Genomic DNA, 57,671 nt, shown 5'->3' with positions numbered 1-57,671 from the left:
AAGTTTTTAAAACATACAGGAAATCGAGTGTCTGCTAGAAGTACGATGCTTGGTTCTTGGCAGCGAGCGACTAAACGGATTCGCCAAGGAAAACCTGTGATCTTAGGGGTGTTGAAAGTATTAGGGAGCACCTATGGCAATCATTGGGTCACTGCATATGCATATTATCAATCCTCTTCTGGAGAACGCTTTTACAAAGTTCATGACAACTGGGGCAACACGGATCAATTGATTCCTGCTAGTTGGTGTAATGGAACTGTTTCGCTGCCTTAAAAATTATTTACAGAAATTACCAGAAAAACTGGAAAAAATATGTTAAACTATCGAAGAAGAGAGAACAATAGGGAGGACAACATGAGTAAAAAGTATCAGGATGACACATTGAAAATCTTTAGCTTGAATGGAAATCGACCACTGGCAGAAAAAATTGCCAAGGTGTTTGGAACGGAGCTAGGAAAAAGTGTCGTAAAACAATTTAGTGATGGAGAGATCTCGATCAATATCGAAGAAAGTATTCGTGGGGATCATGTTTATATCGTGCAATCAACCAATCAGCCAGTTAATGATTATTATATGGAATTATTGATCATGATCGATGCGATGAAACGTGCCAGTGCAAAAACAATCAATGTTGTGTTACCTTATTACGGTTATGCCAGACAAGACCGTACAGCAAAACCACATGAACCGATCACAGCTAAATTGATTGCTAATTTGATCCAAGAAGCTGGCGCAACTCGTGTGCTGACATTGGATTTGCATACAGTTCAAGTCCAAGGATTCTTTGATATCCCTGTAGATAACTTATTCACAATGCCGTTGTTTGCTCACTATTACCGAGAACTTGGTTTAACAGGTGACGATATTGTTGTCGTTTCACCAAAAAATAGTGGTGTCCAACGTGCAAGAAGTCTTTCTGAATATTTGAATAGTACATTGGCGATCGTGGATCACGCCGATGATGCAGATGAAAATAGTGGATATGTGATTGGTGATGTCCAAGGAAAAACATGTATCATGGTCGATGACATCTTGAATACTGGTGCAACGCTTGCTCGAGCTGCTAATGTTTTGAAAGAAAACGGAGCAAAAGAGGTTTATGCTTGTGCTTCACACGGCTTGTTGTCTATTCCTGCAAAACAAATTTTAGATGATGCACCGATTAAAGATATCTGCATCACTGATTCTGTATTTACTCAAGAAGAACGTCATCCTAACAATTTAACGATTGTTACTTGTTCAGAGTTGATGGGAGAAGCGGTTAAACGAATTCATGAAAATACACCAATGAGTCCATTGTTCCGTCTAGAAGAAAAAGTATTTGATTAATCATTTTTTGTTATGTGATGAAATAAAATTCGTTCGACAATCGTGGTAGCACGAATTGTGGAACGAATTTTTTTCTAAAAGTTGGGAAACTATCCTGGTTTAGCGATTGTTTCTTTGGTAACTTGCTTATTTTATGCTAGAATGTGCCTAGTTCTATTTGGAAGGGATGAAAGAAGTTGGAAAAAATCTATTTGGATCATGCAGCGACGACGCCCATGCATCCCTACGTCATTCAAGAAATGACCACAATGATGCAAGAAACCTTTGGGAATCCTTCGAGTATCCATGGCTTCGGCCGAATTGCCCATGAAAAGTTAGAAACAGCAAGACAACTTATTGCTGATAGTTTACAAGTCAATGATCATGAAATCATTTTTAATAGTGGAGGGACAGAAGGCGATAATACAGCGATCCTTGAAACGGCTTTTTCACGAAAAAAAGACGGGAATCATTTGATCACTACCGCTATCGAACATCCTGCTGTCTTGAATACAATGAAATATCTGGAAACACAAGGCTTTGAAGTCACGTATTTACCAGTAGATGAAAAAGGCAATATTTCACTAACTGACTTTGATGAAGCATTAAGCGATGAAACGATTTTAGTCTCGATCATGTTTGGGAATAATGAAATCGGGAATTTGATGCCAATCAAAGAAATCGGCGAACGGTTGCGGGAACATCCTGCTTATTTTCATACCGATGCAGTTCAAGCTTATGGGAATCAGACGATTCATCCAAGGGAGTTAGGTGTGGATTTACTTAGCATCTCTGCCCATAAAATCAATGGACCAAAAGGCGTAGGATTTTTATATAAAAAAGATGGCATAAATATTCCTTCACTACTTTTAGGTGGAGAACAGGAAGAAAAGCGGCGAGCAGGTACTGAAAATCTCGCAGGTATTTGGGGAATGGCGCAAGCGGTCAAACTTTTAACTGCCGAAGAACGTGAAGCTCGAAGTGAAAAATATGCTGGATTCCAAGAATTGATTTTGAATACCTTGGAAAAAGAAGGAATTTCTTATCAAGTCAATGGTGATTTAAACAACAAATTACCACATGTGTTAAACCTTCGATTACCTGGTGTTGCGAATGACTTACTTTTGATGAAGTTGGATCTTAATGGGATTGCGATATCTACTGGGTCAGCATGTACAGCTGGTAATATCGAACCTTCGCATGTGCTGGAGGCAATGTATGGGAAAGATACACCAATCCTTAAAGAATCCATACGAATCAGTTTTGGTTACGGCAATACCAAAGAAGAAGTCCAACGTTTTCTTGATGTATTGATCCAATCAATCTAAGTTGGAAAAAACCTAGTAAATGATGCAAGAAACTTTTATAATAAAAGTAGAAATCAATTTACCGAGGTGAAAATCATGGCATTTGAAAAAACAGCCACAGTTTTAGGAGCAAAAACAAGTTATCGTTTACATCCAGATGCAAAACGCTACACTTTGAGAGACAATGGATTTACCGAAACAAATGGCGGCAACTATCAGTTGATCCGTCCGCTAGATGCAACCCCACAAAGCAAAGAAGGGTTTAAACTAAAAATCACTGTTTCAAAGGATATCCAAACACTAAAAATGTCTATTACGACAGCTAACGGATTGAAAGCAGTCAATATTTTTAAAGACGACCGACAAAAAATGAGTCAAGATAAATTTTATTTTTTGATGGATGGTATGATCAGCCGAGGATTATTTGAAAAAGTCTAAGGAAGTCGAACGTATCTATCATTGTTGCCAGTAAAAAAGCAAAGAGAACAGCTAGTAAAGCTGATTTCTTTGCTTTTTTACTATCTATTGAAACGGGACAATCGCTAGAGAATAACCATTCCTCTATTCTACTTTTGTCCACTCATCTAAGGATTTACCATTTTCATCAATGATTTCTAACCAGCTGTTTGTTCCACCGAAGTAGAGTAACAGACTTGCTTCATTGACGCTTTTGACGATAATATCGTTGATTGTTTTATTTCCTACAATGCTATCTTTATAATCATCACGTAATTTATCCCCATATTTTGCCGCATAACTGACGGAACCGTCTTTATTTAAAGGAGCTTCCGCTAATAGTATAGCCCCCTTTTTGATCAATAGTTCATTTCGACTGATCCAATAAAGTGTTGCCTGACTGTTTCTAAAATTAACGGTAAAAGGGATCTCACTAACTTCCTTTGTCCAACGATGTCTTGCTTTTGCCGGCTTTTTCTTTTGAGGACTGCTTTTTTCTAAAGAGTAACCAAATACTGCCAAGATTTTTGTGATTTCTTCGACTGGTTCCGCTAACTTTTTGACTTGTACTTGAGGGATCGTTTCTTTTGCGGAATCATCGATTTCTACTGTCAATCCCGTTGATTCTGCCTGTTCTTGAAGTAGGTAGCTTAGATGACTGGCTTCAAGATCCCAAGGAAGTTGAACCAATACGATGTGATCCCAACTTTTAGGTACCACGGTTTGACCGATTGCGATACATTGTTTGTTTTTGAAAAATAGATAAAGTGAATGATCAGGTAGAGCTGGTTTTTCTTTTGTGATAGTCATCTTCCCATGTTCATTTGGTAACGTAATCTCGATTGCTGAAGGAGTCAGAGTAGTATGAAAGCTGATAGGCATAATCAATACCTCCTGTTTTTCCTTAAGTTTACCATGATTTACTTGTGATTACTTTTTTCTAGCATTGTACACAATAGGCAATGGGAACAATGAATAACCGCTTTTTAGTTAAACAGACAATCACTTTTGCTAGAAAAAGAGCTAACATTTGTTTAATTCTTTGATGTTGTTTACCCTAAAAGAAAAGGAAGTAAGAAGGGATCAGTATGAATTTTTTTATTAGTGATATGCACTTTTTTCATAAAAACTTGTTAGGCAAAAATGATTTTGCCCCTCGTTTATTTGCTAGTGTGGAAGAAATGAATCAGCAACTAATAGATAGTTGGAATAAAGTTGTCAAAGAAACCGATCACGTGTATCACTTAGGCGATCTGGCGATGCACCCACAATATGAAAAAGGTGGCCAAGACATACTGGAGTTGGTGCAACAACTCAATGGGACAATCCATTTGATCAAGGGGAACCATGACAGTCGTGCTTTTTTCAGATATTTAGAAAAACATGATCCAGGAAATAAGACCGGTTCAAAAAAATTTTATTTTTATGATGTCGGAACTATCATCAAATTCAATCATCAGCAATACTATTTGACTCATTATCCAATGTTGTTGGGATCAAACGATAGTATCCGTAATCTTCATGGACATATCCATCATTATAGTGTACCGATCGGTAATGATGTGAATGTCGGTGTAGATGCGCCAGAAAGAGAACTGTTGAAAGTGCAACAACCCTTTGGCACCCCATTATCAGAAGATGACATTGAAGAAATTTACGAAGCCAAACAACAAGAATTAGCACGTCTTCAACAAAAATAAGGACGTAAAACATTTCTGCTAGTCTAGAAAAAATAATCCTCTTAAGTTCGCTGTTAAAGCGACCTTAAGAGGATTTTTAATCATATGATGGATAGTGATTTTTTTGTTCAGTCTAGTCCTTATAAAATGCAATAGACATATTGACCATTGTCATTATACCCTTTAGAGACTGTTGCGGTACCTTGATTTAGTTTGCTCACGTCTTGCGCGATATCTTTTGAATAAACGATCAAAGTTTTTTCTGTCGTATGTTGATTCAACCAATCGATCCCGTAATCAACTGTTTGGTTCTTGATGATATTGTTGTAATATTTGCCGTATTTTTCTTTAGCTTCTGCGGTCATATGGTAATCATAATTCAGACCATAGCCATTTCGGTAAGCGACGGCGGTTGAAAAAGAACCATGGAATCGCAAATACGTCGCATAACGATAGGCACCATTTTCTAGTTTGACTAAGGCGTAAAAATGATTGTAGAAATAATACCAGCCACCCGCCATTTTATTATGAGCAACATCGGCATTTAAGGGATTAGGGTTGCTCAATTCATAAAGTTCATAGATCGACAAGTTATCCGTATAATCAAACCGTTGTTGAGTAAAAGCCGGTGGCGTATGAATGATTTGATTGACTTGATAACTATGGATCGGATGAGCTTTTTCGGCGATTTTCGTATAACTAGGATTGTAACTTAAGTGATTAAAATCGGTCGTGATATCTGAAGAATAGACGACCTCAAAGGAACATTCGGTATAAACGTTGATCCAATTCATGACGTAGTTCGCCCTGTCTTCTGGAGTGACCATTTTGGGAATCACAGGGATTTTGGGATCTGCATATTTTTGTTCGGCTTCTTTAGTTAACTGGAAGTTGGCAAAAGCATTTAATTGCGCCACCACTTTCCCAAAAACATTACGACCTAAAGTCAATTCCGTGCTCCGGTAAGGTTTATGGGTGTTTTGGTCGATGGCGATGAAGTAATAGTCATTTCTTAGGTTGTGCATGTTAGAAGTTTCACTAAAAGTAAAGTCGGCCAGTTCGCTACCAGATACTCCAATTGGTGAACTGATAATATTTTGCAAGTAATATTGATAATCTACAAAGGAAGGGCTGGTTTCTTTCACTTTATCCGAGTGTTTTATTTCATTGGGAGAAACGATATCTGATTCCAGTATATTTTTAGCTTCTAGATCGATTCCTTGAAACCGACTATCATTTTCATCAGTTATTTCATCGATTCGTCCATCAGGTGTAGCATTCATATAAGCAGCCCAGACTAACATAGAGCAATACCAGTCTTCTCTATTCGATGTTCGATCTCGGTTAATTGTATCTAATCCTAAATGATACGGCTTTCCTAGTTGATCACGCATAAATGTAATTGCCGCTTTTTTCTGTAGAGTGGTAGCTTCCGGGACTCGTAAAATCGTTGCTTCAGTATAATCAAATCGTTGATCATCTAATACTCCATAGACCACTCCTCCTGCCTTATCTGGAAGGCCCTTACTTTTATTAGTTGCTTCGATAGTCCGAATATATCGGAAAGTTTCTGCTTTCCCATTAATCATATGGGTTTCTTCATAAATTCCTTCGACAATCATCACATGATGAAGAAAGTAGAGAGTTGGTAGGATTTCAGCCCGATTTTCCTCAAAAATAATGTCCCCTGGTTGCACGGTATTCAATAAATCATAGGTTCCGTAAGTCGGCTTTTCTTCAAAAATAATATTGTCTAATGAATTGCCGATATTAAAGGACCACAACGGAGCGATTTTTGCTAAACGTTCTGCTTCTGCTGGTAAATATTGGTCGTTGACGGATTGCAGATACTCTTTTAATTGGTCTTCGTCTGACAAGGTATCTTTCAAGGTGGTTTGCTGATAATAATTAGCGGTGAATTCTTCAAAGGTTTGATCGAAGGAAGCGTATTCATTTTTGAAAAAATCATAGTATTCAGTCAGTTGTTCATCAGTTGTGGTATCTCCATGGGCATTGGTGACAGGAACAGCAAACAAAAGTGTCCATAAAAAGGTGACAATAAAAAATAATTTAAATTTCACGGGTATTCCTCCTAATTTTTATGATAAAATAATAACATATAAAAAATAATCTAGCATCTATAAACACTCGTTAGTTATGTTTTTTTTATTGACGGGAAACACGAGACATAACAGCTAGAATGGAATAAATTAAAATAAGATTGTAAGCGTTATTATTTTGTTTTTATGATAATGACGGAGTCTTTTTGTTGTTTTTGTAGCTTTTATTTAGGGTTTTATAGAAGGGGGAATAAAAAAGAATATAACCTAGTTAATGCGTATAATGATTATTTGTTATTAAATTTTAGGTTTTATTTAATTTAAGATAACATTTTTTAAATAAAAAAGTTTAACCTTTTTGCTGAATCTAGATTTTGTAATCGATTATTTCTAGAAAAAATGGTAAAAGGGTAGTTTTTTTAATAAATTTTTTTTTCACAGATTATGATAATTCTATTTTACTTTGTTCATTAATATAAAAGGAGAAGATGAGAATGAAGGCTTATCTAGTTGGTTTGGTGCTATCCATGGCGGTGTCTCTTAGGTATGTGACAGCGCTTTACATGTATTATCTTGTTCTTAAAACTTTGGTTCCGTTCTTTCTTATCATGGTGTCAGGATTGGTCGGTTTATTTTTTGCTACATTTTTAAAAAATTAGTTAGGAAAATAAAAAAGGAGTGGTACAAATGCTATCGCTAGACAGTAAAACGTGTATAAAGGTTTCAAGAAATTTCTTAATCGGTAGTTTTTTCTTAATGATGTTGATGATTGTTGGTTTGCTTGGTAAAGTTTATGGATTTATTCCGTTAAGTGATCTTCCAGAAGGAAGTCTGATGATTTTCTATTATCTTAGCTGTTTGCTCAGTGGGCTCAGTTTGATTTTTTCTACAGGTGCGCATTCAAAAATTTTAAAACGGACAGCGGCGATTGTCCATTTTAGTAGTGTTTATTGGTTTTCTCTCTTTATTTTTGCTTTTCTTTTCCATCTACTTTTTTTTATCATTCTTTATTTGTTCCTAGCTATCGTTTTACTGACAGCAAGCAAGCAGAAATGGCTAGCAATCACTTTCTTCGGGATACCGATGATTATTTCAATTGGCTTTTTTATCAAGCTCAATTACGAACTAATCCTTTATGGGGGGGAATGGTCATGGGACACCATTGGATACATAGTCATTCTTCATTTATCAGGTTTAAGTGGTCTGATTCTTTCAACGCAACTCGATAAGGGAAAAGCCAAGTGGATACTTTTGGGTATTAATTATTTATTTGCAACTTATTACCATATCTACATCTTTCTTCAGTGAGACGTCTTACATACATATTGAGTATTAGAAAGGGAAGTGGCTTGCTAGAATATAAAAAGGTTTTTTGTTAGAAAGGAGTAGTGTAAATGTTGCCGTTATCAAGTAAGGTATGTACCAAGTTTACAGTGATTTTCTTAATCTGTAGTATTTCCTCCATTTTTTTACTAGTAGTGAGTAGGATGGCAGGGGAGCATGGATTTGCTCCATTTAGTCATTATCAAGAAGTAAGTGGTTTTTTTTTCTATTATCTTTGCTGTTTATTTAGTGGCATCAGTTTGATTTTTTCGACCGGTGTACGTTCAAAAGAGTTAAAATGGTTGATTAGAATTAGTCATTTTAGTTGTGTTTATTTCATTGGTCTATTTTGGATTGGTTTAATGATCATTCAAGGTTTCATTTTTATCCTTGCGATAATGGCCTATTTATTCGTGTCCATCCGGTTATTGAAAACAAAAAGTCAGAAACGAGTAGCAATCGTTTGCTTGGGGATACCGATGTTGTTTTCAATAGGGCTCTTTCTCAAAATCAATTACGAGCTACTAACTTCTGGAGCTAGCTGGGAATGGACTGGTTATGTGATTCTATTGAGTTTGTCTGGATTAATTGGACTCATTCTCTCAGTAAACATCAATAACGAGAACAGAAAAGTCAAATGGATACTCTTAGGGTTGAATTATATTTTTGCAATGTATTTCCATATCTACATCTTTCTTCAGTGAGACGTCTTACATACATATCGAGTACTGGAAAGGGAAGTGGCTTGCTAGAATATAAAAAGGTTTTTTGTTAGAAAGGAGTAGTGTGGATGTTGTCGCTAACAAGTAAGACCTGTACGAAGTATTCCATGATTTTCTTCGTCTGTAGCATTTTTCTAGGTACATTATTAGTAATGAGGGGCTCTGTTGGGATAATTGTGAAATCTTTTCACAATCTTTCAGAAGTAAGTTTAGTGTTAATCTATTGTCTTTGCTTTTTACTCAGTGGACTTAGTTTGTTGTTTTCTACCGGAGTGTATGCCACCCCTTTAAAAAAATGGACAGCTATCGTTCATTTTGGCTGTCTTTATTGGGTTTTATATATTTTTATCGGTTTTATTGGCATTCAAAGATATGATTTAATTGCCTATTTGCTACTAACAATTTGGCTACTGAAAAAAAGGATCAGAAACGCGAGGCGATCATTTGTTTGGGATTGCCAATGGCTTTGTCAGTCGGACTTTTTATAGAGATCAGTCTTGTGTTCATCTATTATCTTTGTTGTTTACTCAGTGGACTCAGTTTGCTTTTTTCTACTGGTGTACATTCAAAACTTTTAAAAAGATGGGCAGCTTTCATTCATTTTGCTTGTATTTTTGGAGTCGTATTTATTTTTATCGGCTTTGTTAGTATTGCAAGATTTGATTGGCTTATTGCGCTAATTGTTTATTTGCTACTATCCATCTGGTTACTGAAAACAAAAGATCAGAAACGAGTAGCGATCATTTGTTTAGGATTACCAATGATCTTGACAGCTGGCTTTTTTATCAGGGTCCACTACAGTTACCTTACCTCTGGGGATTATTTGCGTACGCTTGGATTTTTGATTTTACTAAGTTTGTCTGGGGTGGTTGGTCTTATTCTTGCGGCGAACCTCAAGAACGAGAATAGAAAAGTCAAGTGGGTTCTCTTAGGGATCAATTATTTTTTTGCAACCTATTTCCATATCGTCGTTTGGATTTTTGGTCTATAACTATCAGGTATTTGACAAAGGCAAGTGTTTAGGAGAGATGAGTATTCTTATTAAAAATACTAAAAAATGTGTTTGAAGAATGAAAAGGAGAGAAGAAAATGATCCCATTAAAAAGTAAAACCTGTACCATCATTTCATTTGTTTTGTTAGCGTTATCTTTTAGTGTTGCTTATGTTGGCTATATCCAAACAGATGAGCTTAATTTTCTATTGTTAGTGAGGATTACGTGTTGGTTATTAGGTGGCGCTAGCCTTTTCTTTGCTACCAAGATCAAATCTAATTATCTAAAAATAGTAGTGATCCTTCTAAATTTTATCAGTCTCTATAATTGGCTGTATAGCTGGCTTGATAATTGGTTTGATATTTGGCGACGATTTAATTGAATCGGTTTGGCATTTTTAAAATTATTGAAGGAGAAAAGATGAAAAAAATATTTGACCATAAAGGGCTATGTCTTGCTATGATTCTATCGATTAGTTGTTGGATCATCGGAGGGGTTAACTTGTTTTTATCCACAAAAATTGAATCCAAATTCTTAAAAAGAATCATTATTTTCCTTAACCTAATCTGTATTTTGGGCTGGCTTTTTTTTGGGGGGTGAAAAAAATGATACAAATTGAAAAGAAGAAAAATCATTTTATTTAACGTATCAGGTATATCTTTTAACAAAGATGGTGCTATTAATCCTCAATTATTTGTTTGCTACTTATATTCTTTCCTTACGCTTATTTTCTTCATGTGGATAGTCTTTAACTATGATCAATCGACTGAACAAAAGCAAATGATAGAAAGACGATTCCAATTTTCTTTTTTTAAAAGTGATTAAAAGGCTATACTGATACTTTGATAAATAAGGGATGAAATTTTCAAGAATATATCGTATAATGTAAAGCACTGAAAAGTTGCGACCTTCAACTCGTAGATGATTTCAGAAAATCTAATTGAAATGATGGTGATACCATGAAAGACAACAGCAAGACACGCGTTGTCGTTGGGATGAGTGGCGGTGTCGACTCATCTGTAACAGCACTTTTACTAAAGGAACAAGGCTACGACGTCATTGGGATCTTTATGAAAAACTGGGATGACACGGATGAAAATGGTGTATGTACAGCTACGGAAGATTATAAGGATGTAGCGAAAGTTGCTTCACAAATCGGGATTCCTTATTATTCTGTCAATTTTGAAAAAGAATATTGGGATCGTGTATTTGAATATTTCTTAGCTGAATACCGAGCAGGACGGACACCTAATCCAGATGTGATGTGTAATAAAGAAATCAAATTTAAAGCATTTTTAGATTATGCGATGGATCTAGGTGCTGAATACGTAGCGACTGGGCATTATGCGCAAGTAGTGCGTGACGAAAATGGCGTAGCACATATGCTTCGCGGTGTAGATAACAACAAAGATCAAACTTATTTCTTAAGCCAATTGTCACAAGAACAATTAGCGAAAACAATGTTCCCACTAGGTGGTATGGAAAAAACACAAGTACGTGAAATTGCGGAACGTGCAGGTTTAGCAACTGCTAAAAAGAAAGATTCCACTGGGATTTGTTTTATAGGCGAAAAGAATTTTAAACAATTTTTAAGTAATTATTTACCAGCTAAAAAAGGAAATATGGTGACACTTGATGGCGAAGTCAAAGGTCAACATGCTGGATTGATGTATTACACGATCGGTCAAAGACAAGGCCTAGGGATTGGTGGTGGCGGTGCATCACAAGAACCTTGGTTTGTAGTTGGAAAAGATCTTGCAACGAATACGTTATATGTAGGACAAGGATTTCATCATCCTGCCTTATATGCAACAAGCCTTGATGCGAGCGAAATCCATTTTACAACGAATGAACCAATGCCAAAGGAATTTAAATGTACAGCTAAATTCCGCTACCGCCAACAAGATGTGCCGGTAACGGTTCGGTTATTAGAAGGCGATCGTGCCGAAGTGATTTTTGATGAACCTGTACGGGCGATCACACCAGGTCAAGCTGTCGTCTTTTATGATGGAATGGAGTGCCTTGGTGGTGGCTTGATTGATCATGCCTACAATAAAGAAAAAGTCTTGCAATATGTGTAAATCTTGCTTGCGAACAGCTCTTTGAACAACTTTCTTTTGTTAGAAGAACAAGAAAAGAGTTAAGACAAGTTTAGTTCTGAGAAATAAGCCGAAGAATCCGAAAATAGTTTCGCCTATTTTTGGTATTCCTCGGCTTTTTTTGCTAGAGTGTCTTCTGAAATATCCGTTAGGGGTTTTTGAAGCAAAGAGTTTTCAGATTTTTGTCTAATAATTTTTTCTGAAGAAAACAGTGTCAGGCGACTTTTTCAACAGGCGGTTCTATCTATTTGAAAGCGTTATTTTTAAAAAGAGAGTATAATAAAAAAGGAAACCGACCGTTTATCTCATTTACATGGCATCTAGGATTAGGAGAGACGAATGGTTCTTGGTTTGTTTGAGTATCAACGAATAGAAAGTAGTGAATCAAAAATATTGAAGAAAGTAAAAGGAGCGAAAAAGATGGAAATCACACATTTTGGACTGGAAGAATGGTTGAATAAGTGGGAAAAAGAAGCAGTATATGACCTTGCACAAAGTTCCATCGAAGCACTGACGTTAGAAGAACTGATTGGGTTAGACGGAACGACAGTTACTGATTTTTTTCAATCTTTGAGTAAAACGTCGTTGGATTATGGGTGGAGCGAGGGGACGGCAACTTTCAAACAAGAAGTTGCTTCTTTGTATCAATCGCTTTCTTCAGAAAATATTATTCAAACCAACGGGGCGACCGGGGCGAACCTTTTGGCGCTGTATGGATTGATTGAACCAGGAGATCATGTGGTCTCCATGTTGCCAACCTATCAGCAATTGTACGATTTACCCAAATCTTTAGGTGCAACTGTTGATTTCGTACCACTCACAGAAGAAGAGGAATGGCGTTTTGATTGTGTGAAATTAGTTGATGTGATCCAACCAAATACTAAAATGATTTGTTTAAACAGTGCCAATAATCCAACAGGTACATTGTTGGATCGCCAAACATTGGAAGAAATTATCGAAATTGCCGAAAAAGTCGATGCGTATATTTTGATGGATGAGGTGTATGCCCCATTAGCAGGGGGAGATTTTGTCTCAATCGTGGATCTGTATGACAAGGGGATCACGACTAATTCATTGTCAAAGACTTATTCTGTTCCTGGTATACGCATCGGCTGGGTAGCAGCGAATCAAGAAATCATTGAGCGTTTAAGAAAATACCATACCCATTTAGTACTTAGCGGTGGTGTTTTATCAGATGCATTAGCAGTTCACGCACTAAGGAATAAAGAAAAGATCCTTGCACGAAATAAAAAAATCGTTTCGGAGAATTTAGCCATCGTTGAACAATGGCTGGCTGATGAACCAAATGTCGAATTAGTACTACCGAATCATGTGTCAACGTCATTCATTCGCTTGAATATAACAGAAGATGATGAACAATTTTGTATTGATCTTCTGAGAGAAACGGGTGTTTTGCTGGTCCCAGGTAGTGCCTATGGGGTGCCTCAGCATGCGCGCTTAGGGTATTGTTGCAAGAAAGAAACATTAGAAAAAGGGTTAGCCTTACTTTCAGAATATCTAAAAGAACGTGGAAATGACAAAGCATGAGAAATTGAAGAACCCCCCAAAAGCTAGACTAAAAAATCTAACTTTTGGGGGTCTCTTCAATCTGAAATATGACGATAGTTCTTGTTTATTCAGCTTGGCTATTAGTAAGTGATCAATGTCCATGAGGTTGTGTGTGTTTGTCTGAAGAAAGGATAGGTGTATCAGATGTTCCTGATGAGTCAACAAGCTCATTGTCATGGATTTCTTGTGTGTTACGACGTACTAGTAACAAGTTCACTAAAACAAGTAAAGAGGTGGAAAGAAAGACTCCTCGGTAACCAAACGCGCTTGAAACGCTCGAACCAATCAGTGGACCAACGACATTCCCGGTCGCTTGGAAGGATTGATTGTAGCTAAAAATCCGACCAGCGGCGTGATGTGGGGAATATTTAGTGATCAAAGCTTGGACAGCTGGAAGTAAACAAGCATCTGAAATACCGATCAAAAAACGCAACGCAGCCAGTTCCCAGACATTCATCACAAAGGCCATCGGAATAAAAACTAAAATTGCAAATCCTAAGCCAATAGCTAAAATACGTTCACTCCCGATTTTATCGCCTAAGCGACCAAAACGAGGAGCGGCGATCAATGTGGCAATTCCTGGGATCGAAGCAATGATTCCACTAATCAACGTAACACTGCCATGTCCATTTAGTAATTGACGAATATATAAACTAATGATTGGGCTAATAGAATTATTCGAAGCTTGAATAATCATTGTTGTGACGAACATACCAATCACGACATGGGGATATTTCAATTCTTTGAATATTTGTTTGGCAGAAGCCATATTTTCCTTTTTAATAGGTACAAATGTTTCATGAACAAAGAAAAGACTTAATAAAAAGACGAAAAATAAAATGATTCCTGTGATGAAGAAGGTTGGACGATAACCAAATGCTGAGGCTGAAATCCCTCCAAGTAAAGGACCAAGCAACGTTCCTGTGACGGAACCAGTAGCCAATGTACCTAGGACTTGACCACTTTTTTCTTTTGGCGTACCAGTAGCGACAAGGGCAGTGGCATTACTGATGTAACCAGAAAAGATTCCTTGTAACAAGCGAAGTGCAACAAGTTGATATACACTGGTCACACAACCCATCAAAGCAATAACGATAGCCATTCCTAAGGAAGCACGCAAGAGCATCAATTTTCTGCCTTTCTGGTCGGCTAATTTTCCCCACCAAGGAGAAATCAATGTGGTGACTAAAAACGTGGAAGAAAAGGTCAACCCGCTCCAAAAATTCAATTGCGATGTACTATAGTTACCTAACGTATCTATGTATAGTGACATAAACGGCATAACTAAGCTAAACCCAATTCCTGCCATAAAAGTCCCAAACCATAAGACAAATAAGTTTTGTTCCCAAGTTTCTCTTTTCCTAAATAATTTTTCTTTGATGCGTGTGGTCACTGTTGTGTCCTTCTTTCTGAAAATTTTCATTTACATCCATTTATTATAAACTACAACGTGTAGTTTATCAATGGAAGCCTCTTTTTTAAGTTCGTTTTTCATGGTAAACTAAAGTTGTTAAGCAGTTAACATACGAGAGGAACAACGAAATGAAAAAAAGAAATCTATCTCAAGAAAAAATCATCGCTTGCTTTCGTGGACTAGCGGAGGAGATGGATGTTCAACAAGTCACTTTTCAACACCTGGCTAAGGCGCTAGACGTCAAGTCTCCTTCCCTCTATAATCATTTTAAAAATATGCGTGATGTAAAGACCGCATTGACTGCAAAATTATTACAAGAGTTAAACGATGCGTTGCGTCGTTCTTTGGTTGGAAAAAGTGGTGCAGAGGCGCTGCGTGTCTATGCACAAGTCTATCAGTCTTTTGCTTTTGCGAACCAGGCCGTTTACGAGTTGCTGATCAGTGTCCCTCACACCAATGAGGAGATTCTGTTAGAAGGAATCTATGAAACGAACCAGATCATTCTACAATTATTTGATGCCTTTGATTTGACCCGAAAAGAAAAAACGCATCGCAGCAGAGAATTGCGAAGTATCATCCATGGCTATTTGTCTTTACGATTTTTAGGCTATTTCACAAAGGAAGCAACCGTGTCTCCTGAAGAGAGTTATTCTTGGATGATCAATGACTTTATTGCGACTTTACCAAGAAAATAAGTAGTACGTTTCTTTAAAATAGACAAATTCATAAAATGTCCCTTTTATAAGAGAAATTTCTTGCAACTTTCTTGAAAAGTGTCTAAGATGAGTCTAGTAAAATCGTAGAGAAGGAGCACGAGTATGTATCAAGTAGTGACAATGTTCGGAGATAATGAGCCTTGGTGGTTCTTTGAGAATTGGGAAGAGGATATCGAAATAGAAGAAACATTTGATTCTTTTGAAGAAGCACAGGTGAATTATGAACAAAAATGGCTTGCAATCAAAAATAAATACGAATATATCCATGCAAAAAGCAACTTTCTAAGTGCCTTCTGGAATGACGGAGACGAGCGCTGGTGTGAAGAATGTGATGATGATCTTCAACAATATAAAGGGTTAGCCTTATTGAAAAATCATCAGCCAATCACTTTAGAAAGCAGAAAGGAATTTTATGAAACAACTAATTCTAGCGGAAAAACCAAGCGTTGCGAAAGACCTAAGCAAGGTGCTTGGTGCTAATCAAAAACACAAAAATTATTACGAAGGACCCAAGGTGATCGTTACTTGGGCCCTTGGTCATTTGTTAGGGCTAAAAATGCCTGAAGACCTCAATAAAGAATGGCAAAGTTGGCAAATGGAAACATTGCCGATGATTCCTAAAAATTTAGGAATCAAACCACTGCCTAAAACAGATCATCAATTAAAAACAATCAAGCAATTGGCGCAACGTAAAGACGTGTCGGAGGCTGTAATTGCTACGGATGCCGGAAGAGAAGGGGAATTGGTTGCTCGGTGGATCTTGGAATATGTCCGCTTCAATAAACCAGTGAAACGTCTTTGGATTTCTTCCCAAACAGATAAAGCAATCAAGACAGGATTCAAACAATTGAAGCCCGCAAAAGACTATGATGCACTTTACTATTCGGCGCTAGCTAGGGCAAAAGCTGACTGGTTAGTAGGCTTGAACGTAACACGGGCACTGACTGTGAAATATCAAGATAATCTATCTGCTGGTCGAGTTCAAACACCGACACTCGCCTTGGTTAGAACACAAGAACGAAAAATTGAAACATTTAGACCACAAACCTATTTTTCAATTTTATTAGATGTGCAAAAACAACAAGCAAAGATGGTTCAAAAAAATCAATTCGCATTGAAATCCCATGAAGAAGCTCAATCGTTAGTGAAAGAGTTAGCTAAAAATAAAGGGACTGTGACAGCCATCCAAGAAAAAGTAAAAGTGGAGCCGGCGCCATTGCCTTATGACCTAACGGAGATCCAGCGAGAAGCAAACCAACGTTATGGCTACTCTGCTAAAAAAACTTTAGGACTGGTCCAAAGTTTATATGAAACGCATAAAATCGTGACGTACCCTCGTACAGATAGTAAATATCTGACGAGTGATATGAAAAGTACGATGAAAGAACGTTTACAGGCGGTCAGCGATTTTTCACCAGAAGTGAAACAGTATTTGAAAAATGGGGCAGTTGTTCGACAAACAAAAGTCTTCCAAGACAGTAAAGTCACTGATCACCACGCGTTATTACCAACTGAAAATCGTCCACGCTATGAGAAACTTAGCAACGAAGAACAAAAAATCTATCAGATGATTGTTACTCGATTCTTAGGATTATTCGCTGAGCCACACAAAATCAGTCAAACAAAAGTGACTGTGACATTTGGCAAAGAACAATTTGTATTCCATCAAAATCAAGTCCTTCAAGCTGGATGGAAAGATGTCAGTCAAAAGGACAGCAATGAAGTGGACTGGGTTGAGGGAATGCGTATCCAACCAGAATTTACGATCAAGAAAGAACTATCGGCACCGCCTAAGCCTTTGACAGAGGCGAGTTTACTAGGACTTATGGAAAAACATAGTTTAGGAACGCCGGCAACTCGCGCCGAAATCATTGAAAAGTTGATCAAATCGGAATTGATGGAACGAACACCGCAAGGCTTGCAAGCCTCACCAAAAGGAAAGCAATTATTGGAATTAGTTAATCCTTCCTTAGTGACCCCTGATTTAACAGAAAGCTGGGAGAAAGATTTAGAAGCAATTGCCGCAGGTCAAAAACAAGCCAGCCAATTCTTAAGGGGCATTGAAAAAGAAACGAAACGATTGGTACAAGAAATCAAAACAAGCAAACAATCTTACCAAGATTTCTCGATTACCCAGAAAAAATGTCCAGACTGTGGTTCCAATCTTAGAGAAAAAAATACTCGAGATGGTAAAATCTATGTCTGCACGAATCAAGATTGTCATTACCGTAGAAGAAAAGATCCAAAAGTCTCGAACCACCGTTGTCCACAATGTCATCGGAAAATGGAGATCATTGAAGGCAAAAATGGCGCTTATTTCCGTTGTAAATATGATGGGACGACCGAAAAAATGTTAGATAAAAAAGAACAAAAGAAAAAAATGACGAAGCACGAAGAACGTCGTTTATTGAAAAAGTACACGCAAGCAGAAGAACCGGAAGAAAGCCCACTTGCTGCAGCTTTAAAAGCTGCAATGAAGAGATAGCGTGTCGTTCGTTGAAAATCAGCAATCGTTTTCGAGACCCTATTGCATGTTAAAAAATGGTGATTAATTTCAAGAAATTGCTGTTTATGTACCGTGGTATAGAATGTGAAAGAAGCATAGTCTGAGACATAAGTCATGAGGTTCCCCCTAGAATTTGTTGTTTTTACGTACAATCTCTAGGAGGAACCTCATTTTTTGAATGTTTGGGCTTTTTATCAAATAAGGTTGAGACAAGTTTTGTCCTAGTCTCAAAAATAGCCGTTCTATAAATCTTCGTAGATAGGTGGATGTTCAAGATATTCTAAAATCTTGATGAAATCTAAAAATGATAAGATCAATGTTGTTGTGTTGACATTTGGATGAAATCCCACCGTAGAGGTTTGATCAATGGCTGAGTCAATTACTACTTGAATTGCTTTTTCTTGATCATGCATCAATGCAAAAGGTGTAACAGTACCAGGAGCTACCCCTAATAAATCAAGGAGCTGTTCTTCTGAAAGAAAAGACAAACGCTTCTCATTCAGCTGTTCTGCAAGTTGTTTCAAATTTGCTTGTTTCTCATCAGGTAAGATAACAAGATAAATTTGTTTTCCTTTTTTTGCTTTTAACACGAGATTCTTCACTTGAGGTCCTGGTAGTGTAAATGGCAGATTTTTGACAGAAGTAATCGGTGGATGATCCACCTTTTGATAGGGAATGTTTAGTAAATCAAGCAATTGATAGGCTTCTTTTTCAGTAGCAAAAACCATCGATTGATCGCTTCCTTTCTTTTTCTTTCATTCATTATAAAAAAATAATTGACAAAAGAAAAATAATCGTGTAAATTACACGTAAGTTAAAATCAACGACATCGAAAAGAAGAGTAACGATTAAATGTTTGAAGAGAGTCTCTGGCAGGTGGAAAGAGATAGCAGTTAATGGTGAAACACATCTTGGAGTCGATTTTCTGAAACACAGTAGGAAAACCCGGGAAGCCCGTTACAGCTGCGGTCATTGTTTGATGACCAGATAAGGTTAGTTTCCGTGAGGGACTAACAAAAAAAGGTGGAACCACGTAATTTACGTCCTTTGGTCATTTATTTGACCAAAGGACGTTTTTTTATTTTCGTGTGAAGTAAATGTCCAACAGCAATTACTTTTGTTTTACCTCATTTCTGGAATGACTGCGTGAGGTTTCTTTTGTGAAAAAGAAACAAACAGAGGTGGGAACACGTGTGATGCGTCCTCTTGACGAGAGTCAAGGGGATTTTTTTATTTAAAAGGAGGAAGAAAGAAATGAATTATTTGCTGGAAGTCATGCCACAACTATTAGTAGGGGCTCTTACAACGTTGAAATTATTTATTTTTACCTTGATTGGTTCATTGCCATTAGGGATCATTTTAGCATTAGGGTTGTCTTTACATTTTAAACCGATTCGTTATATCTTGCAGACCTATGTCTGGATCATGCGTGGTACACCGTTATTACTACAATTGATTTTTGTATTTTATGGGGTGCCAACGATCGGGATCGTCTTTGACCGTTTTGAAGCAGCATTATTGGCTTTCGTTTTAAATTATGCCGCTTATTTTGCTGAGATTTTTCGTGGGGGGATTCAATCGATTACCCAAGGACAATACGAGGCTGCGCAAGTGTTACAATTGAGTCCTTTTCAAACCGTCACAAAAATCATTATCCCACAAGTGACAAAAATCGTTTTACCGTCAGTTGGGAACGAAGTGATCAACTTAGTGAAAGACTCTTCTTTGATCTATATCTTAGGACTAGGAGACGTTATGCGAGCAGGGAAGATTGCGATGGAACGTGATGCAACATTGCTACCATTGCTAGGTGTGGCTTTCATCTACCTGGCACTAACTGGTATCTTAACACTCATCATGAAACAAGTAGAAGGAAAATTAAACTATTATCGCTAGGAGGAATGGACATGATTGAATTAAAGAAAGTAAGTAAAGCATTTGGAGAAAAGAAAGTAATCAACGCATTAGATCTAATCATTCCAGATGGTCAAACCTTGGCAATCGTCGGTCCTTCTGGTGGGGGGAAAACGACACTTTTGAGAATCTTAGCAGGATTGGAAAAAGCAGACAGTGGGGAATTTTATCTGGATGGCGTAGCCTTTGACCCATTTGAATTGAAAACGAAAGAACAAGTCGTAGGAGTTGTTTTCCAAGATTTTCAACTGTTTCCACACTTAAGTATTTTTGACAATATCACTTTAGCACCTAAAATGGTGTTGAAGCAATCGAAAGAAATGTATACGAAAAAAGCAGAGGAATTAGCCGATTCACTTGGGATCAGTGATTTACTCAACAACTATCCTTATCAATTATCTGGCGGTCAAAAACAACGGGTAGCGATCGCACGTGCCTTGGCAATGAATCCTCGAGTTCTTGCTTATGATGAACCGACAAGCGCCTTAGATCCTGAGCTACGACAACAAGTAGAAAACTTGATCGTCTCATTGAAGGCAGAAGGTGTGACACAAATCATCGTGACCCATGATTTAGTGTTTGCGGAAAATGTGGGAGATCAGCTCGTGAAGGTCATCCCAAACAAGTAAGAAGGAGGGACGCTTGATGAAAAAAATCAGTTTGCTACTTACGATAGTTGCAGGGATCGTCTTTCTTTCTGGTTGTAGGAATGAAAAGACAGATAAAGACAATTGGTCAACGATTCAAACAGAAAAAAAGATCATTATTGGGTTAGATGACACCTTTGTACCGATGGGGTTTCGTGAGAAAGAAGGGAAACTAACGGGTTTTGACATTGACCTTGCTAGAGCAGTCTTTAGAGAATATGACATCAAAGTCGTTTTCCAACCCATTGACTGGTCTATGAAAGAGTTTGAATTGAATAATGGGACGATTGATCTCATTTGGAATGGGTATACTAAAACAGCTGAAAGAGCAAAAAAAGTCCGATTTTCAAAACCTTATATGCAAAACGAACAAGTCCTGATCACTACGAAAAAATCAGGGATCACCAGCTTTGCTCAAATGAAGGACAAAATCCTAGGAGCTCAAAATGGTTCTTCTGGTTATGATGCCTTTATCAAACAACCCAAGATATTAAAAGATATTGTAAAAAATCAGGATGCTGTTTTATATGATAGCTTTAATGAAGCCTTGATCGACTTGAAGAGTGGTCGGATCGATGGGTTATTGATGGATAAAGTATATGCTAGTTATTACTTGAAGCAAAAAAATGAATTGGATCAGTTTAATATGATCAAAGGGGATTATCAAAGCGAAGATTTTGTTGTAGGTGCCCGAAAAAAAGACAAGGAATTAGTGAAGAAAATCAATGAAGGGATTGTGGAATTAGAAAAAACAGGTGAATTCCAACAAATCTCAGACAAATGGTTCGGTGAAGACGTGACACCCGTTCAGAAGTAAGCAGGTAACGCTAACATCATTGAGTGTCTTAAAAAGAAGCGTGGTAACTTGAGCGCCTCTCAGTTCACACAATGAAACCTATGAAAGCAACCTGCACCAAGTAAATAAGCAAGAATTTTTTGACACACATATTTAAAAAAATCTTGCTTATTTTTTGTCTAAAAAATTCCAATGATCATAAAATTGTTCAACGATTGATTTCTCCTTTTGTATTGAAAGGGGTTTCGTGTTATTCTTTTTTAGTAAGGATTGAAGCAAGAAAGGAAGAGATTGATGGAACACCAAAAATTAACTGAATTTCCCCAAGACTTTCTTTGGGGATCAGCCTCAGCGGCTTATCAAGTTGAAGGAGCCTGGCAAGAAGACGGCAAAGGAGAATCGGTCTGGGATCGTTTTGTCCGTATTCCAGGTAAAACTTTTAAAGGAACAAACGGTGATCTAGCGGCTGATCACTATCATCGCTTTAAAGAAGATATTGCTTTAATGAAAGAACAAGGATTGAAAGCTTATCGTTTTTCAGTCGCTTGGACTCGCATTTTTCCTAATGGTCGTGGGGAGATCAATCAAGCAGGGTTAGCTTTTTATGAAGAGCTGATTGATGAGTTGATTGAAAACGGGATTGAACCAATGTTGACATTGTATCATTGGGATCTTCCGCAAGCCTTGCAAGATGAGTATGCAGGTTGGGAATCACGCCAAATCATTGAAGATTTCACTAATTACGCTGAAACATTATTTAATGCTTTTCGAGGAAAAGTCCATTATTGGATCAGCTTGAATGAACAAAATATTTTTACTTCACTAGGCTATTTATTAGCTGCTCATCCACCAGGTGTTACTGATCCGAAACGGATGTATCAGGTGAACCATATTGCTAACTTAGCAAATGCAGCAGTGATCAATAAGTTTCATGAATTAGCGATGCCAGGTAAAATCGGTCCAAGTTTTGCTTACACACCTAATTATTCGATCAACAGTGATCCTAAAAATATTTTAGCTGCAGAAAATGCGGAAGATTTGATGGCTCATTACTGGATGGATGTCTACATGTGGGGCAAGTATCCGATCGCCGCTATGAAATTTTTAGAAGAACGTGGCTGGGCACCTGAAATGGTTGAAGGAGACGCAGAACTACTTGAATCGGCTAAACCAGACTTCTTGGGAATCAACTATTATCAAACAGCGACTAACGCCTTTAATCCGTTGGATGGTGTAGGAGCTGGCAAAATGAATACAACTGGGAAAAAAGGATCTTCTGAAGAAACAGGCGTCCCAGGAATGTACAAAAAAGTCGACAATCCTTTCGTTGAACGTACGAATTGGGATTGGGAGATCGACCCAGAAGGATTGAGAATCGCTTTAAGACGGATTACGAGTCGCTACCGAATGCCTGTATTGATTACTGAAAATGGGTTAGGGGAATACGATGAATTGACAGAGGACAAAAAGATTCACGATGATTATCGTATCGCTTACCTTTCAAGTCATGTCAAAGCGATTAAAGAAGCGATCTCAGATGGTGCTGAAGTCCTTGGCTATTGTACTTGGTCTTACACTGATCTATTAAGTTGGTTGAATGGCTACCAAAAACGTTATGGATTTGTTTATGTCGATCAAGATGAAACTCAAGCAGGATCATTGGATCGCTACAAGAAAGATAGTTATTATTGGTACCAACAAGTGATCAAAGAAAATGGCTCAACGATCTGACCTTTTTGATAGTAGAAGTGCAGGGGAATAAAGCGTGATCGCTTTTTTCTAAAAATAGAAGCAGTGAGGATAAAATTTTCCAGCTTCATTTAATGAACTGAATGAACCAAAATTCCCAAAAACTTTCTTGATTTTTGTGGAATTTCGGTTTTTTTATAATAGTTTCTCGATAGGGTTGCAGGATCTAGCCATTGGTTACTTGAAAAAGTTTCTTAAAGTATTTGGCATAAATACAGTGTTCGAAAAGAAAAACTTTAAACTTAGAAACAAAACTTTTGTTCCCTCGCTTTTTTTTGTATAATGGAACTTGATGAAATGAGGGATAAAAATGGCAAAGAAAAAACGTCCTGCAAAGAAAAAGAAAAAGACGAAAAAGCAACAACAGCAGCAGGAACAACTTCTTGCGATCAGTATTGGATTTGCATTGATCTCATTTGCCGTATTTGGCTTTTTAAAACTAGGTTTTTTAGGTATTTTAGTGGCAAATGGTTTTCGGATCATTGCAGGGAACACTTATCAGCTTCTCTGTATATTATTAGCTATTTTAGGTTTTTGGGTCGTTGTAAAAAATACCGATTTTAAAATCGGAAAAAGCCGTCGGTGGTTTGGAGGCATTCTTTTTTACTTAGGAATTCTTCTCTTTTTACATGCTCATCTATTCGGAAAACTCCATAGTGGCGAACCAAACATTCTAGGAACCACTTGGGATCTGTTAGCAAGTGACATCCAGCATGCTCGAGTCAGCAGTAATGTTGGTGGTGGGATGGTTGGTGCAGCACTCTATAATTTTACGTATTTCTTGATTGCTCAACCGGGTAGTTACTTTGTTGCCATTTTATTATTAATAAGTGGTGCAGTTTTATTTAGTAATATCGAAGGCTATCAATTAGTCAACGGCTTGCAAGTGATGGGAGAACGAATGCAAGAACTGCTGGAAGGAGATCCTGCAAAGCAAGCGAAGAAACAAGCGGCGAAAGAAGAACGGCAAAAGCAACGAGCGAAAGCACGAGAAGAGAAAAAATTAGCAGCAAAAGAAGCGGCAGAAGCTGAGATTGCTGAGCTAGAAAAACGTCGTTCCGCTGAACAACAAGCAAAATCTGCGCCTTCTTATGAAAAAATAGCAGAGGATGAACCCGAACAACTCAGTTTTGTACCAATCGATAGTTTTCAAGGAACTGTCCCATCTGCGACAATGGATATGCCAAAAGCAGAGCCAACGGTCGCAACGCCTACTGCACCTGAACCGTTAGAAGCTGAAAGCTTAGAAGATGATGGGACAGCGCTAGAATTTGAAATCGAAGCAGAGCAGGAAAATCAAGATTATGAATTACCGTCAATCGATTTACTTGATTCAGTAAAAACAACGGATCAAAGTGACGAGTATAAAAAAATCGAGAAAAATATCGGAGTCTTGGAACAAACTTTTCAAAGTTTTGGCGTAGATGCGAAAGTCGTCAAAGCAAGTTTAGGACCCTCTGTGACAAAATTTGAAGTCCAACCAGCAGTGGGTGTCAAAGTAAGTAAAATCGTCAGTTTAACGGATGACATTGCCTTAGCATTAGCGGCTAAAGATGTTCGGATGGAAGCACCAATCCCAGGTAAATCATTGATCGGAATTGAAGTACCGAATAGCAAGATCAGCATGGTGTCATTTAGAGACATCATCGAAGCACAACCCAATCATCCAGATAAGCTGTTAGAAGTACCATTAGGAAGAGATGTTTCTGGGCGAGTCCAAACCGCAGACCTTTCTAAAATGCCTCACTTATTAGTAGCCGGATCGACAGGTAGTGGGAAATCGGTAGCTATCAATGGGATTATTACCAGCATTTTGATGCGAGCAAAACCCCATGAAGTCAAATTGATGATGATCGATCCCAAAATGGTGGAATTGAACATGTACAATGGGATTCCTCATCTTTTGACGCCAGTTGTGACTAACCCGAGAAAAGCAGCTCAAGCGTTGCAGAAAGTCGTTCAAGAAATGGAAGAACGTTATGAAAAATTCGCTGCTACTGGTGTTAGAAATATTACTGGTTATAATGAGTTTGTCCAACAAAAAAACTTGGAAAATGGAACGAAACATCCTACCTTACCATTTATCGTGGTGATTGTGGATGAATTAGCTGACTTGATGATGGTTGCCAGCAATGAAGTCGAAGATGCTATTATTCGTTTGGCACAAATGGCACGGGCAGCGGGAATCCATATGATATTAGCGACCCAACGTCCAAGTGTGGATGTTATCACAGGGATCATCAAAGCGAATGTTCCTTCTCGTATGGCATTTGCAGTATCTAGTGGGACGGACTCACGTACGATCATTGACTCCAACGGTGCGGAAAAGCTTCTCGGACGTGGCGATATGCTCTTCTTACCAATGGGTGAAAACAAACCGATAAGGGTTCAAGGTGCGTTTATTTCTGATCACGAAGTAGAACGTGTGGTCAACTTTGTAACCGATCAACAAGAAGCACATTATGAAGAAAAAATGATGCCTTCTGATGAAGTAGAATCAGGCGGTACCGCAGAACAACCGCAAGATGAATTATTTGAAGAAGCTAAAGCACTTGTCATTGAAATGCAGACAGCAAGTATTTCATTATTGCAAAGAAGATTTAGAATTGGTTATAATCGAGCAGCACGCTTAGTCGATGAATTAGAAGCGCATGGCGTAGTAGGACCTTCAGAAGGAAGCAAGCCAAGAAAAGTCTTCATTGAGCAAGTCGAAGAACCAATGGATATGATGCCAACGGATCACGAAACATAGAAAAAGGACGTATGTGCTTGTCCGTTCTAACAATGAAACCGAAGAAACGCCAAACGTAATTTTGGGTGTCCTTCGGTTTTTATGATGAGATTGATCACTTATTCGTAAAATCTAAAAAGTTAATAGCTAAAAAAGGAGGAGAATCTATAAACAGCCTAATATTTAGTATCTTTGTTTTGTGAACTGTTGCATTAGTTAGTAGAATCAGTTATAGTATGTAGCGATACTTTGAAAAAAAGAGGGAAACGATCTTGGAAAAACAATCCATTTATGGTTTAACAATCGACGAATTAACCAATTGGTTTTTAGAAAACGGTGAAAAAAAATTCCGTGCTGCCCAAGTTTGGGAATGGCTTTATCAAAAGCGTGTCAAAGACTTCTCCGAAATGACAAACTTGTCAAAAAACTTGATAACAAAGTTAACGGATCAGTTTGTGATCAATCCGTTAAAACAAATAGTGGTCCAAGAAGCAGCGGATGGCACAGTCAAATATCTATTTGAATTACCAGATAAAAATATGATCGAAACAGTCTTGATGAGACAAGAATATGGATTATCTGTATGTGTGACGACACAAGTTGGCTGTAATATTGGTTGTACTTTCTGTGCAAGTGGGCTGTTAAAAAAGAATCGAGATTTGACAGCTGGAGAAATCGTGGCACAGATCATGATGGTTCAACACTATTTTGATGAACGACAAGAAGGAGAAAGAGTGTCCCATGTGGTTGTGATGGGCATTGGCGAACCGTTCGACAATTATGATAATGTCATGAACTTCTTACACATCATCAATGATGCCAAAGGGTTGGCAATTGGCGCACGACACATTACTGTTTCAACGAGTGGTTTGGCAAATAAGATCAAAGAATTTGCTGATAATGGGTTGCAAGTCAATTTAGCGATCTCATTACATGCACCAAATAACGAGATTCGGACCTCCATCATGCGGATCAATCGGAGTTTCCCAATTGAGAAATTGATGGCTGCAGTAGATGAATATCTTGAAAAAACCAATCGACGAATCACGTTTGAATACATCATGTTGAATCAAGTCAATGATCGTCCGGAGCATGCACAACAATTAGCGGATCTACTAAAAGACAAAAAGAAATTAACGTATGTGAATTTGATCCCTTATAATCCAGTCAGTGAACATGACCAATACTCTCGAAGTCCTAAAGCAGATGTGCTGAAATTTTATGATGTATTGAAAAAGAATGGCATCAATTGCGTGATCCGTAAAGAACACGGTACGGATATCGACGCTGCGTGTGGTCAATTACGGAGTAAGCAAATGAAAAAAGAAAAAGCAACGACTAAATAGCATTAGTTAACATCCAGTCCAGCATCCATGGAGAAGAAATAATAAAGACGACAAAGCACAAGGCTTTGTCGTCTTTTGCTGAGTTTTCTTAGAATCTCAATTTACTGTTTGTTCTTGCGGTTCACCCCAATGTCATACAATATCCATGAGAGAACCAAACAGAATCATCCATATAGAAAATTTTTTCGTCACATTCAAGACAGCAAGACTTGAGATGAGTGACAATGATAAAAATAGAAACAGTTTCCGACCCCTCATAAGACTTCTCCATTCTTTAGTAATTCTGATACGTTTAATCATTGAATCCTTTTTCTATGCAAGTGAGGGGATGAATGGAAACAATGTTCCTAAGCTGTCCCATTCGTTATAGTGAATCATTGTATGATTGTTTGTAAAGGGGTGTTATTGATCCTAATAATAATACTATTTATTTAGCCATGGATTAAAAAGTTATTTGTTAACAATTGGAGTCTATTAGTAAAATAATGATTTTTATAAGAAATAATATTTCATCAATTTATTCTTGACATGGCAGTTAGCACAGCTGTTTCAAAAAATTCTTTCTTATTGTCATCGGAGCTACCACTTCTTTCACGACCTTACCCACGGCGTTCAAGAAGCAACTCCTCAGCAATAAGCGATGATTTTTTAAAATATGAGAAGCTATTAAAAAAAATCCTCTCTTATTTGCTCGGAGTTATCCGCTTCTTTCACGACCTTAAGCATAAACTTTTCTTTTTTCTTTCTAATACTGCTAAAATAGGCAGAAAAGGGAGGGATAGCGATGATTATCAGTGAGTTTGATCGTGAGAATATTGTTTTGCGAGATCAGCTTGCAGATCTTTTAAGATTGACTTGGCCTGATGAGTATGGGAAAGAGCCGATGAAAGAAGTCGAACAATTGATGGCTCCAGAACGGATTGCTGTATCGGCGATTGAAGGGGAGGAATTGGTTGGCTTTGTTGGAGCGATCCCTCAGTATGGCCAAACAGGGTGGGAGTTACATCCTTTGGTAGTAGCAAGCGCACATCGCAAACAACAAATCGGGACACGATTGGTTTCCTACCTAGAAAAAGAAGTCGCTTCATATGGCGGCTTAGTTATCTATCTAGGGACAGATGATGTTGAAGGACAAACCAATTTAGTTGCAACGGATTTATTTGAAGATACCTTTTCAAAGTTACAAGAAATCAAAAATATCAATCATCATCCCTATACATTTTATGAGAAACTTGACTATCAGATCATCGGTGTGATTCCAGATGCAAATGGGTGGAACCAGCCTGATATTTGGTTAGCAAAACGAGTGGCCAAAAGGGAGCCAACGGAATAAATTAAGGCACTAATAGTAGAGAAATGAACGATCTATTTTGTTCTCTAGTATTAGTGTTTTTTTGTTAGAACAAAAAATTATAATCTTTTTATGAGCTAAATCCGAACATTATAGCTGTTTTTACGATTTATTTTTTTTGATGAAAATTATTTTATTTTTTTATCTAATAGAAATAAAACCTCATAAATAAGTGTATTTTCAGAAAAGAACAATAAATATTTCACTATAATGGCATTATTTAAAAAAAACCGAAAAAAAAAGTATTGCTTTTTTAATAATTATTCATTAAACTCTTAAACAACTCAGAAAAAAATAATTATTCTGAAAATTTCGACAAAGGGGTACGGGAAATGAAAAAGAAATGGGCATTTAGTGTTGTAGCCTTGAGTGGGCTGGTACTTGCAGGCTGTTATGGCGGAAGTGCAAATACAAAAAGTAGTAATTCAGCGAGTGGCAACTCTACAGATGGAGGCGGAGTATTCAATTTAGTCGTACCTCAAGAAATGCCAACAGCAGATTTATCTTTAGCAACGGATACAATTAGTTTCACTGCATTAAATAATGTGTATGAGGGAATCTATCGCTTAGATAAGGATAGTAAACCACAACCAGCGGGAGCGAGTGAACTGGCAGAAGTTAGTGAAGATGGATTGACTTACAAGATCAAATTGCGTGAAGACGCTAAATGGTCCAATGGTGATCCAGTAGTTGCGGCTGATTATGTTTATGGTTGGCAACGTACAGTGGATACTGCAACAGCTTCTGAATATGCGTATCTTTTTGCTCCAGTAGCGAATGCAGAAGAAATCACAGCAGGCAAAAAAGATAAATCAGAATTAGGAATCAAAGCAGTAGGCGATCATGAATTAGAAATTACATTGACGAAACAAACGCCATACTTCCAATATTTACTTGCTTTCCCATCATTCTTCCCGCAAAAACAATCAGTAGTGGAAGAAAACGGTAATGCTTATGCTTCAGCAAGTGATAAAGCAGTATACAATGGACCATTTACTTTAACAGATTTTGACGGTCCAGGGACAGACACTGAATGGTCATACAAGAAAAATGATAACTATTGGGATAAAGATGCAGTGAAGTTATCTGAAATCAAAGTTAGTGTGGTGAAAGAATCTTCTACAGCGTTGAATCTCTTTAAAGACGGTCAAGCAGATGACGTAATCCTTTCAGGGGAACTCGCTCAACAAAATGCGAATGATCCAGCATATACGTCAGTCAAAGAAGCACGCACGAGCTATATTGAGTTGAACCAACGTGAAGCTGATTCACCATTTAAAAATGTCAACTTAAGAAAAGCTATTTCATACTCAATCAATCGTGATGCGTTAGTGAAACAAGTTCTAGGAGATGGCTCGGTTGTGTCGACTGGCTTGATCCCAGCGGATATGTCTAAAAATCCAGAAACAAATGAAGATTTTGCGAAAGAAGCAGGCAAACTTGTTTCTTACGATAAAGATAAAGCAAAAGAATATTGGGAAAAAGCGAAAAAAGAACTTGGAATTGATTCTCTTGAATTCAATTTGATGGCTTCAGATGATGATGCATCGAAAAAAGTGATCGAGTATATCCAAAACTCAATCCAAGAAAATTTAGATGGCGTAAAAGTTAAACCAACACCAGTCCCATTCTCTGTTCGTTTAGACCGTTCATCTTCAGGTGATTTTGATACTGTATTAGGCGGTTGGGCAGCGGACTATGCTGATCCAAGCAGCTTTACGGACCTATTTGTTGCAAGTAACTCTTATAATCGTGGACAATGGAGTAATGCGGACTACGACAAAGTAGTAGCTGACTCAGGGAATAAAGATGCGGGCGATGAGCAAGCACGTTGGGCGGATCTACAAGAAGCAACTAAAATCATGGCAGATGATATGGGTGTGATCCCAGTTTACCAAAAAGCTGAAGGACACTTAGTCAATGAAAAAATCAAAGGAATTGTCCATCACGCTGCAGGAGCTTCATGGGATTACAAGTGGACTTATGTAGAAGAATAGGCAACCATTAAGACAAAAAAGCGGACTAGAGATTAAGGCAGTTGTCTTAATCTCTCTCCACTTTTTAAAGGTTACGTATCATAGAAACGAAAAAATCACCAGCACGATAGAAAGAGCAAGCAAGATTCCGGCAATGATCAGCCAAAAGGTATACATACCATAGCTGGCAGACGAGAATGAAGAAAATTCTGGTTTTTTCTTGCGGTTTCTTGTTCGGGCTAAATAGATCGATCGTTGAAAATGATCAAAGAAACCCGAGGAAAAAACCCATAAAAATCCGCCGATAATCAAAAACGGCATCGCACATAAAAATAAATCATTTGATAATTGAGTGAGTGTTAGTTGATGATTCAAACTATTTTTTACAATAATCAGGAGAATCAAGACACCAGCAATCAGGTAGGGAAGAGACTTCTTTTTCATCAGTTTGCTCCTTTATCTTTGGTTCATTCATTAATAATGTAGCGAAACATTTGTCAGAAGTCAAAAGCTAGGGGGAAACATTTGTGAATAGTTATCTAAAATATGTATTGAAACGTGTCTTCTTTATGGCCATTACACTTTGGTTGATTGCCACAATCACGTTCTTCTTAATGCAATTATTACCAGGAACACCTTATACCAACCAAGAGCGCTTGAGTCCTGAAACGATCGCTATGTTGAATCAACAAGTTGGACTGGATAAACCTGTGATCGTCCAATATGGTATTTACTTGTCAAATTTACTTCAAGGAGATTTTGGTATCTCTTTCCAATTCAAAAATCAGCCTGTTGCTCATTTATTAGCTGGTAGAGTAGGTCCTTCATTACAACTAGGACTACAAGCGATTATCTTTGGAACAGTGATCGGTACGATCTTAGGAGCGATTTCAGCAATGAAGCAAAACACTTGGGCAGATACTTCTTCCACGTTGGTTGCTATTTTGGGGCGCTCGATCCCTAACTTTGTTTTTGCAGTCTTATTGCAATACATTTTTGCGATCCGCTTGCATGTACTGCCAATTGCTAAATGGGACGGCTTCATTTATACGATCCTTCCAACCATTGCATTGGCTATGTCACCTTTAGCCGATTCAGCTCGTTTTATCCGAACAGAAATGGTCGAAGTATTACACAGCGATTATGTGGAATTAGCGAGAGCTAAAGGATTAAGCCGTTGGGAGATCGCCTTTAAACATGGTCTTCGTAATAGTTTGATCCCGTTAATGACATTGTTAGGACCGTTAGCAGTTGCTTTGATGACTGGTTCGTTAGTAGTCGAAAACATTTTTGCCATCCCTGGTATTGGTGAGCAATTTGTTAAATCGATCACGACGAATGATTATCCAACGATCATGGCAGTAACGATCCTTTACTCATTTATGTTGATCTTTGTGATTTTAGTCGTTGACCTGCTGTATGGTTTAGTTGATCCAAGAATCCGTGTTTCAGAAGGGAGTCGAAGCTAGATGGAACTGATACCAAAACGTTATGAAACAATAGCAGATATTCCTGCAGATAAATTTCTTCCGCTACAAAAAAACACTGAAGAAGAACGAGAACAAATTGCAGCTCCATCGCTAAATTTCATTCAAGATTCTTGGCGACGTTTAAAGAAAAACAAAGCTGCAGTCGTTTCGATGATTTTACTATCAATGATCATTTTGATCTCGATCGTTACGATCTTTGTTTCGCCACACAACCCAACAGCACAAAATATTGATTACATTAATCTACCCCCACGTATTCCAGGGTTAAATATCGATGGATTGAATGGAAAAGCGATGGTTGGTGGTGAGTTAGTCGATAAATATGCTCAAGCAAATGTTCCAGCAAATGTGAATTTCTTTTTAGGAACGGATGGTCTAGGACGTGATGTATTAAGTCGGCTATTCATGGGAACACGAATTTCCTTACTGATCGCTTTTATTGCTGCATTATTAGATGTTACGATCGGTGTTGCTTATGGGCTGATTTCTGGTCTGCTAGGCGGACGAATCGACAACGGGATGCAACGTTTCTTAGAAATCTTATCTGGGATTCCTAATCTGGTAGTCATGATTTTAATGTTGGTTGTTTTTGAACCAGGTATTTTTTCCATCGTGGCAGCAATGGCGATCACGAACTGGATTCCGATGGCTCGTATCGTTCGAGCACAAACCCTGAAACTGAAAGATCAAGAATATGTGTTAGCTGGGATGACATTAGGTGAATCGAAATTGAAAATTGCGTTCAAACACATTTTACCGAACATTTCCAGTGTAATCATTATTCAAATGATGTTTAGTATTCCATCGGCAATTTTCTTTGAAGCCTTTTTAAGTTTCATTGGTTTGGGGCTAACGCCACCATCTGCTTCATTGGGAACAATGCTGAGTGATGGCTATAAAACTTTCTTGTACCTGCCATATCTATTATGGATCCCTGCGGCAACGTTGTCTGTTATCATGATCGGCTTCAATTTACTAGCTGACGGATTACGTGATGCCTTTGACCCTAAAATGAAAGAGTGAGGAATATGACAAAAGTTCTTGAAGTTAAAAATTTGCAAATCTCATTTGATACGTACGCCGGGAAAGTCCGAGCGATCCGTGGTGTCAATTTTCATTTAAACAAAGGCGAGACTCTAGCAATTGTTGGAGAATCTGGTAGTGGGAAATCAGTCACTACCAGAAGTATCATGAGATTGTTATCAAGTAATGCTACGATCGATTCGGGCGAGATTTTATTCAAAGGAAAAAACATTGTCGATCAATCAGAAAAAGCCATGCAAAAAATTCGTGGGAAAGAAATCGCAATGATTTTCCAAGATCCAATGACTTCTCTCGATCCTACAATGACGATTGGTAAACAAGTGGCGGAATCCTTACGAAAACACAATAAAGTTTCGAAAAAAGAAGGACAAAAAGCAGCATTGGAATTACTAAACTTAGTCGGGATTCCTGAGGCTGAAAAACGGATCAACAGTTATCCTCACCAATTTTCAGGAGGACAACGGCAACGGATCGTTATTGCGATTGCGTTGATCTGTTACCCGGAGATCTTGATCGCTGATGAACCAACAACTGCATTAGATGTTACGATTCAAGCCCAGATTTTAGAACTGCTAAAAGAAATCCAAACGAAAATCGATACCTCGATTATCTTTATCACACATGACTTAGGTGTAGTAGCAAATGTAGCGGATCGGGTAGCGGTAATGTATGGCGGAAAGATCATTGAAGTCGGTACCTCGGAAGAAATTTTTTATCATCCGCAACATCCTTACACTTGGGGCTTGTTAGGTTCGATGCCGACATTAGATAGTGCGAATGAACGACTTTATGCAATCCCAGGTTCACCACCTGATTTATTGAATCCACCTAAAGGCGATGCCTTTTATCCACGGAATGAATATGCCTTGCAGATTGATGCAGAAGAAGAACCACCATTTTTTGAATTATCAAAAACACATCAAGCAGCAACCTGGCTTTTAGCACCTCAAGCACCAAAAGTAGAACCACCTGAAGAAATCAAACGTCGGTGGGCGATTTTTGAAGAAAAGCAAAAAGCGAATGGAGGGATGACGAATGCCAAAAAAACTGCTAGAGGTTAATGGTCTAAAACAATATTTCAATATTGGAAAGAAAAATGAAGTTCACGCGGTCAATGATATTAGCTTTCATATTTATGAAGGGGAAACCTTTGGCTTAGTTGGTGAATCAGGTAGTGGTAAATCAACCACTGGGCGGACAGTCATTCGCTTAAATGAACCGACTGATGGCGAGATTTTCTTTGACGGAAAAGATGTCACCAAGCTAAAAGGGAAACAAGAAATGGCTAAGTTCCGTCGTGAGGTTCAGATGATCTTCCAAGACCCTTATGCATCATTGAATCCCCGAATGAAAGTTCGTGATATCATTGCAGAAGGAATCGATGTCAATGGATTGGTCAAGTCTCCTGAAGAACGTTCAGAAAAAGTGGATGAGCTTCTTCGAACGGTAGGATTGAATCCAAGCCATGGTACACGTTATCCTCATGAGTTTTCAGGTGGGCAACGGCAACGGATCGGTATCGCTCGTGCCTTAGCAGTTAACCCACGTTTTATTATTTGTGATGAGCCGATTTCAGCTTTAGACGTATCGATTCAAGCGCAAGTAGTCAATTTATTACAAGATCTGCAAAAACAACAGCAACTAACGTACTTATTCATTGCTCATGATTTATCTATGGTTAAACATATCAGTGATCGGATCGGTGTCATGCACAACGGCCGTTTATTGGAAATGGGAACAAGTGATGAGATATACCACCATGGCGTTCATCCTTATACGGAAAGTTTATTATCTGCAATTCCACTACCAGATCCCGACCATGAAAGACAGCGGAAAAGAATCAAGTATCAACCAGAACCAGAAGATGGGCAAAAACGGACATTAAGAGAAATTGCCCCAGAGCATTTTGTCTATGCGACAGAGCAAGAAGTGGCTTATTACGCAAAAAAATTGAAACGGCAAAAAGAAGCGAGCTTACTTGTGACATCTTAGGAGGTAAGTGTTGATGCTAAAAGCCTTTAAATTCCGAATTTATCCTACGGCTTCACAAAAGCAATGGTTTGTTAAAAATTTTGGCTGTGTTCGTTTTACGTATAACCACTTACTAAAAGCCCGTCAGGAAAGCTACGCTAAAACAGGTGTCATCGATTATACACTGACTCCTGCTTCTTTAAAAAAGCAATATGAGTTTTTAAAAAAAGCAGACAGCTTAGCGCTTGCGAATGCACAATTAAATCTAGATCGTGCGTTTCGTAATTATTTTAAAAAACGTGCCAGTTTTCCAAAATTGAAAAACAAAAAAAGTATGTGGCAGTCTTATACAACAAATAATCAAAAAGGCACAATTTATTTGAAAGATAAGTATCTAAAACTGCCAAAACAGAAAGAACTCATTCAGGTAAACCTCCATCGACCAATCGAAGGAGAGGTTCGTTCAGCGACGATCTCCTCACGTTATAATGAAGCTTTTTATGTTTCTTTACTCTGTGAGGTTTCAGCGAAAGAAATAACAGAGTCTCGTCGTTGGATCGGTGTGGCTTATGATCCGCAAAAACTAATTGAGACATCCTCCCCAGTTGATGTACCATTACCATTGTTGAAAAAAACTGAAAAAGAAATGCAGCTGGCCAAGAGAAAATTAGGGATTAAGGGACGGGCGGCTCAGAAACGAAAAGCTCGTTTGGAACGATCGAAGAACTATCAAAAACAAAAACGTAAAGTAATGGATCTTTATTTAAAACAAAAATTTCAAAAGGAAAATTATTTGGAACAGTTATCTGGCAAATTGATTCGTTATTATGACTATTTGTTTGTAGAAGCTGTCCCTAATGAAACTTTCTTGTCAGACTTCTCACTTCAAGATTGGTATAAATTAGTGACTAAGTTGAGGTATAAAGCAAACTGGTATAATAAAACGTTGATTTTGATCAATATGAATGAGCAAACCGATCCTTTAGTGATTAAAAAAAGTTTAGAACTAGAAAAAATCGGGAAACAAGTGATTTTTGAATAAATGAACTGGTAGGAGCGCTAGGGATCGCCTTGTTGATAAAAAACACTTGCTGTTTTTGTTTCTAGGAATTTTCTTTTATAAGAAAAGGCTCACTAATTATGATAAACCAAAAAAGGGTTGTAACAAAAATGTTGCACCGAAAGAAATAAGAAGAGGATTGGACAAAGGAGTTACTTTTGTTTCTACCGCTTATCCGTGTTTAGATTGAGAGGAGCTGTAACATAAGTTTCTTACAAAAGCCTATAAAATGTCGAAATTTCGTTCATTTTATGGGCTTTTTTGGGAAAAATAAAAGAAGTATGGGTGACCGTCTATACTTCTAGCTTAATCCTGAAAGGGTAAACAAAATGTATCCCAACTATAACCTGGATCAACTCACATTGGACGTAAGTACCGCATTTGAACCAAAAGCAAATCATGTGGCTCTTTTCATTAACTAGTTAGTGGAGACTCTTCAAATCAATTAACCTTACCTTTTGGAAGACCAAAAGAGTATGATTTGAGTGTCATGATGAAATTGACCAAAGTATCCACCTGAAATTCTCTATATCAAAAAAAACAAGAAACTCTCGGAAAACTGTATTGCTTTCCGAGAGTTTCTTGTTTTAGTGGAACTGAGAAAATTTATTTATGACACAGCTGCTCTCACTTTTTTTGATGTATTTGTTGAAAATTAGTAAAAAAGTAGGAGTTTAGATTATCATTTTTTTTTTTAATTCTTTAATTTTGAATAAGTAGTTTTTTGTGGATGTATTAGAATTCCAGTGTAAGTTAAAAAGAATAACAAGGAGCGGAAATATGAAAAAAAAATTATGCTATCTTTCATTATTGGCTGCACCATTTATTTTAGCGGCTTGTAATGCATCAGAAAGTACATCAGACAGTAAAAATGTATCAATTAATCAAAAGAGTGAAAATAGTTCAGAAGCGTTAGAGAAACAGTTTGCAAACTATTTAGAAATAACACCAGAAAATGTTCGAACGGTATCAGATGGAAGTAACTCTAAGAAAAAAATCTTGATGATTGATATAAAAGCCGTCAACACTTCCGCAGAAACAACTGGAATTGGTGCGTATGACTTTTTATTGAAGAGTAAGGACAAAGAGTTAACACCGTATGAAAATGCCGAGAATTTTGGATTAGATATTGCATCTAAAAAAGAAGCAACTGGTGTATTAAGTTTTCAAGTTGATAGTAACGAGAAAGAGTTTACTTTGAGTTACAAACCGCACGACAAAGAATTGGCATCTTGGAAACTAAATGTAAAGTAGGAGGAGTATAGTATGAAAATCGTAGTAGTTGGTTTAGGGTATATCGGTTTGCCGACAGCTCTGATGTTTTCAAAGTATGGCCAAAAAGTTGTAGGAGTAGATGTAAACAAACAAGTGATTGAGTCTTTAAATAATGGAAAAGTTCATATTGAAGAACCTCACATCCAAGAAACTTTAAATGAAGTCATTGAAAATGGCAATTTTCAAGCAAAATTTGAACCAGAAGAAGCGGATGTTTTTATCGTTTCAGTTCCTACACCAAACTTAGATGATCTACACAAATCTTGTGATCTAAGTTATGTCAAACAAGCAGTAAGCAATATCATTGGTCTTTTGCAACCAGGAAATACTGTAATCGTCGAATCAACGATTCCTCCAAGAACGATGGTTGATGTAGTCAAACCAATGATTGAAGAAGCGGATTTTGTTGTAGGAAAAGATATTTTTCTTGTTCACTGCCCTGAAAGAGTATTGCCTGGCAAAATTATGCATGAATTGATTCATAATAATCGCATCATCGGTGGAGTTACAGAGCAATGTACCGAAAAAGGAGCAGAAGCTTATCGTACCTTTGTAAAAGGAGAATTGATCCGAACCAATACACAAAATGCGGAAATGTCTAAATTGATGGAAAATACTTTTCGTGATGTAAATATCGCATTAGCGAATGAATTAGTTCAAGTTTCATTAGATTTAGGAGTAGATGCGCTAGAAGTAATCCGAATGGCTAATAAACACCCAAGAGTGAATTTACATTTTCCTGGACCTGGTGTAGGAGGTCATTGTTTAGCAGTTGATCCATATTTTGTTATAGCAGCAAATCCTGATAAAGCGAATTTAATTCGAATGGCTAGAAAAATTAATACTGATATGCCAGAATATGTCGTTTATTGGATTGATCAACTCATGGAAAAAATAGGCGGTAAAAAAGTAACTTTATTTGGAGCCACATACAAAGGTAACACGGATGATATGCGAGAGAGTCCATCTGTTGAAATCTACGAGCATCTTCAATCAAAAAATTATGAAGTTTCTTTCTATGATCCTTACGTAGAAGATAAAATTCTGGAAAAAGATATGGTAGAAGCTGTAAATAATGCTGATCTGATTGTCGTATTAACGGATCATGATGCCTTTAAACAATTACCTTCAGAAACATTGAATTACATGAATCAACAAATCATTTTTGATACTAAAAATATTGTAGAGAAGTGTGGAGAAGCCCAGTATCTGAATTTTGGAAATTTAGAAAGAGAATACAAAAACATGTCAATAGTTACAGCTGAGGCGACATGTTAAGAGTATTGTTAATTACTCAAAATTTTTCTCCAGAAATCGGAAGCGCGGCAAATCGATTAACTAAATTATATGAAAGTTTATCAAATGAAAGTGAAATTGAAGTATCGGTATTAACTTCTAATCCGCGTTATCCAAATAAAAAAATGTATGAGGAGAATCCAATTTTTAAAAGAAAATTGGATTCTCAAACTCGTATCGAGTGTATTTCTCCATTTTTCAAAAAGTATCATAAAAACTTAGTTTTACGGTTGATCTTTTATTTGGAATTTTTAGTAAAAGGTTATCTTAAGGGGAGAAAACTTGCACAAAATGCTGATGTGGTCGTGGCTACTACACCCAATTTTTTTTCAGGAGTTCTAGGTGTTTTATTGAAAAAGAAGAAATTAATCTTGGATGTTAGAGATCTTTGGCCCAAATCAGTAGAAGGTCTCAAAAAAAACAAGTCAAAGTTTCTTTATAAAGCCATCTACAAAATTGCTTATAAAGCTGAAAAATGGATGTATCAATCAGCTGACCATCTTGTCATCAATAGCGAAGGTTTTTTATCGCATTTGCTTTATTTAGGGATTAACAAAGAAAAGATCACGTTTATACCTAATCCAATTACTTTTGAAGAGTTAGAAAAAGGCTCAAATTATTTAGAAAAGAATAAAGAAATGACGACGACTAAAGTAGTTTATGCAGGAAATGTGGGAAGAGCTCAAGAGATGGGACCATTAATTAAGCTGATAGATGTCTATAAAAATTCTACAGAACATACCTTTACGATCATCCCTTATGGTGTTGACACAGAAGCCTTTATTCAACAAATAAAAAAAATAAATGCCTCGAATGTCCGAATATTAAAGCCTAAACCGAGAGAAATAGTCTTTGATTATTTAGTGAATGCAACGATTGGCTATGTCGGACTTATCGATATAGAAGAGTTCCATGATGTGATTCCAGGAAAAATAATTGATTATTTTGGAAGTGGGACGGCAATTATCGCTAATCTAGAAGGATATTCACAAAAAATTATTGAACAATCAAATGGAGGGGTCACGATGGAAGATAGTTCAACCGTCCATCAGTTAATGGTGAATCGACAGATGCAATATGATCTAGCCAGAAATGGATTGATTTTTGCAAGAGAACATTATTCATGGGAAAAAAACTATCAACAGTTTTTAAAAATAATCAAAGGAATTTAGCATGAAAACAGTACAAATGTATGTATGGAATACTTTTGAAAATGATGCAAGAGTAATGAGAGAGTGTACCGCTCTATCTGAGAACGGATATGATGTTCATTTAGTTTGTTTGATGGATGAGAATGAAAAATTAAAAAAGATTGAACATCCTGTACCTTATTTTACCGTGAGACGATTAAAGCGAGGTAATCTGAAAAAAACGTTATTTAGTCTATATTTTATTTTCTTGTTATTACTATGTATTGGGTGGTTAAAGTTAGCAAGTACTATTTTGTTGATGAGCTTATTATTCCACAATAGAAAATGTTGGGCAATAGTAAATAAGGTCTATCTCATTATGAAAATGACATTGGTGAATCTTTTTCAGACATCTGATATCTATCATGCTAATGACATCAATACCTTGCCTCAAACAATTATAAACGCTAAAATCTTTCGTCGTAAAAAATTAATTTATGATTCACATGAAATACAAATTAGTCGTACAGGTTATAACAGTATCCTTTATTATTTCCTTGAAAAATATTTTCTGAAGTATGTTGATACCTATATTCATGAAAATGATAAAAGGGCACATTTTGTTGAAAAAGTTTATGGTATCAAACCTAAAGTTATCCATAATTATCCTATTTGTTATGACGTAAATCACATAAATAAAGTAAATCTACATGAATTATTAGCAATTGATGAAAGTGAGCCTATCTTACTCTATCAAGGAGGAATACAACAGGATAGAGGATTAGAAAATCTAATTCAGGCTGTTTCTTTATTGGAACAAGGGACACTAGTACTGATAGGTGATGGTAGATTAAAACAGACACTTCTTACATTAACAGAACAACTGAATCTAACAGATCGAGTAAAGTTCCTAGATAAAGTATATATGGACAATTTAAAATGTTATACCGTATCTGCCACGATCGGTTTACAAGTATTGCAAAATACCTGCATGAATCATTATTTGGCTTCTTCAAATAAACTATTCGAATACATTATGGCAGAAGTACCAATTGTCGCTTGTAGTTTTCCAGAGATAGCAAAAGTAGTAGAAGCTTGGGATGTAGGAGAAATTGTGGATTCCCATAACGTTCAGTCTATTCGATTAGGGATTGAAAGGTTGTTAAATAACAATGAACGGCATCAAACATGCAAAATAAATTGTAGAAATGCAAAAATGGTTTATAACTGGGAACAAGAAAAAAACAAATTTTTAAAATTATATGTAAATTAATGGAGGGACTAGTGGAAAACTACGAGAACTTAAAACAATTAACTGAACAACTAAAAAAAGACAATGATCAATTGAAAAATAAACTAGAAAAAGAAGAGTCAATGACAAAGGATTTAAAAAGCATTATTTTGAAGGATTCTGTTGTAAAAGAAGAGGCAGCAAAATTAATTGAAAGTTTGGAACAAGTAGTTAAAAAACAAAAAAAACAAATTGAAGAGTTACAGAGAGTAGATTCAGTGAGTCCTCCTCAGAAACAAGAAAAAGTGACTGTTGTTTCAAATAATAAAAAAAGCTTTAGTTATCGTTCAAAGCAACTATTGAAAAAGAGTCCAACCATAGTGAAACTTTACATGTGGATAAAGAAATCGAGGAGGTAAGGAGAGAATGTCACAATCTCAAAATATGGAATTAAGTAAAATTTTAGCTGATGTTCATACCATAAAATTGCGGTTATTAGAAAAAGTAAATGTGAGTGTATTAGAAAGTGAACAATTGCTGAACCCCACAAAATGGTATTATAAAAATTCCCAAAACAGTGTCTTTTTAGAGAAAGATAGAGGAAAACTGTGTTTTAAAAATACAGAAAAGAAAACAAATTATATTTCCTACTTAGAAAAAAATAACTCTTTTACTATTTTTCCAAGTCAAAAAATTCCTTTTTATCCGAAAGATAAATTTAAAATCAATCTAAAAGTGAATGCGATCAAAGGATCTTTATCTTTGGTTATTATCGAGTATTCAGAGAAGGAAAAAATCCAAACGACTTTTCTTGAAGCAAATAAAGAGCAAGTTTTTCAAGTGCTACCTGAAACAAGAAAGGTGAGGATCGCTTTTCGTATTTTTGGAAATAGTGAAATTGAAATTGAACAATTGAACATTGAAAGAATCCTCAATTTTTTTTCACCCCATGTCGCTGGTCAAAACAAAAAATACATTAAAGATTTAAAAATTGCATGTATTTTAGATGAATTTAGTATGACTTGCTTTGGCGAAGAAGCACAATTGATTTCATTTACACCGCAAACATGGAAACAAATACTTACACAAAATCATCCAGATTTATTGCTCGTTGAATCTGCTTGGCATGGCAACAACCGTACTTGGGAATATAAGATTGGTAAGTATCATGGAGAAGATCGGTCAGAAATCAAAGCACTCCTTCAGTGGTGTAAAGAAAAAGAAATTCCTACTGTTTTCTGGAATAAAGAAGATCCGTTTCATTTTGACAAATTTATTGAAACAGCCAAATTATTTGATTATATTTTTACAACAGATGTTAGTATGATTCCAAAATATGAAAATGTTATGAAGAAGAAAAACGTTTCTTACTTATCATTTGCTGCGCAACCTTCAATCCACAATCCAACGAAGATAATAAAAAGTCGAAAAGAGAAAATTTGTTTTGCAGGAACCTATTATGCGAATCGCCATGAAGAGAGAAAAAAGGATTTAAATGTTTTATTATCTCTTGCACAAGAATATGGACTAGATATTTACGATCGTAACTATTATAGACAGGAACCAGAATTTAAATATCCAAAAGAATATCAAAAAAATATTGTTGGTACATTACATTATTCTGAAATTTTAAATGCTTATAAAGGCTATAAATTTCTCTTAAACGTGAATAGTGTCAAACATTCAGAATCAATGTTTTCTAGACGAGTATTTGAAGGATTAGCATGTGGCACACCGATTATCAGTAACTATTCAAAAGGAATCAAAACATTATTTAAACGAATCGTTACAGCAGGAGAAACAAAAGAAGAGCTCAAGCCTATTCTTACAAAACTGTTTTTTGATGAATATGAATATCGAAAAAATTCGATACAAGGAATAAGAGAAGTATATCAACATCATTTATATGAACATCGAATTCGTAAGATTTTGAGTTATCTTGAGATTGACATATTAGATCAAGATAAAAGTGTGACAATTTGTGGCTTTGCGAAAAGTGAGAAAGAAGTGAAACAGCTAATTGAACTATTCCAAAAACAAAGCTATTCACAAAAACAATTGGTGATTTTTATTTCAAATTATAATGGATTTGAAGATATATTGAATCAGTATAATCAAGAAAATTGTCAAATCATCTTATGGAGTTATATGAATCAATATTACAAACTATCAGATATCTTCTCAAGTGATTACGTTTCATTTGTTTCTTTAAATCATTATTATGGTGAAAACTATTTATTAGATTTAATGATTGCCGAAAAATATTCAAAAGCAGATATCATTGGAAAAGAAAATTATTACGAACGAGAAAAAGATACGGATGTGATAATGGAAAAACAACGAGATGCTGAATACTTATATACAAATAATTTATTTGTATATGCTTCTATTTTTTCAACTACTTTAAAGACAAATGGTTCGATTCAATCTTTTATTGATCAATTAGTCGCAAATCCATTATTAGATTCTTTATTTGAGCAAGGCGTTGTTATGTATAGTTCAGATAAATATAACTTTGTAAAAAATGGAAGACAATTAACGAGTGATGCTGTAAAACGAATCACTATTTAAATGAAAGGGGAGTTATGCTTGCGTACTTTAAAAGTACTATTGTATGGAGATATTGATCTGAATTTTATGGATGGCTCAGCTGTTTGGCTTATTTCTATGGCACAGATGCTGACACAAAATCAAAATATTAAAGTAGATTTATTGATTAAAGCCCCAAGAAAACAGAAGTATTTGATTGAGGCATTAGATGACATACCCAATTTACATTTGATTGAGCCATATGCTAAAAAAGAACATTATCCATTCATTCCAAGTAATCGATTAGATGTAGAATCGGCTGTTAAAATTATGGATCGGTTAAATCAAGAAAATGCCTACCATTTGATTATCATTCGTGGACAAAATTTAACATTAGAACTAAGCAAAATCTCTTCTTTAAAAGAGAAAACAGTTCCGTATATCACTGATTTTCGTCATTCTGAAAATGAATCGACAAAGGAAGAAAGAAAAAATTTAAAATATATTTATGATGAATTTCAACATATCTTTCTTCAGACGAAAGAAACAAAAGGTGCCTTCCAAAAATTATTAAAAGTTGATGGACAAAAAGTTGTGCTATTATCCCCTATGGTTCCTAATGTAGAAGAGACACCTCAATTTCAAAATAAAAACAATCAATTGGTTTATGCTGGTAAATTTCATGAAGACTGGCATACAGAAGAAATCATTCAAGCTGCGATCAATATGGAGGAACGTCAAAAAGACATCAATTTTCTAATCATTGGCGATAAGTTTCAAGATCGATTAAGAGAAAAAGAAAATGTTATTCGAATTCGTAAACAATTAAATGAGCTAGAAAATATTGAGTGGTTAGGTGCCGTTTCAAGAAAAAGATCTCAAGAATTGATTAAAGCGTCAGATATTGGTATTGCTTGGAGAAGTGCCTATATTGACAATGATGAAAGTGTAGAGTTGTCTTGCAAGCTATTGGAATATGCTCGGATAGGAAAGCCGGCTATTTTAAGAAAAACGAAAATGCACGTGGAATTATTAGGCGAAGACTATCCACTTTATGCCAATACACCAAAAGAATTTGAAGAAAAAGTTCTTCTAGCTATTACAGATGATGCAGTGTATATCGAAAGTGCCCGCCAAATGTTTCAGGCAGTTCATAATTATACTTATCAAGCGGCGTATCATCGTCTTCATGATTTTTTATGGTCTCATCAAAAAGACAAGAAAAAAATTGTATTTGCGGGTCATGATTTAAAATTTGCGCGTATGCTTATTAGCTATTTTGAATCCAAACAAGAATATGAAGTAAGGATTGATCAGTGGGAAAACCATACGAAACACGACGAGGGACATAGTAAAAAATGCATAGAATGGGCAGACATTATCTTTTGTGAATGGGGATTAGGAAATGCGGAATGGTATTCACAAAATAAAAAGAAGAACCAAAAATTAATTGTTCGTATGCATTTCCAAGAAAAAGATTTGGTTTATCCTAGAAAATTCAATTTGGAAAATATCGATAAAATTATCGTGATTACAGCATATATGTATGAAGAATTTGCTAGAATCTTTGGTATTCCTAGACATAAGATGATTTATATTGATAATTTAGTGGATACAAAAGAGTTAACGATTCATAAAACAAAAGAGAGTAGTTTAAATCTAGGAATATTAGGTATATTACCTGCTCGAAAAAGACTTGATTTAGCCATTGATGTATTTGAAAAGCTATGGGAAAAAGACAATCGTTATAAATTATTTGTCAAAGGGAAACTGCCTCAAGAGCTACCATGGCTCATGGGTAGAAAAAAAGAGAAGGAATATTATGATCAGTTGTTCAATCGGATCAATTCAGCTCCTTGGCGAAAGAATATTATCTTTGATAAACATGGATCAGATATTGCTGATTGGTTCAAAAAGATTGGCTATCTCCTTTCGACCAGTGATTATGAAGGATCTCATGTAGCTGTTTCAGAGGCAATGGCTTCAGGAACAGTTCCTATTATCCGTAATTGGAAAGGGGCAGAGACGATCTATCCAGAAGAATTCATTCAACCGACAGTAGAAAAAATGGTTGAAAAAATTGAACAAGTTGTGCCTACGAAAGACTATAGAAATAGTCTAAAAAGATTTGCTGATCACAAATTTTCTAAAGAAGAAATCTGTGAAGAGATCGAAACGTTAATTGAAACTTTATATAAGATATAAGCCCATATAGTTTTAGGAAGTGATTAATAGTGAATAATATATGGGACAAAATAGAAAAAAAAATAAAATTATACCGAACGATCTATTACCTCTCGAAGTTTGAAAAAAGAACCATTTATAATGCTTTTAAAATTGGTTTATTATGGGACTTTCTAAACCCATTGATTCAAATCATGATTTATTACTTTGTTTTTAATATTCGATTAGGTAGTGATCGGTTCTTACATGATAATATTCCTTATATTTTTTGGTTAATTGGAGGATTAATTCCTTGGTTATTCATTAATGGAACAATTGTACAAGGGTCAAAAAGTATGCTGCAAAAAGTCGGGCTAGCCACTCGAGTAGGTTTTCCCAGTAAAGTGTTACCAATGATCACTTTGCACACTAATTTTAGTCGCTTTTTATTAATGCTTTTGATTTTCACTGGGTTGCTCGTGGTCAACCATGTGCCACTTACCTTTCATATTTTACAATTGTTTTATTACATTCCATTCATGATATTTTTTTTATATAGTCTGACTTTGTTACTTTCGATACTCACGGTTATTTTTAGAGATATGACGAATATCATTTCATCAATGATGAAAATATTATTTTATATGTCTGGGATTACTGTAGTGATTGATCGTGTACAAAATGGTTTGTTGGATCAAATTTTGATGTTAAATCCAGTTAATTATTTTATAGAAGGGATACGGTATTCATTTTTATCCACTCATTTATTTTATGAAGATAAAGGCATGATGCTGTTTATGATAACAAGTAACCTGCTGATTTATTTAACAGGAAATGTTCTTTATAAAAAATATCAAGAAAAACTATTTGAATATTTGTAAGAGGAGGAATTCTTACGATCACGATTAAACATGTGTATAAATACTTTCAAGTATGTGAAAAAGAAAAAAACAAAACGTCTAAAAATAAAATAAAAAAAAAAATACTTTTGTGCGCTTAATGATATCAATTTAGAAATAGCAAATGGCAGCTTTATTGGGATCATTGGTTTAAATGGCTCTGGTAAATCAACTTTATCAAATGTATTAGCTGGTATTTTAAAACCTGACTATGGTGAAGTAACCGTTAACGGTACGATTTCTTTATTAGGTGTTGTAGCTGGATTAAACCCTAATTTGACAGGTAGAGACAATATTTATCAAAAATGTTTGTATTTAGGCTATTCGATCAGACAAATCAAGAGAGTAGAAAAACAAATTATTGAATTCGCTGAAATTAATGGATTTATCGATGAACCAGTCAAAAATTACTCCGCTGGGATGAAGGCTAGGTTAGGTTTTGCTATTGCTATACAAAATAAACCCAATGTATTAATCATTGATGAAGCATTATCTGTAGGAGATGCAAATTTTTATGGGAAATGTCTGAATGAAATCAATCGATTAAATAAACTAGGTTCTACGATAATCTTTATTAGCCATTCACTTGCTCAAATTGAAGCGGTTTGTCACGAGACAATTTGGATCAGTGAAGGGAAAATTCAGCAAAGAGGGAAGACCGCTGAAGTCGTAAAAGCGTATAAATTGTATGTTGCAGAATATAAAAAAAGTGGACAAAAAATTTCTAAGCGATTATACGAGAAGGCTGAAATAAAAAAATATCCTAAAAATAGTGTGAAAAAATTAGAACAACTTGCTTTATTTGGAAGCTATACTTTATTACTGATTCTCTTACTTTATTCGCTTACTGCTATTTTTTAAAAAAGGAAGGACAGCAATGAAAAAAATAATGTGCGTGTTTGGCACAAGGCCAGAAGCAATAAAAATGGCGCCAGTTATTAATGAGATCAAAAAAAATAAACGATTCAATTTAGTGAATGTCATTACAGCACAACATAGAGAAATGCTAGATCAAGTGATTGAGTATTTTGATATTTCCATACATTATGATTTAAACATTATGAAAAAAAATCAAACGTTATCCTTAATCACTGCCTTAGTGATTGAACGTTTAGAAGAAGTTGTTGCTTATGAAAAACCCGACATGATTGTGGTACATGGGGATACTACTACTACAATGGCAGCAAGTCTAGTTGGGTTTTATAATCATGTCCCAATTGCTCATGTTGAAGCGGGATTAAGAACAAATGATTTATATTCACCATTTCCAGAAGAATTTAATCGCACCCTGGTTGATAAAATTTCAACTTTGCATTTTGCACCAACGAATCGCTCAAAAGAAAACCTGATTGAAGAAAAAATCGATCCTTACAAGATCTCAATTACAGGTAATACCTCAATTGACGCCTTAGATTTAACAATTAGTGAAGACTATTATCATAAAGTGTTGGATCAAGTGGATCCCAAAAACCAGTTTATTTTATTAACCACACATCGTCGAGAAAACTTTGGCGATACGCTAACATCTATTTTTCAAGTAGTTCTTGATATTGTAAAAAAATACCAAACAATTGAATTTATTTTTCCGGTTCATCCTAATCCACATGTCAGAGAACTGGCTTACCAGATGTTAGGGAATCACGAAAGAATTCATTTAATTGAACCACTTAGCGTTTTTGATTTTCATAATATTGCGAAAAGAAGCTTTATTATCATGAGTGATTCAGGAGGTGTCCAAGAAGAAGGTCCTTCTTTTGATAAACCGATTTTAGTTTTACGAGATGTAACGGAACGACCAGAAGGCGTGGAAGCTGGAGCGTTAAAACTTGTAGGATCAAACAAACAAAAAATATTTTCAGAGCTAGAAAGATTGATTAATGAAGGGGATTACTACCAAAAAATTTCTTCTGTCCAAAATCCTTATGGTGATGGTAAAGCCTCACAAAGAATTGTGGAAACAATGGAAGCCTATTTTGACCAGTTGGATCAAAGTAAGTAAAAATTATATGAAAAGAAGTTTCCTTATTGTTAATTATTATAGAAGAAAATTGGCGGTGAATGTTATTCTTAAAATTGATCAAGAATTATTGGATAAGCAGAGTTTAAAGATTGAATTTCATTTAGAAACCAATAAAGAAAAAAAATATGAATATAGTTATTATGTGTATCGAGATGGCAAGGTGACGTATAAAAAAGACAAATACAACTTACTTATCCCAAATTATTGTGAATGTCTAGAAATTCCCCTCATTTTTAGTGGGGCCTATCGTGTATTGATTTTTCTAAAAGAAGAAGGGAAAGTCATACAAAAAGTAAGTACGACAGAAAGAGTTTATGATGCTAGAAAAGTAACAGAAGTTTTTACAACATTTGAAAATGAGAAAGTATTTTTTCATGATATTCCGATAAAATATATATTTGAAAAACATAATCAATCCAATAAGCTAGCGATTATTTTCTCTGGGATTTATAAAGACGAATTTAGAGGAATAAAAGATGCAGCAAAATATAATTATATTCGAACATTAGAACCAATAAAAATCAATAAGCTATTTATTCTGGATAATTATTTTGGGAAATTTTGTTATTATTTAGGTGAAGATGGCAACAGTATATATGAATCTGCCACCTTAGCCTTGATTACCAAGATAATGAATCAGTTAAACATATCAAAAGAAGATGTCCTTACGATCGGCTCAAGTAAAGGTGGGACAGCAGCTTTATACTTTGGACTTAAATATAGCTATCCACATATTATTGTGGGTGCACCACAGATTTTTCCAGGAAAATATTTAAAAAACATCTTGAGCAAACGCTCTACATTTATTTCTAAACGACTATTTGAAATCATCAATGAAGAAGAACCATTTAGTTTTGAGCGTTTTAATCAATTGATTACGAATGAATTAATTATGTGCCATCATAAGCCCAATATTTCGATTCATATTGGTTCAGGAGATTCGTTATACCAGTCAGATATCCTTCCTTTTCAGAAGTTATGCATCAAACAAGGAATCAATCCAGTTATAGAAGTAAGTGATTATTCAGATCATGGGTTAACAGGAACTTATTTTTCTCCCTTCTTGCTTCGGCGTTTAGCGCAATTGTTATAATTTTAGAAGCTATTTAACAAGCTAAACTTAAAAACAATAGCTGGTTAGTTGGGTAGTCTAGCGTAGTATGAATCCTATAGATCGTTTATTTTGGGCATAATCATTTAGGGAATGGATAAATCAGCAATGATTTTTCCATCCCTTTTTTATTTTGGGTGTAACTGATCGTGACTTTTATGACTAATATTCCACCAACAAATGATAGAAAAGAGGGAGAAACTTCTAAAGAATTTTATCAAAAAACTTGTTTAGTAGACTAAAATTGGTTTTTGGTAAATATTTCTTGTATGTAAATCCAAAACCAAAAATAGTGCTCTTTGCCCCTTCTTTTTAGCTTCTTACTACATAAAAAAAATAATTCTTCTGATATAGTCTAGGAAAAGAGGAAGATTGATAAAAGATAAAAAGTATATATTTATGGGTTTCAAACAAGTTTATCATTTCTTTTTGGTCATCCACTAAAAAAGCAACGTAACATATACTAGAATTTTTTTACTAATCCTAAGTGATACAAAGTGACTTTTTTAGTCAAAATATTTAGGCACCTACTCTGACAAATTTAACATTGGTTCTTTTTGTCAAATTTTATGGAAAAAAACCGAATGTTCTGTAATTAAATCCCTATATATATATAAATCATGCCCACCATCCTTAGGGAGAGAAGATGGTAGGCATGATTTTTTAGGCAATGAATTAAGATTATGAGTGTTAGATTGTGAATAGGAAAATCTGAGAGAATATTTGTGGATGTCTCAATATTCATTACCTTAAAATAAAGTTTAACAAAAAAGAAAGACGGAAATAATTATTTTTATGAGTGATTATTAAAAAAAGAATAATGTGTGATAAAAAAAATCAGTATAATCGGCATTATAATGGAACGTATCGTTGACGTTTCGATAGATGAAATCATTCATTAACGTATGAAAAAAGAGAGGAGAGAGGAAAAAGAAATAATGAAAAGAGTAAGTAAAAACATTCAGCTATTAACCATTTCTTTTTTGATAGCACCGATGATTTTATCAACCCACGCCGTCCTAGCTTTGGAAAATAAAGAAACTCCTGAACAATATAGGTTGGCACAATCATCAACGGTAATAGAAAATGGTACAGAGACAGCAGATCAATTACCTAAAGTAACCATTACAATTGATCCTGAACTATTTAAGCGTATTCAACTAAAGACACAGGATGGACAAGTATTGACAGAAACAAAAGAGGGGGTGCTAGCAGTTGAATCAGGGACAAAGTTATCCTATACGATTTTATCAAATGAAACCCAAAAGCCAATCGTTCTTGCAATCCATGGAGGAGAAGAAATGGATGCAGGTGCGCAAACATTCGTAGTTGGAACAAAAAATATTTTTATTACCATTTTAACAGCATCCACTCCAGATATCCCTACAGAAGATTCTTCTAAGCCAAATGAAGAGGAACCAGTAACGGACTCTTCAACCAATGATTCAGAAGGTAAAGAGCCAGAGTCTTCAACCAATTCAACGACTGATTCAAGCGATTTTGCTATTGATCAAGAACAAGACAACCACACAGGATCTAGTGCGGATAATTTGCATCAATCAAAACCAGGAAATTCAATAAAACCTGAACAGCCTAATAGGGAAACTGCTGATCAAACAAATAATAGCAGGGAGACTGGCTTCAATAAGAATGCAACTACCCAATCACAAGTGCAGGTAAGTGGATCAATTGAAAGTAGAGCAGTGTTACCGAGTGAAAATTTCGTAACAAAAATACCAATAAATGAGCCAGTCCATACAAATACGAACACGATACAACAAGCAATTGTCCAAGAAGCCTTGAAGCATCTTGGAAAACCTTATATCTGGGGAGCCAAAGGACCGAATCAGTTTGATTGTTCTGGACTAGCGTATTATGTCTATATGCGAGCGGCAGGTTATTTTATTGGTACATGGACAGGTGAACAGCAATATGCAGGAACACAAATTCCAATTAGTCAAGCACAACCAGGTGATTTGTTTTTTTGGGGTTCCCCAACAGGTGTGACGACTCATGTGGGTATCTATTTAGGAGAGAACCAATTTATTCATGCCCCGCAACCTGGTGAAAAAGTAAAAGTAACTTCTATTTCTGAATATCCCCCAGATTTTGCTGTCCGGATTGGTTTGTCCAATCGGGGAACAATGGATGACTTTTTGGATCCTTCTATTCTCAATAATTTTAATGAGGAATTGACATTTACTCAAAATCAATCAACTACTGCTTTTTTAGAAAAAATTGCGGAAGAAGCTCGTGAAATCGGGCAAAAAGAAGGTATCTATGCTTCGGTGATGCTTGCTCAAGCCATCTTAGAAAGTGGTTCTGGTAATAGTGAATTGTCAAGAGAGCCTAATTATAATCTATTTGGTATTAAAGGAAAATATAAAGGAAAAAGTATTATATTTGATACCTTTGAACAAGATGAGGCTGGTAAAAATTATCAAGTGAAAGCCGAATTCCGAAAATACTCTTCATATAAAGAAAGTTTAGAAGATTATGCACAGTTGATAAAAGAAGGGATAGCCGGCAATGAAAGTTTTTACAAACCTGTGTGGAAATCTGAAGCTGATAACTACCAAGAGGCAACTAGTTATCTTCAAGGTCACTATGCAACAGACAAACAATATGCACAAAAGTTGAACAAAATTATCGAAACATATGATTTAACACAATATGATACGATGCGTAAAGCAGAAGAGAGCCAATTTTTAAACATGCCACTTACGGCTAATATTTTATCTCAGGAAGCTATGCTAAAAACAGAAAATGTAACTTATTACTTCCTAAGTAGTAAAATTCGTTCAATTTTTGATTTAAGATATTACTTTTCTTTAAAAAAGATCCCTGAACAACAACAAGTGACAACCATTAAGGCTAATGAGTTAACTTCGATCAGTCGAACGATCTTAAAAAAAATGTTTTTATTGCATTTGTTGTCGCAAAAATAACATCATTTTTTAGAAATTTGCTTTTAAGTTAAATGAGCGATTATTTATTGAGGGAAGTAAAAGGAAGAAATAAGAAATGATGTTAAGAATGTATATTAATTATTGGAAAAAGAGTTTCGATTATACGAGTAAGGCAAAATTAGTCAAGCTTTTTACTGCTTTAGTAGGAAATATCAGCATTATTTTACTACTTCTTCTAGCAGGATTAGCAGTATCAGTAACACATGAACAATTAGTTGTAAACATTACGTAGATCATTAGCGTTCTTATGATCTTACCAATAATTTCTTTAATCTACCGCTTGATGTAACATACTTCTAAAAAAACGATAGAATAAGAATAGATTGAAGCGATAAGCTAAATGAACAAAATGTTTAAGGAAAGTATAGCGACAAAAGAATAAAGAAAATATTGAAGAAATAAAGTGAAAAGAGAGGTTGTGGCAGAAGCGTATATCTCTAAAAAATGAGCCGAAGAATCCGAAGATAGTTTTTCCTATTTTTGGGATTCTTCGGCTTATTTTAAGCAGGAGTTACTTCTGGAGGTTAGTACATTGAATAAATATATAAACAAAATTTTTCTTCTACACTCGCTAGATCAATAGGATGTAGTGATTATTATTTTTTTTTTTTTCAGTTAAAAGGAAAAGAAATAGTAGGAAGAGATGACATTAAAATCTAAGTGGATGGAGGGAGAGAATATGAAAGAAAAATCGAAAAACTTTTTTAATTTAATACTAATTGTAACAATTGTAGTCATGGTGATTATTTTAAAACAATCAATAGACAAAAAGTATGAATGGTATATGGTATTTTTATCACTTAATTTTGTCTATTTATTATTTAAAATTATTACTTCCTATTTTTATCAAAAGCATGAAGGTGGTACCGCTACTTATAGTATTACAGCGATTGTCCCCTTTTATAATGAATCGGTTACTTCGATCACAAAGATGATTGAGTCACTAGAAAAGCAAACTGTTATAGTAGATGAAGTTATTTTTATTGATGATGGAAGCCATACGATGGAAGGATATGATTATTTACAACAGCTTAAACACCAGAGTTTAAAAATCATTGTTCATCGTTTTGAACGAAACAAGGGAAAAAAAGCAGCTTTGATGTGGGGAATCAAGCACGCAAACGGCGAGCTCCTATTATTATCAGATTCTGATAGTGAATTAGATCCAAGAGCTGTGGAAGAATTAAAAAAGCCTTTTGATGATCCTAAGGTAGGGACGGTTTGTGGACAAATACGGGTTAGAAATTACAATCATTCTTTCTTAACGAAGATGCAACGATTTATCTATTTCAATGCGTTTGAAGTAGGTAGAGCTTCTCAAAGTTTATTCAACCATCTTGTCGTTGCTTCGGGTGCATTAAGTATGCATAGAAAGAAAGTATTCGATGAGCAATCATTGGAAGTTTTAAAGAAAAGTAAGTTTTTAGGAATCAATTGTACGACCGGAGACGATCGATTGCTGACAGATATTACCAATCAAAAAAATTACCGTTCGATTTACCAGAATAGTGCGATTTGTTATACGGATGTTCCTGAAAAGGTTACGAAATATTTTAAACAACAAGTTCGCTGGTTAAAATCTGGGTATTTACAATCATTATATTCTATCAGACATTGTTGGAAGAAACCACTATTACTTATCTACCAATTACTTGAATCCTATTTATGGCTGATGAATTTATCACTCACCCTTATTTTTGTTGATTTAACAAATTTTTTACTTAGCCAACAATTAGTTTTTGTATGGATGGCTTACCATTTGCTAGTTGCTTTGATCGGATCAATGAAAATCAAAAAACTAGGTATAATGAACTATTTTGTTTCAATTATTTATAGTTTTGTTTATGGATTAATTCTTGTAGGGTTAAGAATTTATTCATTAATAACGATATGGAAGACTGGTTGGAGTACCAGATAATTAATAGGAGGAAGCAATGAAAAAAGACTTATTAAAAAAAATTGAATTGAAAACAGCTAAGATTGGTATTATCGGTTTAGGATACGTCGGATTACCATTGGCGATAGAGTGTGCCAAAAAAGGATTTCAGACGGTAGGATTAGACGTAAATGATGAAAAAATCCAGTTTTTATTAGCAGCAAAAAGCTATGTAGATGACGTTAAAAATCAAGAAATCGAAAGAGTATTAGCAACCGATAAATTTGTTCCTTCAAATGATTTTTCTCTAGTGAAAGACTTAGAGATCCTTGTGATTTGTGTCCCAACACCTTTAGATGATCACTATCAACCCGACACAAACTATATCCAACATGCGGGAAGTTTGATTACCAAATTTTTAAGTAAAAAGAGTGTAGTTATATTAGAATCTACTACTTATCCAGGAACTACCAGAGAATTATTAAAGCCCATTCTCGAAGCCTCTGGCAAACGCTGTGAACAAGATTTTTACTTGGGCTTTTCACCAGAAAGAGTAGATCCCGGCAACAAAATGTACACAACTAAAAATACGCCTAAAGTAGTGAGTGGTATTGGTACGGATGCTTTAGAAGTGATTGAAGCTTTTTATAAAGAGGTATTGGAAACAAAGATCCATAAAGTTTGCACACCTGAAATTGCTGAAATGGAGAAGCTGCTGGAAAACACGTATCGAAATATCAATATTGGTTTGATCAATGAATTAACAATGTTATGTGAAAAAATGCAGATCAACGTTTGGGAAGTAATTGAAGCGGCAAAAACCAAGCCCTATGGTTTTCAAGCGTTTTATCCAGGTCCTGGACTAGGTGGGCATTGTATTCCTTTAGATCCTTATTACTTATCGTGGAAAGCCAAGGAACAAGGATTCCATACATCAATGATTGAAAGTTCAATGTTAGTAAATAACAATATGTCAAACTACATTGTTTCAAGGATCACTAAAATATTAAACAAAAGAAAAATCACGCTTCACGATAGCAAAATATTATTATTAGGTATGGCGTATAAAAAAGATATTTCTGATTACAGAGAAAGCCCAGCGATTGATATCATGCTCAAGTTGCAAGCAGAATTTGCTAACGTAGATTTTTATGATCCCTATATTCAAACATATGAACATCACTCAAAAAATTATCAAGGATTAACGTCATTGGATGAAGAACATTTGGCACATTATGATCTAATCGTGATCACTACCGATCATTCCACTGTTGATTATGCAACGATCCAAAAGCATGCGAAAATGATTTTTGATACAAGAAATGCGACAAAATGCATTGAAGATAAAAGTAATATTGAATTACTGTAAAAATAAAGACGAATGATAATACACAGCTGACTTATTTAATGAGATTAGAGCTTTTTGTAGCTCTAATCTTTTTTTATTATTAAAAAATCAAATGAGTCATTTGTCGCTTGTTTTTTCACTTATCAATAGTGATAACAGCAATAATGAACATACTTATACTGGCAAAAATCTTATTAGAAAAAATGATTTATGATATGTGGACTTTTTTTAATGAGTCAAAAAAAATAATAATAAGGTCAATAAATAATTTTATAAAATGATATTACGATCCTAGGTTTAGCTAAGGAATACTTAGGATGATTGAATAAGTTATTTGTTTAAAGGGGGAGGTTGCTTAAACGAATTGATTGTTGAGTAAAATAAATGATGAGATAACTTTTAAGAAGGAGAAATTTTTAATGAGTAAAAAGAAAAAGAATTTATCTAAAAAGAAAAAAATGAAGAAAATTCTTTCTACTTCAACGACAGGGCTAGTCTTATTATCTAGTTTAGCTAATCCGCTCGTTACTTTAGCTACTACGGAAGAAAAATCGGCACAAGAAACTGTGTCGTCATCAACAGAAAACAAGCAACTAACAACAGAAACGAATGATCTACTTCAAAAGACGATTACTTCTAGTGAAAGCGAAAGTTCACAGCAACAAGTAGAGAATCAAACAGAACAAACGACAAATAGGTCTGAAGAAAAGCAAACAGAACAAACTATCGATAGTTTAGAAGAAGCTCTGACGCCACAAGCTGAGCCGAAAACAAGTAATTTTGCAAGGGAAGCACAAGGAACCAGTGAGATTCAATTAAGGACTCAAGAAAAAACTTATATGCGTGTGTCATTTGCTAATGGACAAATCACTTTTCATATAAATGCAGGACGGCCTAAAGAAGGCTACTATGGAACGTTAGCTGAAGTAAGGTTTTTAAGAAATGGTGCTGAACAATATCTTAAACAAATTATAGGACATACACAGTATCAGGATAGTGTAGTCACATCTAACGTTCAGGAAGGGGATGTTCTTCGTATTACGAAGTCTCCTAAAACAGAACTTGTAAATCAACCAGCCCTACTTCCAATTCAACGTGACGAATACACTTATGTAGTCACAGGAGGAAAGTTACTTGAAATTTCACAAGTTGCAGAAAACGCTGTTAAAGAACTTTATGAAAATAATGAGCAAACGATTGTCAAAAAAACGCTGTTACAAACGGATATTGACAATGCGCGAGAAAAAGTCAATGTACTACCAGATGGCGAAATAAAAGCAGGTTTGCTGGCAAAGGTTGATCAAGCCTTTAATGGCTTGCAAGAAATCCAATTAAAAGGTTATGATAATCGGTTATTTTCTCGAATGACTGTGACAAACGGTAAATTAGTGGTACGAACAGAAGAAGGTAGACCACATCCTTATTTTGAAGAAGACTACGCTGAAATAACAGTCCGACGTGGGGAACAAAATGTTTATTATTTTGGATATTATGGTAATGAAGTATATACTGCGGAAACAGCAGAGGTTGGCATACAAGATGGCGACATTGTCACCGTCATGAAAAAAGAAGCGGATCAAGCTCGTTTTGTTGTCAAC

At 35.7% G+C, this 57,671-nt stretch carries 49 protein-coding genes and 1 other annotated feature (1 of these 50 running past the window's edge); of the genes, 44 read left to right on the top strand and 5 right to left on the bottom strand.

Features of this window, described 5'->3' with window-relative positions:
• The 4 genes from AB3I12_RS11500 to AB3I12_RS11485 all read left to right on the top strand — a co-directional run.
• On the top strand, nt 1-273 hold the final stretch of the coding sequence (locus AB3I12_RS11500; RefSeq protein ID WP_063627519.1) for a hypothetical protein. Its footprint begins 576 nt before the window's first position; only the last 273 of its 849 coding nucleotides appear in the window; the start codon falls outside the window, past its left edge; it ends in the stop codon at nt 271-273.
• Between the two features lie 81 nt (nt 274-354).
• Nucleotides 355-1,329, top strand: coding sequence for a ribose-phosphate diphosphokinase (locus AB3I12_RS11495; protein WP_034700648.1), 975 nt, complete (start codon nt 355-357; stop codon nt 1,327-1,329).
• A 176-nt stretch (nt 1,330-1,505) separates the two neighbouring features.
• On the top strand, nt 1,506-2,636 hold the full coding sequence (locus tag AB3I12_RS11490; RefSeq protein WP_063627518.1) for a cysteine desulfurase family protein: 1,131 nt from the start codon (nt 1,506-1,508) through the stop codon (nt 2,634-2,636).
• A 75-nt stretch (nt 2,637-2,711) separates the two neighbouring features.
• Complete coding sequence (locus AB3I12_RS11485; protein ID WP_010720816.1) at nt 2,712-3,053, top strand: DUF1831 domain-containing protein; 342 nt, start codon at nt 2,712-2,714, stop codon at nt 3,051-3,053.
• Nucleotides 3,054-3,176: 123 nt separating this feature from the next.
• On the opposite strand, the gene AB3I12_RS11480 is transcribed toward AB3I12_RS11485, so the two are convergent.
• Nucleotides 3,177-3,953 carry a hypothetical protein gene (locus AB3I12_RS11480; RefSeq protein ID WP_063627517.1) on the bottom strand — a complete coding sequence of 259 codons (777 nt, stop codon included), beginning with the start codon at nt 3,951-3,953 and terminating at the stop codon, nt 3,177-3,179.
• Nucleotides 3,954-4,159: 206 nt separating this feature from the next.
• Between AB3I12_RS11480 and AB3I12_RS11475 the strand changes: the two genes are divergently transcribed.
• Nucleotides 4,160-4,771: a metallophosphoesterase gene (locus tag AB3I12_RS11475; RefSeq protein ID WP_034700644.1), complete on the top strand. Its 612-nt coding sequence runs from the start codon at nt 4,160-4,162 to the stop codon at nt 4,769-4,771.
• A 119-nt stretch (nt 4,772-4,890) separates the two neighbouring features.
• Here the strand turns inward: AB3I12_RS11475 and AB3I12_RS11470 are convergent, their stop codons facing one another.
• Nucleotides 4,891-6,831, bottom strand: a complete 1,941-nt coding sequence (locus AB3I12_RS11470) for a YiiX/YebB-like N1pC/P60 family cysteine hydrolase (protein ID WP_063627516.1) — start codon at nt 6,829-6,831, stop codon at nt 4,891-4,893.
• A gap of 473 nt (nt 6,832-7,304) precedes the next feature.
• Between AB3I12_RS11470 and AB3I12_RS11465 the strand changes: the two genes are divergently transcribed.
• From AB3I12_RS11465 to AB3I12_RS11435, 7 genes are all read left to right on the top strand, one after another.
• A complete protein-coding gene (locus tag AB3I12_RS11465) occupies nt 7,305-7,469 on the top strand; it encodes a hypothetical protein (RefSeq protein ID WP_368015661.1) in 165 nt (54 codons plus the stop codon).
• 28 nt (nt 7,470-7,497) lie between these two features.
• A complete protein-coding gene (locus tag AB3I12_RS11460; protein ID WP_063627515.1) occupies nt 7,498-8,118 on the top strand; it encodes a hypothetical protein in 621 nt (206 codons plus the stop codon).
• Nucleotides 8,119-8,297: 179 nt separating this feature from the next.
• On the top strand, nt 8,298-8,837 hold the full coding sequence (locus AB3I12_RS11455) for a hypothetical protein (RefSeq protein ID WP_306173524.1): 540 nt from the start codon (nt 8,298-8,300) through the stop codon (nt 8,835-8,837).
• Between the two features lie 466 nt (nt 8,838-9,303).
• Nucleotides 9,304-9,846 carry a hypothetical protein gene (locus AB3I12_RS11450; RefSeq protein ID WP_231105515.1) on the top strand — a complete coding sequence of 181 codons (543 nt, stop codon included), beginning with the start codon at nt 9,304-9,306 and terminating at the stop codon, nt 9,844-9,846.
• Between the two features lie 98 nt (nt 9,847-9,944).
• Nucleotides 9,945-10,229, top strand: coding sequence for a hypothetical protein (locus AB3I12_RS11445; protein WP_010720808.1), 285 nt, complete (start codon nt 9,945-9,947; stop codon nt 10,227-10,229).
• Nucleotides 10,230-10,806: 577 nt separating this feature from the next.
• Nucleotides 10,807-11,928: a tRNA 2-thiouridine(34) synthase MnmA gene (gene mnmA, locus AB3I12_RS11440; protein ID WP_010720804.1), complete on the top strand. Its 1,122-nt coding sequence runs from the start codon at nt 10,807-10,809 to the stop codon at nt 11,926-11,928.
• Between the two features lie 438 nt (nt 11,929-12,366).
• Complete coding sequence (locus tag AB3I12_RS11435) at nt 12,367-13,494, top strand: aminotransferase (protein ID WP_063627727.1); 1,128 nt, start codon at nt 12,367-12,369, stop codon at nt 13,492-13,494.
• 112 nt (nt 13,495-13,606) lie between these two features.
• Here AB3I12_RS11435 and AB3I12_RS11430 read toward each other — a convergent pair whose 3' ends face one another.
• A complete protein-coding gene (locus AB3I12_RS11430) occupies nt 13,607-14,908 on the bottom strand; it encodes a multidrug efflux MFS transporter (RefSeq protein ID WP_063627512.1) in 1,302 nt (433 codons plus the stop codon).
• Between the two features lie 149 nt (nt 14,909-15,057).
• On the opposite strand from AB3I12_RS11430, the gene AB3I12_RS11425 reads away from it, so the two are divergent.
• The 3 genes from AB3I12_RS11425 to AB3I12_RS11415 all read left to right on the top strand — a co-directional run bounded on the left by AB3I12_RS11425 (nt 15,058) and on the right by AB3I12_RS11415 (nt 18,130).
• Nucleotides 15,058-15,624 (top strand): TetR/AcrR family transcriptional regulator, encoded by a 567-nt coding sequence (locus AB3I12_RS11425; RefSeq protein ID WP_063627511.1) that lies wholly within the window; start codon nt 15,058-15,060, stop codon nt 15,622-15,624.
• A 123-nt stretch (nt 15,625-15,747) separates the two neighbouring features.
• Nucleotides 15,748-16,125 carry a DUF1033 family protein gene (locus AB3I12_RS11420; RefSeq protein WP_063627510.1) on the top strand — a complete coding sequence of 126 codons (378 nt, stop codon included), beginning with the start codon at nt 15,748-15,750 and terminating at the stop codon, nt 16,123-16,125.
• A complete protein-coding gene (locus AB3I12_RS11415) occupies nt 16,058-18,130 on the top strand; it encodes a DNA topoisomerase III (RefSeq protein WP_081248841.1) in 2,073 nt (690 codons plus the stop codon). The genes AB3I12_RS11420 and AB3I12_RS11415 overlap by 68 nt, the downstream gene beginning before the upstream one ends.
• A gap of 263 nt (nt 18,131-18,393) precedes the next feature.
• Here AB3I12_RS11415 and AB3I12_RS11410 read toward each other — a convergent pair whose 3' ends face one another.
• On the bottom strand, nt 18,394-18,879 hold the full coding sequence (locus tag AB3I12_RS11410) for a prolyl-tRNA synthetase associated domain-containing protein (protein ID WP_063627508.1): 486 nt from the start codon (nt 18,877-18,879) through the stop codon (nt 18,394-18,396).
• Between the two features lie 92 nt (nt 18,880-18,971).
• Nucleotides 18,972-19,202, top strand: a binding site (T-box leader).
• A gap of 203 nt (nt 19,203-19,405) precedes the next feature.
• On the opposite strand from AB3I12_RS11410, the gene AB3I12_RS11405 reads away from it, so the two are divergent.
• The 8 genes from AB3I12_RS11405 to AB3I12_RS11370 all read left to right on the top strand — a co-directional run bounded on the left by AB3I12_RS11405 (nt 19,406) and on the right by AB3I12_RS11370 (nt 30,682).
• On the top strand, nt 19,406-20,047 hold the full coding sequence (locus AB3I12_RS11405; protein WP_063627507.1) for an amino acid ABC transporter permease: 642 nt from the start codon (nt 19,406-19,408) through the stop codon (nt 20,045-20,047).
• An 11-nt stretch (nt 20,048-20,058) separates the two neighbouring features.
• Nucleotides 20,059-20,694 (top strand): amino acid ABC transporter ATP-binding protein, encoded by a 636-nt coding sequence (locus AB3I12_RS11400; RefSeq protein ID WP_063627506.1) that lies wholly within the window; start codon nt 20,059-20,061, stop codon nt 20,692-20,694.
• Nucleotides 20,695-20,710: 16 nt separating this feature from the next.
• Nucleotides 20,711-21,529 carry an amino acid ABC transporter substrate-binding protein gene (locus tag AB3I12_RS11395; RefSeq protein ID WP_063627505.1) on the top strand — a complete coding sequence of 273 codons (819 nt, stop codon included), beginning with the start codon at nt 20,711-20,713 and terminating at the stop codon, nt 21,527-21,529.
• Nucleotides 21,530-21,802: 273 nt separating this feature from the next.
• Nucleotides 21,803-23,239: a glycoside hydrolase family 1 protein gene (locus AB3I12_RS11390; protein WP_063627504.1), complete on the top strand. Its 1,437-nt coding sequence runs from the start codon at nt 21,803-21,805 to the stop codon at nt 23,237-23,239.
• 328 nt (nt 23,240-23,567) lie between these two features.
• Nucleotides 23,568-26,009 (top strand): DNA translocase FtsK, encoded by a 2,442-nt coding sequence (locus AB3I12_RS11385; RefSeq protein WP_063627503.1) that lies wholly within the window; start codon nt 23,568-23,570, stop codon nt 26,007-26,009.
• Between the two features lie 251 nt (nt 26,010-26,260).
• A complete protein-coding gene (gene rlmN / locus AB3I12_RS11380) occupies nt 26,261-27,334 on the top strand; it encodes a 23S rRNA (adenine(2503)-C(2))-methyltransferase RlmN (RefSeq protein WP_063627502.1) in 1,074 nt (357 codons plus the stop codon).
• Between the two features lie 784 nt (nt 27,335-28,118).
• Complete coding sequence (aac(6'), locus tag AB3I12_RS11375; protein ID WP_063627501.1) at nt 28,119-28,667, top strand: aminoglycoside N-acetyltransferase AAC(6')-Ii; 549 nt, start codon at nt 28,119-28,121, stop codon at nt 28,665-28,667.
• Between the two features lie 350 nt (nt 28,668-29,017).
• Nucleotides 29,018-30,682 (top strand): peptide ABC transporter substrate-binding protein, encoded by a 1,665-nt coding sequence (locus AB3I12_RS11370; protein WP_063627500.1) that lies wholly within the window; start codon nt 29,018-29,020, stop codon nt 30,680-30,682.
• Between the two features lie 78 nt (nt 30,683-30,760).
• Here the strand turns inward: AB3I12_RS11370 and AB3I12_RS11365 are convergent, their stop codons facing one another.
• The gene (locus tag AB3I12_RS11365; RefSeq protein WP_063627499.1) at nt 30,761-31,105 is read right to left on the bottom strand and encodes a DUF3899 domain-containing protein; all 345 of its coding nucleotides are present in this window, start codon (nt 31,103-31,105) and stop codon (nt 30,761-30,763) included.
• 83 nt (nt 31,106-31,188) lie between these two features.
• Between AB3I12_RS11365 and opp3b the strand changes: the two genes are divergently transcribed.
• The 21 genes from opp3b to AB3I12_RS11260 form a co-directional block, all read left to right on the top strand.
• Nucleotides 31,189-32,130, top strand: coding sequence for an oligopeptide ABC transporter permease (gene opp3b / locus AB3I12_RS11360; protein WP_063627498.1), 942 nt, complete (start codon nt 31,189-31,191; stop codon nt 32,128-32,130).
• The gene (locus tag AB3I12_RS11355; RefSeq protein WP_063627497.1) at nt 32,131-33,174 is read left to right on the top strand and encodes an ABC transporter permease; all 1,044 of its coding nucleotides are present in this window, start codon (nt 32,131-32,133) and stop codon (nt 33,172-33,174) included.
• A 5-nt stretch (nt 33,175-33,179) separates the two neighbouring features.
• A complete protein-coding gene (locus AB3I12_RS11350; RefSeq protein ID WP_010720785.1) occupies nt 33,180-34,256 on the top strand; it encodes an ABC transporter ATP-binding protein in 1,077 nt (358 codons plus the stop codon).
• Nucleotides 34,231-35,187, top strand: coding sequence for an ABC transporter ATP-binding protein (locus AB3I12_RS11345; protein ID WP_010720784.1), 957 nt, complete (start codon nt 34,231-34,233; stop codon nt 35,185-35,187). The genes AB3I12_RS11350 and AB3I12_RS11345 overlap by 26 nt, the downstream gene beginning before the upstream one ends.
• 13 nt (nt 35,188-35,200) lie before the next feature.
• Nucleotides 35,201-36,208, top strand: a complete 1,008-nt coding sequence (locus tag AB3I12_RS11340; RefSeq protein ID WP_063627495.1) for an RNA-guided endonuclease TnpB family protein — start codon at nt 35,201-35,203, stop codon at nt 36,206-36,208.
• A gap of 798 nt (nt 36,209-37,006) precedes the next feature.
• A complete protein-coding gene (locus AB3I12_RS11335; RefSeq protein ID WP_063627494.1) occupies nt 37,007-37,480 on the top strand; it encodes a DUF4352 domain-containing protein in 474 nt (157 codons plus the stop codon).
• Between the two features lie 12 nt (nt 37,481-37,492).
• Nucleotides 37,493-38,779, top strand: coding sequence for a nucleotide sugar dehydrogenase (locus AB3I12_RS11330; RefSeq protein WP_063627493.1), 1,287 nt, complete (start codon nt 37,493-37,495; stop codon nt 38,777-38,779).
• Entirely contained in the window at nt 38,773-39,969 is a 1,197-nt protein-coding gene (locus AB3I12_RS11325) for a glycosyltransferase family 4 protein (protein ID WP_063627492.1), read from the top strand. Before AB3I12_RS11330 ends, AB3I12_RS11325 begins: the two co-directional genes overlap by 7 nt.
• 1 nt (nt 39,970) lies before the next feature.
• The gene (locus tag AB3I12_RS11320; protein WP_081248840.1) at nt 39,971-41,200 is read left to right on the top strand and encodes a glycosyltransferase; all 1,230 of its coding nucleotides are present in this window, start codon (nt 39,971-39,973) and stop codon (nt 41,198-41,200) included.
• 11 nt (nt 41,201-41,211) lie between these two features.
• A complete protein-coding gene (locus AB3I12_RS11315) occupies nt 41,212-41,577 on the top strand; it encodes a hypothetical protein (RefSeq protein ID WP_063627491.1) in 366 nt (121 codons plus the stop codon).
• A 7-nt stretch (nt 41,578-41,584) separates the two neighbouring features.
• Complete coding sequence (locus AB3I12_RS11310; protein WP_063627490.1) at nt 41,585-43,729, top strand: glycosyltransferase; 2,145 nt, start codon at nt 41,585-41,587, stop codon at nt 43,727-43,729.
• 18 nt (nt 43,730-43,747) lie between these two features.
• Nucleotides 43,748-45,892: a glycosyltransferase gene (locus AB3I12_RS11305; RefSeq protein WP_081248839.1), complete on the top strand. Its 2,145-nt coding sequence runs from the start codon at nt 43,748-43,750 to the stop codon at nt 45,890-45,892.
• 29 nt (nt 45,893-45,921) lie between these two features.
• Entirely contained in the window at nt 45,922-46,731 is an 810-nt protein-coding gene (locus AB3I12_RS11300) for an ABC transporter permease (protein WP_063627489.1), read from the top strand.
• Nucleotides 46,732-46,854: 123 nt separating this feature from the next.
• Nucleotides 46,855-47,610: an ABC transporter ATP-binding protein gene (locus AB3I12_RS11295; protein ID WP_081248837.1), complete on the top strand. Its 756-nt coding sequence runs from the start codon at nt 46,855-46,857 to the stop codon at nt 47,608-47,610.
• 16 nt (nt 47,611-47,626) lie between these two features.
• Nucleotides 47,627-48,748, top strand: coding sequence for a non-hydrolyzing UDP-N-acetylglucosamine 2-epimerase (gene wecB / locus AB3I12_RS11290; RefSeq protein WP_063627488.1), 1,122 nt, complete (start codon nt 47,627-47,629; stop codon nt 48,746-48,748).
• A gap of 55 nt (nt 48,749-48,803) precedes the next feature.
• Nucleotides 48,804-49,862, top strand: a complete 1,059-nt coding sequence (locus tag AB3I12_RS11285) for a hypothetical protein (RefSeq protein WP_155727580.1) — start codon at nt 48,804-48,806, stop codon at nt 49,860-49,862.
• A 956-nt stretch (nt 49,863-50,818) separates the two neighbouring features.
• Nucleotides 50,819-52,828 (top strand): glucosaminidase domain-containing protein, encoded by a 2,010-nt coding sequence (locus AB3I12_RS11280; protein WP_063627486.1) that lies wholly within the window; start codon nt 50,819-50,821, stop codon nt 52,826-52,828.
• Nucleotides 52,829-52,904: 76 nt separating this feature from the next.
• A complete protein-coding gene (locus AB3I12_RS11275; protein WP_155727578.1) occupies nt 52,905-53,081 on the top strand; it encodes a hypothetical protein in 177 nt (58 codons plus the stop codon).
• Between the two features lie 447 nt (nt 53,082-53,528).
• Nucleotides 53,529-54,767, top strand: a complete 1,239-nt coding sequence (locus tag AB3I12_RS11270) for a glycosyltransferase (protein WP_196763500.1) — start codon at nt 53,529-53,531, stop codon at nt 54,765-54,767.
• Between the two features lie 16 nt (nt 54,768-54,783).
• Complete coding sequence (locus AB3I12_RS11265; protein WP_063627485.1) at nt 54,784-56,094, top strand: nucleotide sugar dehydrogenase; 1,311 nt, start codon at nt 54,784-54,786, stop codon at nt 56,092-56,094.
• A gap of 398 nt (nt 56,095-56,492) precedes the next feature.
• A partial coding sequence (locus AB3I12_RS11260; protein WP_368015660.1) for a toxin Cry1Ac domain D-VI-related protein occupies nt 56,493-57,671 on the top strand: 1,179 nt, incomplete at its 3' end.

It is taken from the genome of Enterococcus sp. C65 (assembly GCF_040887165.1).
Taxonomy (GTDB): Bacteria; Bacillota; Bacilli; order Lactobacillales; family Enterococcaceae; genus Enterococcus_B; species Enterococcus_B hirae.
This window is presented reverse-complemented; position numbering and strand designations above follow the sequence as displayed.

What these genes read in the sequence shown, in the direction of transcription:
- AB3I12_RS11495 (WP_034700648.1), top strand. Translation starts at nt 355, where the DNA reads ATGAGTAAAAAGTATCAGGATGACACATTGAAAATCTTTAGCTTGAAT.
- AB3I12_RS11485 (WP_010720816.1), top strand. Translation starts at nt 2,712, where the DNA reads ATGGCATTTGAAAAAACAGCCACAGTTTTAGGAGCAAAAACAAGTTAT.
- AB3I12_RS11480 (WP_063627517.1), bottom strand. Translation starts at nt 3,953, where the DNA reads ATGCCTATCAGCTTTCATACTACTCTGACTCCTTCAGCAATCGAGATT.
- AB3I12_RS11475 (WP_034700644.1), top strand. Translation starts at nt 4,160, where the DNA reads ATGAATTTTTTTATTAGTGATATGCACTTTTTTCATAAAAACTTGTTA.
- AB3I12_RS11465 (WP_368015661.1), top strand. Translation starts at nt 7,305, where the DNA reads ATGAAGGCTTATCTAGTTGGTTTGGTGCTATCCATGGCGGTGTCTCTT.
- AB3I12_RS11460 (WP_063627515.1), top strand. Translation starts at nt 7,498, where the DNA reads ATGCTATCGCTAGACAGTAAAACGTGTATAAAGGTTTCAAGAAATTTC.
- AB3I12_RS11455 (WP_306173524.1), top strand. Translation starts at nt 8,298, where the DNA reads ATGGCAGGGGAGCATGGATTTGCTCCATTTAGTCATTATCAAGAAGTA.
- AB3I12_RS11445 (WP_010720808.1), top strand. Translation starts at nt 9,945, where the DNA reads ATGATCCCATTAAAAAGTAAAACCTGTACCATCATTTCATTTGTTTTG.
- mnmA (WP_010720804.1), top strand. Translation starts at nt 10,807, where the DNA reads ATGAAAGACAACAGCAAGACACGCGTTGTCGTTGGGATGAGTGGCGGT.
- AB3I12_RS11435 (WP_063627727.1), top strand. Translation starts at nt 12,367, where the DNA reads ATGGAAATCACACATTTTGGACTGGAAGAATGGTTGAATAAGTGGGAA.
- AB3I12_RS11425 (WP_063627511.1), top strand. Translation starts at nt 15,058, where the DNA reads ATGAAAAAAAGAAATCTATCTCAAGAAAAAATCATCGCTTGCTTTCGT.
- AB3I12_RS11420 (WP_063627510.1), top strand. Translation starts at nt 15,748, where the DNA reads ATGTATCAAGTAGTGACAATGTTCGGAGATAATGAGCCTTGGTGGTTC.
- AB3I12_RS11415 (WP_081248841.1), top strand. Translation starts at nt 16,058, where the DNA reads ATGAAACAACTAATTCTAGCGGAAAAACCAAGCGTTGCGAAAGACCTA.
- AB3I12_RS11410 (WP_063627508.1), bottom strand. Translation starts at nt 18,879, where the DNA reads ATGGTTTTTGCTACTGAAAAAGAAGCCTATCAATTGCTTGATTTACTA.
- AB3I12_RS11405 (WP_063627507.1), top strand. Translation starts at nt 19,406, where the DNA reads ATGAATTATTTGCTGGAAGTCATGCCACAACTATTAGTAGGGGCTCTT.
- AB3I12_RS11400 (WP_063627506.1), top strand. Translation starts at nt 20,059, where the DNA reads ATGATTGAATTAAAGAAAGTAAGTAAAGCATTTGGAGAAAAGAAAGTA.
- AB3I12_RS11395 (WP_063627505.1), top strand. Translation starts at nt 20,711, where the DNA reads ATGAAAAAAATCAGTTTGCTACTTACGATAGTTGCAGGGATCGTCTTT.
- AB3I12_RS11390 (WP_063627504.1), top strand. Translation starts at nt 21,803, where the DNA reads ATGGAACACCAAAAATTAACTGAATTTCCCCAAGACTTTCTTTGGGGA.
- AB3I12_RS11385 (WP_063627503.1), top strand. Translation starts at nt 23,568, where the DNA reads ATGGCAAAGAAAAAACGTCCTGCAAAGAAAAAGAAAAAGACGAAAAAG.
- AB3I12_RS11370 (WP_063627500.1), top strand. Translation starts at nt 29,018, where the DNA reads ATGAAAAAGAAATGGGCATTTAGTGTTGTAGCCTTGAGTGGGCTGGTA.
- AB3I12_RS11365 (WP_063627499.1), bottom strand. Translation starts at nt 31,105, where the DNA reads ATGAAAAAGAAGTCTCTTCCCTACCTGATTGCTGGTGTCTTGATTCTC.
- AB3I12_RS11355 (WP_063627497.1), top strand. Translation starts at nt 32,131, where the DNA reads ATGGAACTGATACCAAAACGTTATGAAACAATAGCAGATATTCCTGCA.
- AB3I12_RS11350 (WP_010720785.1), top strand. Translation starts at nt 33,180, where the DNA reads ATGACAAAAGTTCTTGAAGTTAAAAATTTGCAAATCTCATTTGATACG.
- AB3I12_RS11345 (WP_010720784.1), top strand. Translation starts at nt 34,231, where the DNA reads ATGCCAAAAAAACTGCTAGAGGTTAATGGTCTAAAACAATATTTCAAT.
- AB3I12_RS11340 (WP_063627495.1), top strand. Translation starts at nt 35,201, where the DNA reads ATGCTAAAAGCCTTTAAATTCCGAATTTATCCTACGGCTTCACAAAAG.
- AB3I12_RS11335 (WP_063627494.1), top strand. Translation starts at nt 37,007, where the DNA reads ATGAAAAAAAAATTATGCTATCTTTCATTATTGGCTGCACCATTTATT.
- AB3I12_RS11330 (WP_063627493.1), top strand. Translation starts at nt 37,493, where the DNA reads ATGAAAATCGTAGTAGTTGGTTTAGGGTATATCGGTTTGCCGACAGCT.
- AB3I12_RS11325 (WP_063627492.1), top strand. Translation starts at nt 38,773, where the DNA reads ATGTTAAGAGTATTGTTAATTACTCAAAATTTTTCTCCAGAAATCGGA.
- AB3I12_RS11320 (WP_081248840.1), top strand. Translation starts at nt 39,971, where the DNA reads ATGAAAACAGTACAAATGTATGTATGGAATACTTTTGAAAATGATGCA.
- AB3I12_RS11310 (WP_063627490.1), top strand. Translation starts at nt 41,585, where the DNA reads ATGTCACAATCTCAAAATATGGAATTAAGTAAAATTTTAGCTGATGTT.
- wecB (WP_063627488.1), top strand. Translation starts at nt 47,627, where the DNA reads ATGAAAAAAATAATGTGCGTGTTTGGCACAAGGCCAGAAGCAATAAAA.
- AB3I12_RS11280 (WP_063627486.1), top strand. Translation starts at nt 50,819, where the DNA reads ATGAAAAGAGTAAGTAAAAACATTCAGCTATTAACCATTTCTTTTTTG.
- AB3I12_RS11275 (WP_155727578.1), top strand. Translation starts at nt 52,905, where the DNA reads ATGATGTTAAGAATGTATATTAATTATTGGAAAAAGAGTTTCGATTAT.
- AB3I12_RS11270 (WP_196763500.1), top strand. Translation starts at nt 53,529, where the DNA reads ATGAAAGAAAAATCGAAAAACTTTTTTAATTTAATACTAATTGTAACA.
- AB3I12_RS11265 (WP_063627485.1), top strand. Translation starts at nt 54,784, where the DNA reads ATGAAAAAAGACTTATTAAAAAAAATTGAATTGAAAACAGCTAAGATT.